53 protein-coding genes (2 of these 53 cut by a window edge) are annotated in these 56,001 nt (G+C 74.2%); 28 read left to right on the forward strand and 25 right to left on the reverse strand.

Annotated features, from left to right (window positions below; all coding sequences use genetic code 11):
• From STBA_RS26110 to STBA_RS26125, 4 genes are all read left to right on the forward strand, one after another.
• A protein-coding gene (locus tag STBA_RS26110; protein WP_216355973.1) for an AAC(3) family N-acetyltransferase crosses the window boundary here: on the forward strand, positions 1 to 615 show its 3' portion. The gene continues 258 nt to the left of window position 1, outside the view; only the last 615 of its 873 coding nucleotides appear in the window; its start codon lies beyond the left edge, outside the window; its stop codon occupies positions 613 to 615.
• A gap of 322 nt (positions 616 to 937) precedes the next feature.
• The gene (locus STBA_RS26115; protein WP_253195006.1) at positions 938 to 1,600 is read left to right on the forward strand and encodes a pyridoxamine 5'-phosphate oxidase family protein; all 663 of its coding nucleotides are present in this window, start codon (positions 938 to 940) and stop codon (positions 1,598 to 1,600) included.
• 64 nt (positions 1,601 to 1,664) lie between these two features.
• Positions 1,665 to 2,402 carry an HAD-IA family hydrolase gene (locus STBA_RS26120; protein ID WP_077061553.1) on the forward strand — a complete coding sequence of 246 codons (738 nt, stop codon included), beginning with the start codon at positions 1,665 to 1,667 and terminating at the stop codon, positions 2,400 to 2,402.
• 7 nt (positions 2,403 to 2,409) lie between these two features.
• Complete coding sequence (locus STBA_RS26125) at positions 2,410 to 4,851, forward strand: glycosyl hydrolase family 65 protein (protein WP_077063610.1); 2,442 nt, start codon at positions 2,410 to 2,412, stop codon at positions 4,849 to 4,851.
• Here the strand turns inward: STBA_RS26125 and STBA_RS26130 are convergent.
• From STBA_RS26130 to STBA_RS26145, 4 genes are all read right to left on the reverse strand, one after another.
• Positions 4,836 to 5,747: a universal stress protein gene (locus tag STBA_RS26130; protein ID WP_077061554.1), complete on the reverse strand. Its 912-nt coding sequence runs from the start codon at positions 5,745 to 5,747 to the stop codon at positions 4,836 to 4,838. The genes STBA_RS26125 and STBA_RS26130 overlap by 16 nt on opposite strands.
• 124 nt (positions 5,748 to 5,871) lie before the next feature.
• Positions 5,872 to 6,222 carry a nitrite reductase (NAD(P)H) small subunit gene (locus STBA_RS26135; protein ID WP_077061555.1) on the reverse strand — a complete coding sequence of 117 codons (351 nt, stop codon included), beginning with the start codon at positions 6,220 to 6,222 and terminating at the stop codon, positions 5,872 to 5,874.
• Positions 6,219 to 8,819, reverse strand: a complete 2,601-nt coding sequence (nirB, locus tag STBA_RS26140; protein ID WP_077061556.1) for a nitrite reductase large subunit NirB — start codon at positions 8,817 to 8,819, stop codon at positions 6,219 to 6,221. The genes STBA_RS26135 and nirB overlap by 4 nt, the downstream gene beginning before the upstream one ends.
• A 3-nt stretch (positions 8,820 to 8,822) precedes the next feature.
• The gene (locus STBA_RS26145; protein WP_077061557.1) at positions 8,823 to 10,121 is read right to left on the reverse strand and encodes an FAD-dependent oxidoreductase; all 1,299 of its coding nucleotides are present in this window, start codon (positions 10,119 to 10,121) and stop codon (positions 8,823 to 8,825) included.
• 120 nt (positions 10,122 to 10,241) lie between these two features.
• Here STBA_RS26145 and STBA_RS26150 point away from each other — a divergent pair, with 120 nt between their 5' ends.
• The 9 genes from STBA_RS26150 (at position 10,242) to STBA_RS26195 (ending at position 15,565) form a co-directional block, all read left to right on the forward strand.
• On the forward strand, positions 10,242 to 11,174 hold the full coding sequence (locus STBA_RS26150) for a sulfotransferase (protein ID WP_077061558.1): 933 nt from the start codon (positions 10,242 to 10,244) through the stop codon (positions 11,172 to 11,174).
• Positions 11,175 to 11,194: 20 nt separating this feature from the next.
• Positions 11,195 to 11,731, forward strand: coding sequence for a GNAT family N-acetyltransferase (locus tag STBA_RS26155; protein WP_077061559.1), 537 nt, complete (start codon positions 11,195 to 11,197; stop codon positions 11,729 to 11,731).
• Between the two features lie 252 nt (positions 11,732 to 11,983).
• Positions 11,984 to 12,568, forward strand: a complete 585-nt coding sequence (locus tag STBA_RS26165) for a DinB family protein (protein ID WP_077061561.1) — start codon at positions 11,984 to 11,986, stop codon at positions 12,566 to 12,568.
• Positions 12,569 to 12,640: 72 nt separating this feature from the next.
• Entirely contained in the window at positions 12,641 to 12,982 is a 342-nt protein-coding gene (locus STBA_RS26170; RefSeq protein WP_077061562.1) for an IS5/IS1182 family transposase, read from the forward strand.
• Between the two features lie 250 nt (positions 12,983 to 13,232).
• Positions 13,233 to 13,445, forward strand: coding sequence for a hypothetical protein (locus tag STBA_RS26175; protein WP_077061563.1), 213 nt, complete (start codon positions 13,233 to 13,235; stop codon positions 13,443 to 13,445).
• Positions 13,438 to 13,965, forward strand: coding sequence for a DUF6879 family protein (locus STBA_RS26180; protein ID WP_107485272.1), 528 nt, complete (start codon positions 13,438 to 13,440; stop codon positions 13,963 to 13,965). The genes STBA_RS26175 and STBA_RS26180 overlap by 8 nt, the downstream gene beginning before the upstream one ends.
• A 29-nt stretch (positions 13,966 to 13,994) precedes the next feature.
• Positions 13,995 to 14,837, forward strand: a complete 843-nt coding sequence (locus STBA_RS26185) for a helix-turn-helix transcriptional regulator (protein WP_077061565.1) — start codon at positions 13,995 to 13,997, stop codon at positions 14,835 to 14,837.
• Positions 14,838 to 14,939: 102 nt separating this feature from the next.
• Entirely contained in the window at positions 14,940 to 15,176 is a 237-nt protein-coding gene (locus STBA_RS26190; protein ID WP_077061566.1) for a DUF397 domain-containing protein, read from the forward strand.
• Positions 15,177 to 15,178: 2 nt separating this feature from the next.
• Positions 15,179 to 15,565: a hypothetical protein gene (locus tag STBA_RS26195; protein WP_079252178.1), complete on the forward strand. Its 387-nt coding sequence runs from the start codon at positions 15,179 to 15,181 to the stop codon at positions 15,563 to 15,565.
• Positions 15,566 to 15,590: 25 nt separating this feature from the next.
• Here STBA_RS26195 and STBA_RS26200 read toward each other — a convergent pair whose 3' ends face one another.
• The 3 genes from STBA_RS26200 to STBA_RS26210 all read right to left on the reverse strand — a co-directional run bounded on the left by STBA_RS26200 (position 15,591) and on the right by STBA_RS26210 (position 19,861).
• Positions 15,591 to 17,102, reverse strand: a complete 1,512-nt coding sequence (locus tag STBA_RS26200; RefSeq protein ID WP_077061568.1) for a bifunctional phosphatase PAP2/diacylglycerol kinase family protein — start codon at positions 17,100 to 17,102, stop codon at positions 15,591 to 15,593.
• A gap of 117 nt (positions 17,103 to 17,219) precedes the next feature.
• Positions 17,220 to 17,597, reverse strand: a complete 378-nt coding sequence (locus tag STBA_RS26205; RefSeq protein WP_171987793.1) for a cupin — start codon at positions 17,595 to 17,597, stop codon at positions 17,220 to 17,222.
• Between the two features lie 44 nt (positions 17,598 to 17,641).
• Positions 17,642 to 19,861: a molybdopterin oxidoreductase family protein gene (locus STBA_RS26210; protein ID WP_077061569.1), complete on the reverse strand. Its 2,220-nt coding sequence runs from the start codon at positions 19,859 to 19,861 to the stop codon at positions 17,642 to 17,644.
• Between the two features lie 160 nt (positions 19,862 to 20,021).
• Between STBA_RS26210 and STBA_RS26215 the strand changes: the two genes are divergently transcribed.
• From STBA_RS26215 to STBA_RS26235, 5 genes are all read left to right on the forward strand, one after another.
• A complete protein-coding gene (locus STBA_RS26215) occupies positions 20,022 to 20,765 on the forward strand; it encodes a CbiX/SirB N-terminal domain-containing protein (protein WP_366510887.1) in 744 nt (247 codons plus the stop codon).
• Between the two features lie 44 nt (positions 20,766 to 20,809).
• A complete protein-coding gene (locus STBA_RS26220; protein ID WP_077061571.1) occupies positions 20,810 to 22,108 on the forward strand; it encodes a deoxyguanosinetriphosphate triphosphohydrolase in 1,299 nt (432 codons plus the stop codon).
• A gap of 130 nt (positions 22,109 to 22,238) precedes the next feature.
• Entirely contained in the window at positions 22,239 to 23,522 is a 1,284-nt protein-coding gene (locus STBA_RS26225) for an FAD-dependent oxidoreductase (protein WP_077061572.1), read from the forward strand.
• 10 nt (positions 23,523 to 23,532) lie between these two features.
• The gene (locus STBA_RS26230) at positions 23,533 to 23,982 is read left to right on the forward strand and encodes a GNAT family N-acetyltransferase (RefSeq protein ID WP_077063612.1); all 450 of its coding nucleotides are present in this window, start codon (positions 23,533 to 23,535) and stop codon (positions 23,980 to 23,982) included.
• 20 nt (positions 23,983 to 24,002) lie between these two features.
• On the forward strand, positions 24,003 to 24,473 hold the full coding sequence (locus tag STBA_RS26235) for a zinc-binding dehydrogenase (RefSeq protein ID WP_216355974.1): 471 nt from the start codon (positions 24,003 to 24,005) through the stop codon (positions 24,471 to 24,473).
• A gap of 45 nt (positions 24,474 to 24,518) precedes the next feature.
• Here the strand turns inward: STBA_RS26235 and STBA_RS26240 are convergent, their stop codons facing one another.
• On the reverse strand, positions 24,519 to 25,748 hold the full coding sequence (locus STBA_RS26240; protein ID WP_216355975.1) for a hypothetical protein: 1,230 nt from the start codon (positions 25,746 to 25,748) through the stop codon (positions 24,519 to 24,521).
• A 52-nt stretch (positions 25,749 to 25,800) separates the two neighbouring features.
• Here STBA_RS26240 and STBA_RS26245 point away from each other — a divergent pair, with 52 nt between their 5' ends.
• The 3 genes from STBA_RS26245 to STBA_RS26255 all read left to right on the forward strand — a co-directional run bounded on the left by STBA_RS26245 (position 25,801) and on the right by STBA_RS26255 (position 29,790).
• Entirely contained in the window at positions 25,801 to 26,610 is an 810-nt protein-coding gene (locus tag STBA_RS26245; RefSeq protein WP_077061573.1) for a TetR/AcrR family transcriptional regulator C-terminal domain-containing protein, read from the forward strand.
• Positions 26,611 to 26,619: 9 nt separating this feature from the next.
• Positions 26,620 to 28,572 carry a DNA primase gene (gene dnaG, locus STBA_RS26250; protein ID WP_077061574.1) on the forward strand — a complete coding sequence of 651 codons (1,953 nt, stop codon included), beginning with the start codon at positions 26,620 to 26,622 and terminating at the stop codon, positions 28,570 to 28,572.
• A 150-nt stretch (positions 28,573 to 28,722) separates the two neighbouring features.
• Positions 28,723 to 29,790, forward strand: coding sequence for an RNA polymerase sigma factor (locus tag STBA_RS26255; protein WP_079252180.1), 1,068 nt, complete (start codon positions 28,723 to 28,725; stop codon positions 29,788 to 29,790).
• 110 nt (positions 29,791 to 29,900) lie between these two features.
• On the opposite strand, the gene STBA_RS26260 is transcribed toward STBA_RS26255, so the two are convergent.
• The 3 genes from STBA_RS26260 to STBA_RS26270 all read right to left on the reverse strand — a co-directional run bounded on the left by STBA_RS26260 (position 29,901) and on the right by STBA_RS26270 (position 33,260).
• The gene (locus STBA_RS26260) at positions 29,901 to 31,322 is read right to left on the reverse strand and encodes an FGGY family carbohydrate kinase (RefSeq protein ID WP_077061576.1); all 1,422 of its coding nucleotides are present in this window, start codon (positions 31,320 to 31,322) and stop codon (positions 29,901 to 29,903) included.
• Between the two features lie 170 nt (positions 31,323 to 31,492).
• Entirely contained in the window at positions 31,493 to 32,707 is a 1,215-nt protein-coding gene (locus STBA_RS26265) for a cation:proton antiporter (RefSeq protein ID WP_079252483.1), read from the reverse strand.
• A 73-nt stretch (positions 32,708 to 32,780) separates the two neighbouring features.
• Positions 32,781 to 33,260 carry a cation:proton antiporter regulatory subunit gene (locus STBA_RS26270; protein ID WP_077061577.1) on the reverse strand — a complete coding sequence of 160 codons (480 nt, stop codon included), beginning with the start codon at positions 33,258 to 33,260 and terminating at the stop codon, positions 32,781 to 32,783.
• Positions 33,261 to 33,422: 162 nt separating this feature from the next.
• Between STBA_RS26270 and STBA_RS26275 the strand changes: the two genes are divergently transcribed.
• Positions 33,423 to 34,199, forward strand: coding sequence for a helix-turn-helix domain-containing protein (locus STBA_RS26275; protein WP_077061578.1), 777 nt, complete (start codon positions 33,423 to 33,425; stop codon positions 34,197 to 34,199).
• On the opposite strand, the gene STBA_RS26280 is transcribed toward STBA_RS26275, so the two are convergent.
• Positions 34,196 to 34,915, reverse strand: coding sequence for an SAM-dependent methyltransferase (locus tag STBA_RS26280; RefSeq protein WP_216355976.1), 720 nt, complete (start codon positions 34,913 to 34,915; stop codon positions 34,196 to 34,198). The genes STBA_RS26275 and STBA_RS26280 overlap by 4 nt on opposite strands.
• A gap of 195 nt (positions 34,916 to 35,110) precedes the next feature.
• Between STBA_RS26280 and STBA_RS26285 the strand changes: the two genes are divergently transcribed.
• From STBA_RS26285 to STBA_RS26300, 4 genes are all read left to right on the forward strand, one after another.
• On the forward strand, positions 35,111 to 36,397 hold the full coding sequence (locus tag STBA_RS26285) for a histidine kinase (protein ID WP_077061580.1): 1,287 nt from the start codon (positions 35,111 to 35,113) through the stop codon (positions 36,395 to 36,397).
• Positions 36,394 to 37,056, forward strand: coding sequence for a response regulator transcription factor (locus tag STBA_RS26290; protein ID WP_077063614.1), 663 nt, complete (start codon positions 36,394 to 36,396; stop codon positions 37,054 to 37,056). The genes STBA_RS26285 and STBA_RS26290 overlap by 4 nt, the downstream gene beginning before the upstream one ends.
• A 512-nt stretch (positions 37,057 to 37,568) precedes the next feature.
• Positions 37,569 to 38,219 (forward strand): DUF4360 domain-containing protein, encoded by a 651-nt coding sequence (locus STBA_RS26295; protein ID WP_077061581.1) that lies wholly within the window; start codon positions 37,569 to 37,571, stop codon positions 38,217 to 38,219.
• Positions 38,220 to 38,391: 172 nt separating this feature from the next.
• The gene (locus tag STBA_RS26300; RefSeq protein WP_077061582.1) at positions 38,392 to 39,057 is read left to right on the forward strand and encodes a DUF4360 domain-containing protein; all 666 of its coding nucleotides are present in this window, start codon (positions 38,392 to 38,394) and stop codon (positions 39,055 to 39,057) included.
• A gap of 262 nt (positions 39,058 to 39,319) precedes the next feature.
• Here STBA_RS26300 and STBA_RS26310 read toward each other — a convergent pair whose 3' ends face one another.
• The 13 genes from STBA_RS26310 to STBA_RS26370 all read right to left on the reverse strand — a co-directional run bounded on the left by STBA_RS26310 (position 39,320) and on the right by STBA_RS26370 (position 54,372).
• Positions 39,320 to 40,156 (reverse strand): aldolase/citrate lyase family protein, encoded by an 837-nt coding sequence (locus STBA_RS26310; RefSeq protein WP_077061584.1) that lies wholly within the window; start codon positions 40,154 to 40,156, stop codon positions 39,320 to 39,322.
• Positions 40,153 to 41,346, reverse strand: coding sequence for a CoA transferase (locus STBA_RS26315; protein WP_366510888.1), 1,194 nt, complete (start codon positions 41,344 to 41,346; stop codon positions 40,153 to 40,155). Before STBA_RS26315 ends, STBA_RS26310 begins: the two co-directional genes overlap by 4 nt.
• Before the next feature lie 14 nt (positions 41,347 to 41,360).
• On the reverse strand, positions 41,361 to 42,353 hold the full coding sequence (locus STBA_RS26320; protein WP_079252181.1) for a ribokinase: 993 nt from the start codon (positions 42,351 to 42,353) through the stop codon (positions 41,361 to 41,363).
• Entirely contained in the window at positions 42,350 to 43,783 is a 1,434-nt protein-coding gene (locus STBA_RS26325; protein WP_077061586.1) for an ADP-ribosylglycohydrolase family protein, read from the reverse strand. The genes STBA_RS26320 and STBA_RS26325 overlap by 4 nt, the downstream gene beginning before the upstream one ends.
• Complete coding sequence (locus STBA_RS26330; protein ID WP_077061587.1) at positions 43,783 to 44,955, reverse strand: ADP-ribosylglycohydrolase family protein; 1,173 nt, start codon at positions 44,953 to 44,955, stop codon at positions 43,783 to 43,785. Before STBA_RS26330 ends, STBA_RS26325 begins: the two co-directional genes overlap by 1 nt.
• Positions 44,952 to 46,154: an ADP-ribosylglycohydrolase family protein gene (locus tag STBA_RS26335; protein ID WP_077061588.1), complete on the reverse strand. Its 1,203-nt coding sequence runs from the start codon at positions 46,152 to 46,154 to the stop codon at positions 44,952 to 44,954. The genes STBA_RS26330 and STBA_RS26335 overlap by 4 nt, the downstream gene beginning before the upstream one ends.
• 127 nt (positions 46,155 to 46,281) lie before the next feature.
• Complete coding sequence (locus STBA_RS26340) at positions 46,282 to 47,382, reverse strand: ADP-ribosylglycohydrolase family protein (protein WP_077061589.1); 1,101 nt, start codon at positions 47,380 to 47,382, stop codon at positions 46,282 to 46,284.
• Between the two features lie 58 nt (positions 47,383 to 47,440).
• Complete coding sequence (locus STBA_RS26345; protein WP_077061590.1) at positions 47,441 to 48,769, reverse strand: sugar ABC transporter substrate-binding protein; 1,329 nt, start codon at positions 48,767 to 48,769, stop codon at positions 47,441 to 47,443.
• Positions 48,769 to 49,647, reverse strand: a complete 879-nt coding sequence (locus STBA_RS26350) for a carbohydrate ABC transporter permease (protein WP_079252182.1) — start codon at positions 49,645 to 49,647, stop codon at positions 48,769 to 48,771. The genes STBA_RS26345 and STBA_RS26350 overlap by 1 nt, the downstream gene beginning before the upstream one ends.
• A gap of 136 nt (positions 49,648 to 49,783) precedes the next feature.
• Positions 49,784 to 50,743 carry a sugar ABC transporter permease gene (locus STBA_RS26355; protein ID WP_077061591.1) on the reverse strand — a complete coding sequence of 320 codons (960 nt, stop codon included), beginning with the start codon at positions 50,741 to 50,743 and terminating at the stop codon, positions 49,784 to 49,786.
• Entirely contained in the window at positions 50,740 to 51,786 is a 1,047-nt protein-coding gene (locus STBA_RS26360; RefSeq protein WP_077061592.1) for a LacI family DNA-binding transcriptional regulator, read from the reverse strand. The genes STBA_RS26355 and STBA_RS26360 overlap by 4 nt, the downstream gene beginning before the upstream one ends.
• Before the next feature lie 228 nt (positions 51,787 to 52,014).
• A complete protein-coding gene (locus STBA_RS26365) occupies positions 52,015 to 52,650 on the reverse strand; it encodes a hypothetical protein (RefSeq protein ID WP_077061593.1) in 636 nt (211 codons plus the stop codon).
• 288 nt (positions 52,651 to 52,938) lie between these two features.
• Positions 52,939 to 54,372 (reverse strand): amidase, encoded by a 1,434-nt coding sequence (locus STBA_RS26370; protein WP_171987794.1) that lies wholly within the window; start codon positions 54,370 to 54,372, stop codon positions 52,939 to 52,941.
• Positions 54,373 to 54,490: 118 nt separating this feature from the next.
• On the opposite strand from STBA_RS26370, the gene STBA_RS26375 reads away from it, so the two are divergent.
• Both STBA_RS26375 and STBA_RS26380 read left to right on the forward strand, forming a co-directional pair.
• On the forward strand, positions 54,491 to 55,114 hold the full coding sequence (locus tag STBA_RS26375) for a TetR/AcrR family transcriptional regulator (protein ID WP_077061594.1): 624 nt from the start codon (positions 54,491 to 54,493) through the stop codon (positions 55,112 to 55,114).
• A gap of 145 nt (positions 55,115 to 55,259) precedes the next feature.
• On the forward strand, positions 55,260 to 56,001 hold the 5' portion of the coding sequence (locus STBA_RS26380; RefSeq protein WP_077061595.1) for a putative protein N(5)-glutamine methyltransferase. Its footprint extends 74 nt past the window's final position; only the first 742 of its 816 coding nucleotides appear in the window; it begins with the start codon at positions 55,260 to 55,262; the stop codon falls past the right edge of the window.

A 56,001-nucleotide genomic window follows, 5' to 3' on the forward strand; every position in this document is an offset into this window, starting at 1 on the left:
TCAGCGCGGCCGCCGGGGCACGCGTTCCGCGTCGACTGCGGGCTCGTCGACCCGGCCATGGGGGCGCTGCCCGCCGCGGTGCTCGCGCGCGGGGGCGTGCACCGCGGGCTGCACCCGCTGGACTCCTTCGCCGCCGTCGGCCCGCTCGCCGCCGGGCTGGCCGCGGCACAGAGCCCGTCCGACGTCTACGGGCCGGTCCGCGCGCTGGCGGCGGCGGGCGGCACGGTGCTGCTGCTGGGCGTCGGGCTGAGCCGGATGACGGCCCTGCACCTGGCGGAACAGCGTTCCGGACGCCGCCTGTTCGTCCGCTGGGCGCGGCGGCCCGGCGGCGAGGTCTTCCGGTTCCTGTTCCGAGGGTTTCCCCCGGTTCGAGCCGTACCTGCGCCACTGCGCCGCGACGCGGATGGTGCGCGCCTCGCGGTGGACGGCCTACCCGGCCGCCCGGGCGCTGGCGGCGGCGGTCGCCGCGCTGCGGGCCGACCAGACGCTGACGCGCTGCGCGGACCCCTCCTGCGCGGCCTGCCGCGACTCCATCGCCGGCGGCCCCGTGGGGCCGGCGCCGCTCGGCTGACCTGCGCAGGATGCCAATTCGGCGTGCACACGGTAACGGGCTGATCGCGGAGTGGTCTCATCCGGGTCGGAACCCGCATTGGTGGGCAGATATCAGTCGTGCAGGATTTAACCGCTTCTCCGTGGGGCGGCGTGCGGTGAACGGGGAGCCGCTGCCGCCGCTGGAACGGCTGGGGCCGTACCAGCTCATGGGTATGCACTGTGCCCTCTGCGGCAGCTACCTCGGCGTCCGGGCCCGCGAGCTCGGCACCCTGCGGCATCCCCGTTTCGGCTACCCGTTCCGCCTGTGGGCGTGCGCGCCGCGCTGCCCGACGAGCGGGCTGAGCCCGGTCCGGCCATCCTGGGGGTTGGGTCGGAGGTGATGCCGGTGGGCGATGAGACGCGTAATCATCGCAGTGACATCGGGCGGCGCGTCGCGCTGCGCCGCGAGCAGCTGGGGCTCAGCCGCGAGGACGTGGCCGACCGGGCGGGCGTCGCGCCGCAGTACCTGCGCTACCTGGAGGAGCGGCCCGCCTCGCCGAGCCAGGCGTCGCTGACCAGAGTGGCCAGGGCGCTGGACACGACCGTGTCCGAGCTGAGCGGCGTCGAGCCGCAGCCCGCGGGGCAGCACGCCGCCCCGCACGGCAGGCTGATCGAGCTGGACACCGACGAGTGCTACCAGCTGGTCGCGGAGCACAATGTGGGCCGCATCGCCCTGGACACGGCGAGCGGGCCGGCGATCGTGCCGGTGACCTACAGCCTGGTCGACGGCGCGATCGTCTTCCGCGTCAAGGCGAACGGCTCGGGCGTCTCGTGCGTGCGCGAGGCGGCGGAGACCGCGTTCGAGGTCGACCACCTCGACGAGCTGCGCGGCGTCGGCTGGAGCGTGCTCGTCGTCGGCAGGCCCCGGCAGATCACCGACCCGGCGGAGGTCGCCGCCCTGGCCGGGCGCACGGGCGCACGGGCGGGGGAGGAGGAACGGGACGCGTCCGAGCTGTGGGTGCGGCTGCACCCGGAACGCGTGACCGGCCGCCGCGTCCCCCTCGATTGAACCCGGCCGGGTTCCGCGGCTCCGGCGAATTGCGGGGGCGGCGGGCGCGGGTTCCCATGGAGTGATGACGACGGTCCCGCAGTTGTGGACGTGCCGCGCGGTGGTGTTCGACACCGACGGGGTGATCACCGACTCGGCCCGGGTGCACGCCGCCGCGTGGAAGGAGGCGTTCGACGCGGTGCCGGGGGTGGAGCCGCCGTTCGACGCGGGGGAGGACTACCGGCGCTTCGTGGACGGGAAGTCGCGCCTGGACGGCGCCGCCGCCTTCCTCGACGCGCGGGGCCTCGGGCTGCCGGTCGGCGATCCGGACGACGAGCCGGGCACCGGGAGCGTGTGCGCCGTCGCGGCGCGCAAGGAGCGGATCTTCGTCCGGATGCTGAACGAGGGCGGTGCCGAGGTCTACCCCGGCACCGTGCGGCTGCTGACCGCGCTGCACGGCGCCGGGGTGCGCTGCGCCGCGGTGTCCGCCTCGCGGCACGCCCGTGATCTGCTGGCGCGCGCCGGGGTGCGGTCGCTGCTGCTGACGGTCGTGGACGGCAACGACGTGGCGAGGCTCGGCCTGCCGGGCAAGCCGGACCCGGCGCTGTTCCTCGAGGCGGCGCGGCGGCTGTCCGTCCCCGCCGCCTCCGCCGCGGTCGTGGAGGACGCGCTGGCCGGCGTCGAGGCGGGGCGGCGGGGCGGCTTCGGCGTGGTGGTGGGCGTGGACCGGTCGGCGGCGCCGACCGGCGCGGGCGACCTGCTGCGGAACGGGGCGGACCTCGTCGTGAACGATCTGGCCGAACTGCTCGGCCCCGGGAGGTGAGGTGCGGGTGGCGGAGTGGACGTGGGAGTACGAGGGCTACGACCCGCGCACGGAACGGCTGCGCGAGGCGCTGTGCACGCTGGGTAACGGGTATTTCGCGACGCGCGGCGCGGCGCCCGAGACGGTCGCGGGCCCGGCGCACTACCCCGGCACGTACGCGGCGGGCGTGTACAACCGGCTGACGACGACGCTGGCCGGGCGCGATCTTGAGCACGAGGACGTGGTGAACCTGCCGAACTGGCCGGCGTTCCGCTTCCGGCCGCACCCGGACGAGGGTCCGGACGGCACGTGGTTCACGCCGGACGACGATCCGGCCGGGCTGCTGCGCTACCGGCAGACGCTGGACCTGCGGCGCGGCACGCTGAGCAGGTCCGTGCGGTTCCGCGACCCGCACGGGCGGCACCTGGGCGTGGAGCAGTCCCGCCTCGTGCACATGGCGGACCCGCACCTCGCGGCGCTGCGGACGACGTTCACCGCGGAGGACTGGTCGGGCACGATCGAGGTGGACTCCGCGCTGGACGGCACGGCGGCACGGAACACGGGCGTCGCCCGTTACCGGGACCTGGCCTCGCGCCACCTGACGCACATGAGCACCGGCGACGAGGAGCCGGACATCGTGTGGCTGCGCTGCCGCACCCGCGCGTCGGACGTGCGGGTGGTGATGGCGGCCAGGACGCGCGCCGGCGCGGATGCCGGCGCGGACGGCCCGGCGCCGGAGGTGCGGACGCGGCTGACGGACTCCCGCGCCGAACAGCGGCTGCGGCTGCCGATCGGGCCCGGGCGGCCGGTCACGGTGGAGAAGACAGTCGCGCTGCACACCTCGAAGGACCCGGCGATCAGCAGCCCGCTCGGCGCGGCGGTGGAACGGCTGCGGCGGGCACCGGACTTCGCGGGCCTGCTGGACACGCACGCCGCGGCGTGGGAACGGCTGTGGCGGCGCGCCGATCTCGAAGTGCCGGGGGAGTCGGGGCACATCCTGCGGCTGCACCTCTTCCACCTGCTCCAGACGCTGTCGCCCGAGCACACCGCCGACCTGGACGTCGGCGTCCCGGCGCGCGGCCTGCACGGGGAGGCGTACCGGGGGCACGTCTTCTGGGACGAGCTGTTCGTACTGCCCTACCTCAACCTGCACTTCCCCGAGCTGTCCAGATCGCTGATGACCTACCGCTACCGGCGGCTGCCCGCGGCGTGCCGGGCGGCGCGCGACGCCGGCCGGGAGGGCGCGATGTACCCGTGGCAGAGCGGCAGCGACGGGCGCGAGGAGACGCCGGAGGTGCACCTGAACCCGCGTTCCGGCCGCTGGCTCCCGGACAATTCACGGCTCCAGCACCACGTCGGCTCGGCGGTGGCGTACAACGTGTGGCGGTACGGGCAGGCCACCGGCGACACCGAGTTCACGCACACCAGGGGTGCGGAGATGCTGTTCCAGATCGCCCGGTTCTGGGCGGCGTGCGCGGCGTACGACGGCGCGCGCGAGCGCTACCGCATCCGCCGGGTCGTGGGCCCGGACGAGTACCACGAGGGCTACCCGGACGCGCCGGAACCGGGGCTCGACGACAATGCGTACACCAACGTCACGGCGGCCTGGGTGCTCGCGCGGGCGCTCGACCTGGCGCGCACGCTGCCCGCGTCACGCCGGCGCGAACTGTTCGCGCGCATCCACCTGGAGCCGGCGGAACTTGACCGGTGGGACGACGTCTCGCGGCGGCTCCTGGTGCCGTTCCACCGGGGCGTCATCAGCCAGTTCGACGGCTACGGCGAGCTGCGCGAGCTGGACTGGGAGGGCTACCGGCAGCGGTACGGGGACATCAGGCGCCTGGACCGGCTGCTTGAGGCCGAGGGCGACACGGTCAACCGCTACCAGGCGTCCAAGCAGGCGGACGTGCTGATGCTCGGCTACCTCTTCTCGCCCGGCGAACTGGCGGAGCTGTTCGCCCGGCTCGGCTACGAGGTGGACGACGCGGCGTGGCGCCGCACCGTCGACTACTACCTGGCGCGCACCAGCCACGGTTCGACGCTCAGCGGTGTCGTGCACGCCTGGGTGCTGGCCCGGGTGCGGCACGGCGAGGCGTGGACGCACCTGAAGGAGGCGCTGGCCAGCGACGTGTCGGACCTCCAGGGCGGAACGACGGCGGAGGGCATCCACCTTGGGGCCATGGCGGGCACGCTCGACCTGGTGCAGCGCGGGCTGGCGGGACTCCAGACGCGGGAGGGCGCGCTGTGGCTCGACCCGGCGCCGGTGCCCGAACTCTCGGCGTTCGGCTTCTCGGTGCGCCACCGCGGGGTCGCGGTGCGGGTGCGGATGAAGCCGGGCCAGCTGTGGATCGGCGTGCCGCGCGGGGAGGAGACGTCGGTGCGCGTGGTGCTGGCGGACGACAGCGTGGACATCGCCCCGGGCGAGGAGCGGCTGCTGCCGCTGCCCCACGAGCCGCATCAGCCGGGTTCGTGACCCTCCGGGCCGAGCGGCTCCTCGTCCCGGTACGGGACGACCGCGACCGGTGCGCGGGCGTGGTGCAGGGCGGCGTGCGCGACCGGGCCGATGCGGGTGCCGAGCAGCGGGCGGCGCAGGCGGCGGCCCACGACGACGAGCCCGGCCCGGAACGCGGCCGCCGAGAGCAGCACTTCGGCCGCGTTGCCGAAGCGCAGGTGCTCGGTCACCGGCACGCCGGGGAATCGCTGCCGCCACGGCGCGAGCACGCCGGAGAGCACGTCGCCCTCGGCGCTCTCCAGGTCCTTGGCCGCACCGGCGTTCTCCTCCAGGCTGTCCGGCACGTCGGCGCCGAACAGTGACGGCGTGCCCCAGGCGCGCACGGCGCGTACGCCCGAGCCGCGCGCCGCCGCCGTGGTGAACGCGAAGTCGAGCAGCGGCAGCGCGGCCGGTCCCGCGTCCTTGACGGCGACGACGACCTCGCCCTCCGCCTCGTCCCCCTCCCGTTCCTGCGGCTCCGAACGCACCAGCACCACGGGGCGTTCGGTATGGGCGATCACCGGCAGGCCCACCGAGCCGAGCAGGAAGCCGACGACCGGCCCGTGCCCGCGGGAGCCGAGGACCGTCAGCTCGGCCTCCGCCGCCTTGTCGATCAGTCCGGACGAGGCCACCTGGGGGACCAGCTCCGTGGTCAGGGACACGTCCGGGTGCGCCGCCGCGATCCCGGCCGCGGTCCGTTCGAGCAGGGCTCGGGCCGCCTCCTCGTCCGGTGCGGGCGGCACGTAGAGCGGCTCGGTCAGCCAGGCGTGCACCAGGTGCAGCGGCAGCCCGCGGTGCGCCGCCTCCCGGGCCGCCCAGTCCACGGCGGCCAGGCTCTGCGGCGATCCGTCCACGCCGGCGGTGATGGGGCGAGTCATGGCGTTCGCTGCCTCCCGTGCTCCCGTGCTCCCGTGCGGCCTCCGTCCACTCTCGCGCCTTTTGCCGCAGTCGGCGAGGCGGCGGCGACGCGACTCGGGCCACTCGGGCCACTCGGGCCACTGGCTAGGGCCTCGCCTGGCCGCGGCGGGTGGCGTAGACCGGCACCGAACGGCCCGGGTCCGGGTCGTCCAGGCAGGCCCCGGTGGCCAGGTCGAACCGCTGCTTCAGCAGCGGGGAGGCGACGAACGGGCTGCCCCCGTTGCCCGTCGAGCCGACAAGGCCGCGGGAGAGGACATACGCGCCTGTGAACGGGTCACGGTTGCCGATCGCGTACGTCCGGCCGCCGCGGTCCGCGAATACCGCCGCCTGCCCGCCGTCCGGCAGGAGCACGGCCACCCCGCGCCCCGGCGTCAGCTCCGCCGGGCCGCACACCGCGATCCACTGCCCCGCCGTCACTTCCAGCTCCACATTCATGACGCGCTGCTCCCTTCCAGGGTGCGGACCGGCAGCACCGGCCCGGCGAGTATCGTCAGATCCGGCTTCACCTGCTCGCGTTCCGCGACGAACCGGACGGTGGGGTCGGGCGCCCCCGGCGCGTTCACGAAGGACACGAAGCGCCGCAGCTTCTCCGGGTCGCCCAGGGTCTCGGCCCACTCGTCGCGGTAGTTCGCGACGTGGGCGGCCATCAGCGTCTCCAGCTCGTCGCAGATGCCGAGCGAGTCGTGCACCACCACGTCCCGCACGTGCGCGAGCCCGCCCTCGATCCGCTCCAGCCACACCGAGGTGCGCTCAAGACGGTCGGCCGTGCGGATGTAGAACATCAGGAACCGGTCGATCAGCCGCACGAGTTCGGCATCGGACAGGTCCTGCGCGAGCAGGTCCGCGTGCCGTGGGGTGGCGCCGCCGTTGCCGCCGACGTACAGGTTCCAGCCGTTCGCGGTGGCGATCACCCCGAAGTCCTTGCCCATCGCCTCGGCACACTCGCGGGCGCAGCCGGACACCGCCGACTTCAGCTTGTGCGGGGACCGCAGGCCGCGGTAGCGCAGCTCCAGGTCGATCGCCATGCGCACGCTGTCCTGCACTCCGTAGCGGCACCACGTGGAGCCCACGCACGACTTCACCGTCCGCAGCGCCTTGCCGTAGGCGTGCCCCGACTCGAAGCCCGCCTCCACCAGGCGCGTCCAGATCGCGGGCAACTGGTCGACGCGGGCGCCGAACAGGTCGATGCGCTGCCCGCCGGTGATCTTCGTATACAGGCCGAAGTCGCGGGCGACCTCGCCGATCACGATGAGCTTCTCCGGACTGATCTCGCCGCCCGGCACGCGCGGCACGACCGAGTAGGAGCCGTTCCGCTGGAGATTGGCGAGGAAGTGGTCGTTCGTGTCCTGGAGCGCGGCCTGCTCGCCGCCCAGCACGTAGCCGTCCGCGCCGATCGCCGGGGCGAGCGAGGCGATGATCGAGGCCACGGCCGGCTTGCACGTCTCGCAGCCGTCGCCGCCGCGCGCCTCCGGCCGCCCGTGCTCGTCGAGCAGCCGCCGGTAGGAGGTGACGCGCAGCGCCAGCACGATCTCGTACAACTCCTGCCTGGTGTGCGCGAAACAGCCGCACAGGCCGGTGTCGACCGCCACGCCGCCCGCGGCCAGCTCGTCGTCCACCAGCTGGCCGAGCACCTTCAGGCAGCTGCCGCAGCCCGTTCCCGCCTTCGTGCACCGCTTCACCTCGGGAACGCCCGTGCAGCCCTGCTCGGTGACGGCGGCCCTGATGGCGCCCTTCGCGACGTTGTGGCAGTTGCAGACGACCGCGTCGTCCGGCAGCGCCGAGGGCCCGAGCGCCGTCGGCGGGGCCAGTCCCGCGGGCAGCACCAGCTGTTCGGGCGCCGCGGGCGGCACGCTGCCGGTCAGCGGGCGCAGCAGCCCGTAGGCGTCGGCGTCGCCGACGAGGACGCCGCCGAGCAGCGTGCCGTCCTGCCCGATGACCAGCTTCTTGTACACCCCGGAGCGCGAGTCGGAGTAGACCACGTCCAGGCAGCCCGCGGAACGGCCGTGCGCGTCGCCGAAGGACGCCACGTCCACGCCGAGCAGTTTCAGCTTCGTGGAGGTGTCGGCGCCGCGGAACGCTGCCCGGGTGTCCCCGGCCGTGGCGATGGCGTCCGCCGCCGCGGCGGCCATCTCGTAGCCGGGCGCCACCAGCCCGTACACCATGCCGTCCGCGGCGCGGGCGCACTCGCCGATGGCGTAGACGGCCGGGTCCTCGGTGCGGCACCGTTCGTCCACGACGACGCCGCCGCGTTCGCCGGTCGCCAGGCCCGCTTCGCGCGCCAGCTGGTCGCGGGGCCTGACCCCGGCCGAGAAGATCACCAGGTCGGCCGCGACCGTGGAGCCGTCCGAGAGGACCATCCCGGTCACCGCGCCGTCGTCGCCCGCGGTGATCTCCTGCCCGCCGACGCCGGTGTGCACGACGAGGCCCATGTTTTCGACGGTGCGGCGCAGCGCCGTTCCGCCGCCCTCGTCGACCTGGAGTGCCATCAGCCGCGGGTTGAACTCGACGATGTGCGTGGCGAGCCCGAGGCCGCGCAGCGCACCCGCCGCCTCAAGGCCGAGCAGCCCGCCGCCGACGACCACGCCGGTCGCCGCGTCCTTCGCGTACGCCTCGATGGCCAGCACGTCCTCGACGGTGCGGTACACGAAACAGCCGGTGCTGTCGCGTCCTGGCACGGGCGGGACGAACGGGGCGGAGCCGGTGGCCAGCACCAGCGTGTCGTAGCGGAACGTCCGCCCAGAACGCGCCGTCACCACGCGCGCCGCCCGGTCGACGGCCACGGCCGGGTCGTCCACGTACAGGTCGATGCCGTGCCGTTCGGCGAACCCGGCGGGCAGCATGGACAGTTCCTCGGGCGAGGTGCCGGAGAAGTACGAGGTGAGGTGCACCCGGTCGTACGCGGGCCGCGGCTCCTCGCACAGCACGACGACGCGGGCGCGGGCCGTGACCCCCCGGTCGGCCAGCTCTTCGAGGAAGCGCTGGCCGACCATGCCGTGGCCGATCAGCACGATGGTCTCGGTGGTCGTGGACATGCGTCAGTACCCTCCGTCGTGGGTCAGCAGGTGCAGCAGCGGCGTGGTGGGCAGCGGCTCGTCGCCCTCCCAGGCGCGGGCCAGGGTTCCGACGCTCCCCAGGTCGCCGACGAGAATCCCGCCGCGCAGCCGGTCGCCGCGGACGACGATCTTCCGGTAGGCGCCGCGCGTCGCGTCGGCCAGCTGGACGACGTCGTCCCCGGGAGCGGGGTCCGGCTGCCCGAACGCGGCCACGTCCCAGGGCCCCGCCCAGGGCCCGGCGGGCGCGGACGCCTCCTGCCCGGGAAACGCCTCCTGCCCGGGAAGCGTCAGGCGCACCAGCGCGCGGGTGCCGGTGTACGCGGCGCCCGGCTCGCCGGCCAGCACCCGGGCCAGCACGTCGGCCTGGTCCTGGGCGGCCCCGGCGAGCCCGTACAGCACGCCGTCGTGCTCGGCGCAGTCGCCGAGCGCGTACACGTCAGGGTCGGTGCGGGTGCGCAGCGCGTCGTCGACCGCGATGCCGCCGCGCGGCCCGGTCGCCAGGCCCGCCGCGCGCGCCAGGCCCGTGCGGGGGCGGACGCCGCAGGCCAGCACCACCAGATCGGCGGTCAGCAGGTAGCCGTCCGCCAGCTCGACCGCCGTCACCCGGCCGCCGGGCGCCGCCGCGCGCACGCCGCGGACCCGGCACTCGGTGTGCACCTCCACGCCGAGGTCCGCCAGATGCGCGCGCAGCAGCGCCGACGCACCCGCGTCCAGGTGGCGGTCCATGAGGTGCTCGCCCTGCTGTGCGAGCACCACCCGGGCGCCGCGGGCGGCCAGCGCGCGGGCCGCCGACACGCCGAGCAGCCCGCCGCCGATCACCACCGCGGGCGCGCCCTCGCGCACCTCCCGGCCGAGCGCGAGGCAGTCCGTCAGCGTCCGGAACGCGTGCACGCCGGCCGGCAGCCCGGACGGCTCGCCGCCGCCCGGCGTGAACAGGCCCTGGAGCGGCGGCAGTACCGGATTCGAGCCGGTGGCGAGCACCAGTGCGTCGAATGCCTCGGCGGTGCCGTCCTCGCAGACGGCCACCCGCGCGGAACGGTCGATCCGCACCACCCGCACCCCGGTCCGCCAGGCGATGCCCTCTGCCGGGCGCGGCAGCGCGAGCACCCCGGGCGCGTACCGGCCGGCCAGCACGTCCGCGAGCAGCACCCGGTTGTAGGGCGCGTGCGGCTCCTCGCCCAGCACCGTCACGGCCCAGCCCTCACGGCCGCCGAGCTGCTGCGCGAGCCGCGCGGCGGCCATCCCGCCGCCCACGACCACCACACGCCTTGTCGTACCCATGCCCCGAGCGTGCGCGGGCGCTGTTACCCATCGGCATCACTGCCGTTTCTCATAGGCAACGCTGCCCTCAGCGCCCACGCCCGCGGGCTGTGAGCCCGCTACGCTGCGCCCGTGCGGACCATGACCTCGCTCACCTTCGTCGTCGGCACCGGGCGCAGCGGCTCCACCGCGCTGTCCCGCGTCCTGAACCAGCACCCGGACATCCTCAGCCTCAACGAATACCTCTCCACCCTCGGCGACCCCGACGTGGCCCTGCCCGCCCACCCGATCGACGGGCGGACGTTCCTGCGGCTGCTCGCCGAGCCGCACTTCGCCTTCGACGCGATGATCAGGGACGGGGTGCCGATGCCCGAGTTCCTGTGCCCGCGGCCGGGCAGCCCCGCGCTGTGCCTGATGGTGCTGCCGCACCTCACCGGCGAACCGGAGGCCGTGTTGCGCGACCTGGCCGGGGAGATCGCCGCCTGGCCGGCCCGCGCCGCGGCCGTTCACCATCTGGCGCTCATCGGCCTGCTGCGGGCCCGGTTCGGCGGCGAGGCGGTGGTGGAGCGTTCCGGCTACTCCCTGCGCTGGGTCCCGCGGCTGCACGCGGCGTTCCCCGCCGCCCGGTTCGTCCACCTCCACCGCAACGGCCCGGACTGCGCGCTGTCGATGAGCCGCCACGTCGGCTACCGCGTGATCCGCGCGATACGGGACGCACCCGGGGCGGAGCAGCGCCCGGCGGCGGCGCTGCGCGCGCACGCCGACATGTCGCCGGTGCGCTTCGGCACGCTGTGGTCGGAGCTGATCACCGAGGGCGTCGGCCACCTCGGGGAGGTCCCGGGCGCGCAGCGCTCCGTGCTGGCCTACGAGGACCTGCTGAACGACCCGGCCGGTGAACTGACCCGCCTGGCCGCCTTCCTGGGCGTGCCCGCGCCGCGCGACTGGCTGGCCGCGGCCCGAACCCACCTCGACCCCACCCGGCGCGGCGCCGCGGGACGGCTGCCGCCCGCCGAGCTGACGCGCCTGACGGAGAGCTGCACCGCCGGCACCCGCGCGCTGGCAGCGGCCCGATGACGTACAAGGAAGACGCGAAAATGACCGAGGTGCGTACCGCTCACACCGCCGACCTGGACGCGACGACGCTGGCCGCGGCCAGGACTCTGCTCGACGAGGCGTTCGACGGGGATCTGACCGAGCTGGACTGGGAACACGCCCTCGGCGGCGTGCATGCCCTGCTGTGGGCGGGCAGCGACCTGATCGGCCACGCCTCGGTCGTGCAGCGCCGCCTCCTGCACGCGGGCCGCGCCCTGCGCGCCGGCTACGTGGAGGGCGTCGCCGTCCACCGCGACCACCGCGGACGCGGGCACGGCGGGGCCCTCATGGCCGCGCTGGAACGGGTGATCCGTAACGCCTACGATCTGGGCGCGCTGTCCTCGTCGGCCGAGGGCCGCCGGATGTATGTCTCCCGCGGCTGGCTCCCGTGGCAGGGCCCGACGTTCGCTCTGACACCGATGGGCATAGCCCGCACCGAGGAGGACGACGACGGCGTCCACGTCCTCCCGACGCCGGCCGTCCCCCTGGACCGCACCGCCGAACTGGTCTGCGACTGGCGCGACGGCGACGTCTGGTAACGACCGCGGCGGAGGATTACGCGTCCAGCGTGCCGCTGACGACGCCCACGAGGAACACCCGCGCCGTCTCCGGCTGTACCCACAACTCCGGCCCTTGCCCACGGTGCTCAGAGGTTGTCTCACGTGGCAAGTTCCGCGAGCTTCTTGAGTAGCTCGGGGCGGTGGCCATGGCCAGGCTTTGGCTCTGCCGGTCGTTGCGGTCCACGTACGGGATCTTGAGGCCACGAGTAGCCCATGGCAGGCTCATGCCGCGTGATCGATGAATTCGCGAAGGACACCCTGCACGGGAGACTGCGGCGGGACCGCGAGGCGCTGCTCTGGAAGCTCGACGGCTTGTCCGAATACGACGCCCGCCGACCTTTGACAGTGACCGGGACCAACCTCCTCGGCCTGGTCAAGCACGTGGCCAGCGTCGAGGCCAGGTACTTCGGCGAGGTCTTCGACCGGCCTTCCCCGGAACCGCTGTCCCGGTGGCAGGACCATGACGGCAGCGATCTGTGGGCGGCTGAGGACGAGGCGCGCGATCAGATCATCGGGTTCTACCGGCGCACGTGGGAACACTCAGACGCGACGATCGACGAGCTTGCCCTCGATGCCCCCGGCCACGTGCCGTGGTGGCCGGAGCCTTATCGCAACACGAACCTGTTCGCCATCCTGGTCCACGTCCTCGGCGAGACGAACCGGCATGCCGGGCATGCCGACATCCTGCGCGAAGGCGTCGACGGCCGAACCGGGATGCGGCCCGAACACGAGATGCAGATCGATGAGGAAGCCCGCGATGCCTACTGCGCGAAGATCGAGCAGGCCGCCAGATCGGCCGCATCAGTCAAGGCATAGAAGGCCGTCCCACGTGTCTTGATGTTCGAGCGGCATGATGCCGGACGTGAGTGCTGATCTGAACTCTGGGAGCTGGTCGCCCCGTTACTGCCACCGTTCGCGGCTCGGCCGCAAGGTGGCGGGACCGCTCCGCGTGACGAGCGGGCCGTGTTCACCGCAGTGGTGTACGTGCTGACCAGCGGCTGTGCCTGGCGGCATCTGCCGCCGACGTTCGGCACGTCCTCCGCCACCGCACATCGCCGCTTCGCGGCATGGACCGAGGTCGGCCTGTGGCGTCGGCTGCATCGGGCGGTGCTGGACGAACTCGGGGTCCGGGCCGAGGTGGACTGGACCCGCACCACGGTCCTGTGGGCCGCCCGCCGGGTCGACCCCCGCCAACGCCCGCCCCGCGGCGCGGGGGCGGGCACCTCCTGACCGCGCCCTACAGCCCCGACCCGACGAGAAGCGGCACGGCTGGCCGGCCCGGCCCGTTCCGGCGCCACGCGACCGGCCACGACAACACTGCCGCTCGGCGCCGCCTGAGGAAGCACCTATGGGGGGCCTGCCCCCCCAACGGACACGTTGGAGTTGCCGCGACTGTGCAAGTTCGCGCAAGTCGCTGGTAACTCCTTGCGCTCGCGGGCATGCTGAGCGTTCACCGATCATCTGCAGTGAGGGAGACGGAGTGGCACTTCATATGCTCGGCAAAGACCCGGAAAGCCGGGACGGGAACTCGCCGACGGTGTATTACGACGATGCTCGTGACACCTACCTGGTGCAGTCCTGGAAGGTGATCGACCACGATCGGCTTTCGCAAATCGACCTGCCGGAGCACGAAACCGTGATCGAGCTTCCCAGGCGCATGATGCGCTTCTTCAAGGAGGTGAATGGTGGCTGAGGCGCCATCCATCCGGGAGCTGTTTCAAAAGTGCCGCCGTTCGGCGTGGCATCTGGAGATGCGCGACGGCTACATGAAGTCCGACCCGAGTTACATCGCATGGGCTCGTGGCGAGCGGAAAACCGCCGAGGACTTCGATCCCGAGCGCCGTCCCTGGCTGCGGCTGATGCGGGAGTCCACCGACCGGGGAATCGAGGTTCGCAGGGCACGCATCGTTTCCGAGCCGGTCAGCGACTACATCAGATTCGAGCATCATGTCACCGACCCGAATGTGGCAGCCGGTGAGAAGGTCAAATGGCTGCCCCGGCGGCAGGCCACCGACCTTGCCCTTCCGGGGAACGATTTCTGGCTGTTCGACGAAGAAGTGCTGCTCGTGCACCACTTTGACGGGGAGGGCGAATTGGCTCCCGTCGATGCGCACGAACTGGTCGAGGACCCAGCGGTCATCAAGCTGTGTGGCACTGCGTTCGAGGCGATCTGGTCCCGTGCCGTCCCGCATGAGGAGTACCGGCTGAGCTGACCGGCAGGGGAACCCCTCACACTGGTGCCGTGCCCTCATCCTCCAGCGTTCAGCACGCCAGGCAAGCACTCGGCCAGCGTCTGCGCGAGGTCCGGAAGCATTCGGGCCTCACTGCGCGGGCGCTGGCCAAGTTGGCCGGCTGGCACGAGTCCAAGTGCTCGCGTATCGAGAACGGCAAGACATCTCCCTCCATCGGTGACATCCGGACATGGGTCCACCACTGCGGTGCGGAACAGCAGGTGGAGGACCTTATCGCCGCCGCGCACGGCATAGAGGGTATGTATCTCGAATGGCAGCGTCTGTGCCGCACCGGGCTTCGGCAGCATCAGGAGAACGCGGTTCCGCTGTACGAAAGTACTCGCCGCTTCCGAGTCTATGAACCCGGTGTGGTCCCCGGACTCCTCCAAACACAGGCGTACGCGCGGGCGCTGATGGGAGCGATTATTGCCTTCCGGCAGCTGCCCGACGACACGGACGCGGCCGTCGCGGCACGCGTCACGCGTCAACGGGTGCTTTACGAGGGGGATCACCGATTCGCCGTACTGCTGGAGGAATCGGTGCTGCGCACACGAGTGGGCGGCGGCGATGTGATGTCTGCCCAGCTCGGCCACCTTCTGGTCCTGGCCTCGCTGCCACAAGTCAGCCTTGGGATTATTCCGGCGAGCGCGGATCGGGTGATGTGGCCGCTGGAAGGATTCTGGATCTTTGACGAGACCAGTGTGCAGGTGGAACTGGCAACGGCAGAGGTCACCGTCACCCAGCCCAGTGAGGTCGCCATTTATAAACGGACCTTTGCCGCACTCGCCGAGATGGCCGTGTACGGCCCGGCCGCCCGCGCACGTATTACGGCCGCGGTTGACGCGCTCGGGTGAGCGCTGCGCAAGTTGGCGCACATTCGTAGCCGACGTCTCTGCGTCGTCCCTACCTTTCCATTCGTCTCTACTCGACGAACCGAATCGAAAGGCAGGGGTCTCATGGCGACTTGTGACCTGTACGGTGTCCCGCTCGGCGGAGCGGCGTTCCACACTCCCTGCGGTGGGAATCCGCCGGATGCGCCCGAGACGTGTGTGACGCTCGCGCCCATCCCGGGTGTCGAAGGCGCCTACGCGCTCGGTGACAGCAAGCGGCCCTCGGCGGAGCCGCTCCGCTTCACCGCCGAGGAGTTGGCCGCGGCCGGGATTGACCCCGTGCGGTTCGGGCTGTCGGCCTGAACGTGCGGCACGCGCACGCCTACGTGTGGCTCGGCCGCCGGGCGGATTTCGACCGGGAGGCCGAACGGCGGCCGGCGGCGGAGCCGTTCGGCTCCGCCGTGACGCCGCCGCTGCTCGTCGCGCACTGGCTGCGCAGGCCCCCGCACCTGGTCCTGGCCACGTTCGAGAAGCCGGAGGAGGCCGTGGACTGGCTTGCCGAGCGGGCCGGTGAGTACGGCGCGCGGTGGTGGCCGCCCCTGCGGGTGCGGCGCGAGCGGGCTCTCGGCACGCTGAGCTGGGGCGGCGACGTGTCCTGGGGCTGCTACGTGGGCGGCGACCGCTTCTTGTCGCTGGCCCTGGTCAGCTGCCCCAACCGCACCGACCCCGACGCGGCCTGCCCCCTGCGGTGAGTGAGCCCCGGCGCTCGCCGCACCCTCACAGTCCGCCGCCCGGGCCCGGCAGGGGCTCGTCGCCCGGGCGGGCCGGGCGGTAGACGGTCAGGCGGCCGGGGAGCTTGTCCAGCAGCACCGACTCGGGTGCGGGACCGGCCTCGCCGTCGAGTGCGATGCCGGTGCCCTCGCCCAGCTTCGACAGGTGCAGGTACCGCAGCCGCGAAGAGGAGTACACGTGCGAACGCGGCAGCGTGCCGGTCAGTGCGGACAGCACGATGCGGGTCCGCGCCAGCCGCTTGTCGGCGGCCACCATCCGCACGTCGAGCAGCCCGTCGTCGAGGTGCGTGCGGTGCGCGGGCGTGAAGCCCTCGGGCGAATACAGCCCGTTCCCCGCGAACAGCAGCCACAGCCGGTGGGGCTGCCCGTTCAGCTCAAGCTCCACCGGGCGGCCGGTGCGCAGCACGCGGGCCAGCGACACGGCCGCCGCCGGCCACTTGCCGATGCGGTGCTCCAGCGACTCGCGGATGCGCACGAGGTCCGGGTACAGGCCGAGGCTGAAGGTGTTGAGGAAGTGGTGGTCCTGGCCCTCCGCGCCGTCCACCGGCCGGACGCGGGCCAGGTCGACGCGGATGGCGTCGCCGCCGGACACCGCGCCGCCGGTGTCCGCGAAGGTGTGTATCCCCGTGTCGAGGGCGAAGTGGTTGAGCGTGCCGCCAGGGAAGACAGCCAGCGGCAGGCCACGGGCCGCGGCCCGCGCCGCCGCCGCGTTGACGCTGCCGTCCCCGCCGCAGATCCCCAGCGCCCCGCCGAGCGCCGCGGCGCGCTCCGCCGCCTCGTCCAGCAGCTCGCCCAGGTCCGTCTCGCCGGTGCGCTGCACCAGCTCCGCCTTCGGCAGCGTCGCGCGCAGCCGGTCGGCGTCGCTGTCCGCTGCGCCGGGCCCCGCGCTCTCGTTGATGACCACGACCAGGCCCTCGCCCTCCGGCAGCGCGGGCGCCTCGGCCCTGTGGTGCACCAGCCGGCCCGGCGGCGGGCGGCGCGGCCACCAGTGAGCGGTGGCCAGCGCGGCGCTCACGCCCAGCAGGCAGCCGGCGACCACATCCGAGGGGTAGTGCACGCCGACGTAGACCCGGGAGCCGGCGACGGCCGCGGCCACCGGCGCGACGACGGCGCCGTGGCGGCCGGACTCCAGCGCGACGCCGGTGGCGAAGGCCGCGGCGGACGCGGAGTGCCCGGAGGGGAAGGAGCTGGTCAGCGGCTGGCGGGCGAGCCTGCGGGCCAGCGGCACCGCGTCGATCAGGGGCCGCTGGCGGCGGGTGGCGTACTTGATGATCGTGTTGGTCGTGAACGAGGCGAGCGCCAGCGCCGCCACCCCGCGGAGCGCGGCGCGCCGCCCCGGCCTGCCGCCCGCCGCCGCCAGGCCCGCGGCGGCGCCGAGCCAGAGCCGCCCGTGGTCCGCCGCGTGGCTCAGCCGCGGCAGGAAGGACTGGAGAGCCGGCGGGTGGGCGGCGGCGACCCGCTCGAAGATCCGCCGGTCCAGACGGCTGAGCCGTCCCATGACCTGTGCCCCCTCCGGTCCCCGCGCGGCCGGTCCGCGCGTGCCCTTCGAACCTACCCCCGAGCACCGACAAGACTCCCGAACGCGCGCCGCCGGGCCCGTCGCTCCGCTACGCCGCTACGCCGTGCCGGTGCCGCGGCGGGTGTCGTAGACGACGACGGGCTCCTGGTTCGCGGTGACCGTGGTCAGCACGACCACCGCGTCGTCGAGCGCGGTGACGGCGTGCCTGCCCTGCGGAACGGACATCACCTGCCCCGCCGCCAGGTCGGTGTCGCCGTCGGAGGCGTGCAGCCGCACCCTGCCGCGCAGCACGTGGAGGCTGGCCGCGGGCGGGGCGTTGTGCTCCTCCAGCTCGGCCCCGGCCACCAGGGCGATCACGCTCTGCCGCAACGGGCCGTCGTGCAGGAAGAGATGGGCGCTGCGGCCGTGGTCCGCCCCGTGCGCCAGGGTCAGATGCTGTTCGGCGAGCAAGGTCAGGTCATTCATGACACCCATGCTGCCGGGTGGCGGGCCGCCCGCAACCCGGACGGCCGACCGGTTCACGCGCCGCGGGCCGCGCCGCCCGCGGGCGCGTCCGCCCGTTCCACCCGTACCGCGCACACCTTGAACTCCGGCATCCGCGACGCCGGATCGAGTGCCGGATTGGTCACCGTGTTGACGCGGCCCTCGCCGGGCCAGTGGAACGGCATGAACACCGTGTCCGGCCGGATGTCGCGGCTGATGCGGGCCGGGGCGACGGCCCGGCCGCGCCGCGAGACGACGGCGAGCCGGTCGCCGTCGCGGGCGCCGAGGCGCTCGGCGAGCTGCGGGTGCAGCTGCACGAACGGTCCGGGCGCCGCCGCGTTCAGCTCCGCCACGCGCCGCGTCTGCGCGCCGGACTGGTACTGGGCGAGCACCCGCCCCGTGGTCAGGAACACCGGGTACTCGGCGTCCGGCTCCTCCGCGGCGGGCCGGTGGCTGACCGCCGCGAAGCGGGCCAGGCCGTCGGGCGTGGCGAAGCGGTCGAGGAACAGCCGCGGCGTCCCCGGATGCGGCCCGGCCTGGGCGGCCCGGCCTGGGCCGCCGCCGGTGCCGGGCTCGGGGCCGCCGCCGGTGCCGGGCTCGGGGCCGGACTCGGTGCCGGGCTCGGGGCAGGGCCAGAACACGCCGTCCTCCTCGGCGATCCGCCGGTAGGTGATGCCCGAGTAGTCGGCCTTGCCGCCCGCCGAGGCGCGGCGCAGCTCCTCGAACACCTCCTCCGGGTCCACCGGAAAGCCCTTCTCCCAGCCGAGCCGCGCGGCCAGCGCGTTCAGCACCGCCAGGTCGCTGCGGCAGCCGGCCGGCGGCTCGGCGGCCTTGCGGCGCAGCAGGACCCGGCCCTCCAGGTTGGTGAGGGTGCCCGTCTCCTCCGCCCACTGCGTGACCGGCAGCACCACGTCGGCGAGCCCGGCGGACTCGGAGAGCACCACGTCGCACACCACGAGGAAGTCCAGCGCCCGCATGCGTTCCTCGACGTGGGCCGCGCGCGGCGCGGACACCACCGGGTTCGACGCCATCAGCAGCAGGGCCCGGACGCCGTCCGCGGTGTCGCGGCCGAGCGCGTCGAGCAGTTCGTACGCGCTGCGCCCCGGCCCCGGCAGCACCTCCGGGTCGACGCCCCACACGCGCGCCACGTGCTCCCTGGCCGCGGCGTCGGCGAGCAGCCGGTAGCCGGGCAGCTGGTCGGCCTTCTGCCCGTGCTCCCGCCCGCCCTGCCCGTTGCCCTGCCCGGTCAGGCAGCCGTAGCCGGAGCGCGGGCGGCCCGCGCGGCCGGTGGCCAGGCACAGGTTGATCCACGCGCCGACCGTGTCGGTGCCCTTGGACTGCTGCTCGGGGCCGCGGGCCGTCAGCACCATCGCCGCCTCCGGCTCGCAGAACATCCGCACCGCGGCGCGCAGCTGCGGAACGGGCACCCCGGTGATCCGTTCGACCAGCTCGGGCCAGTGCGCCATCGCCGCCGCCCGCGCCTCGTCCCAGCCGGCGGTGCGGGCAGCGATGAACTCCTCGTCCGTGCGGCCCTCGGCCACCACCAGGTGCAGCAGGCCGAGCGCGAGCGCCAGATCGGTGCCCGGGCGCGGCGCGAGGTGCAGGTCGGCCTGCTCCGCGGTCCTGGTGCGGCGCGGGTCGACGACGATCAAGGTGCCGCCGTTCGCCTTCAGCTCGGTGAAGTAGCGCAGCGCGGGCGGCATCGTCTCGGCCGGGTTGGCGCCGACGAGCAGGACGCAGCCGGTGCGCGGGATGTCGGCGAGCGGGAACGGCAGCCCGCGGTCGAGCCCGAACGCGCGGGTCCCGGCCGCCGCGGCCGAGGACATGCAGAACCTGCCGTTGTAGTCGATCTGCGAACTGCCGAGCACCAGGCGCGTGAACTTGCCCAGCGCGTACGCCTTCTCATTGGTCAGGCCGCCGCCCCCGAACACGCCGACCGCGTCCGGCCCGTGCCGCTCGCGGGCCCCGGCCAGGCCCGCCGCGACGCGGTCGAGCGCCTCGTCCCAGCCGGCGGGTTCGAGCGGGCCGGAACGGCCGCGGCGCACCAGCGGCGTGGTCAGCCGGGCCCCCGCGGCCAGCACGCCGGGGGCGGTGCGGCCCTTGCCGCACAGCGCGCCGCGGTTCACGGGGAACGCCGTGCGCTCCACCACGTCGAGTCCGCCGGGGGCGGCAGGCTCCTGGCGCAGCGACATGCCGCACTGCAAGGCGCAGTACGGGCAGTGGGTGTCCGTGACGGCCGGTGCGGGAGCGCTCATACCGGCATGGTGCGCCGCGCGTGTTACGCGACGTCGCCCGCCGCGTTACCCGGCCGCGGCGGCCCGCTCAACCGCGGGCCGCGGGCCCCGTGAGGAGCCGGGCGGCGTTTGGTGACACCGGTGCAACACGTCCGAAATGCCGCGGGCGCAGGCTGGCGGCATGAGGACAGCCCGCCCCGCGCCGACCCTGGTCGCCGTCGCCCACGGCTCCCCGGAACCGGGGGCGCTGCGGTCCGTATCGGCGCTGATCCGCCTGGTCAGGGCGATGCGGCCGGGCACGCGGGTGGAGCTTGGCCACCTGGAGACCGACCGGCCGCTGCTGGCCGACACGCTCGCCCGGCTGCGCGGCGACGCGGTGCTGGTGCCGCTGCTGTTCAGCCGCGGCTACCACGTCAAGCACGACATCCCGGGCGTGGTCGCCCAGGCCGGTCATCTGAACGTGGTCACCGCCGGGTCGCTCGGCCCGCATCCGCTGCTGGCCGAGGCGTTGCACAGCCGCCTCGCCGAAGCGGGCTACCGGCGCGGCACCGCGGTGGTGCTCGCGGCGGCCGGGTCGCGCGACCCGGAGTCCGCGGCCGGGACGCGGTACACGGCGCGCATGCTCTCGGCCCGCCTCGGCGGCGCCCCGGTGCGGCCCGCCTACGCCTCCGCGGCGGCCCCGACCGTGCCGCTGGCCGTCGAGGAACTGCGCGCCGAAGGCCACCGCGAGGTGGCCGTGGCCTCCTGCTTCGTCGCGCCAGGACTGTTCGCCGCGCGCTGCGCCGCCGCCGCGCCCGGCGTCGTGGCGGCGCCGCTGGGGGCGCACCCGGCGCTCGCGCGCCTGCTGCTGCACCGCTACGACCAGGCGCGCGGCGCGCGCACCGGTCCTTACCCGCCGGGGCCCGTGCTGGCCGCCACGGTCTGAAGCCGCCGCGCGCGCCTGTCGGTTCGCCCGGTTACCTTCGGGGTATGCACGCCGCCCGAGACGCCTGCCGGCCCGCCGCCCGCGAGGCCGCCGCCCCGTACGACGAGGCCGCGGCGGAGCGCTGGGACCCCGAGCCGGACAAGCGCCCCGGCCGTACCGCCTTCCAGCGCGACCGCGCCCGCGTCCAGCACTCCGCGGCGCTGCGGCGGCTGGCCGGGAAGACGCAGGTCGTCACGCCGGACGCGCCGGACGCCGAGGCGGCCCCGCGTACGCGCCTGACGCACTCCCTGGAGTGCGCACAGGTCGGGCGCGACCTCGGGGCGGCGTTCGGCTGCGACCCCGATGTGGTGGAGGCCGCCTGCCTCGCGCACGACCTCGGGCACCCCCCGTTCGGCCACAACGGGGAGCGGGTGCTGGACCGGATCGCCGCGTCCTGCGGCGGGTTCGAGGCGAACGCCCAGTCGCTGCGGCTGCTCACCCGTCTTGAGCCGAAGCGGTTCGCGGGCGCGGACGGCCGTTCCGTCGGGCTCAATCTGACGCGCGCCACCCTCGACGCGGCGACGAAGTACCCCTGGCCGCGCGGCGCCCACCCCGAGGACCCGGCCTCGCCCAAATACGGGGTGTACGCGGACGACCTGCCGGTGTTCGCATGGCTGCGGCGGCACGCCCCGGCGGGCGGCCGGTGCTTCGAGGCGCAGGTGATGGACTGGTCGGACGACGTGGCCTACTCGGTGCACGACCTGGAGGACGGCCTGCACGCCGGGCACCTGTCCCCGGCCGCGCTGCGCGCCGGCCCCGAGCGGGCGGAGGTCTGCGCGGTCGCCGCCCGGCGCTACGCGCCGCCGGGCACCGAGCCGGCCGCCCTGTCCGCCGCCCTCGACCGGCTGACCGCGCAGGAGTGGTGGCCGCACTCCTACGACGGCAGCGCCCTCGCGCAGGCCCGCCTGAAGGACGCCACCAGCCAGCTCATCGGCCGGTTCTGCCTCGCCGCGGAGCGGGCCACCCGCGAGCGGTACGGCCCCGGCCCGCTCGGGCGGTACGCGGCCGGTCTCGTGGTGCCCGCCGCGACGCGCCTGGAGTGCGACGTGCTGAAGGCTGTCGCCGAGGTGCACGTCATGCAGCGGCCCGAGCAGGAGCTGCTGCGCGTGCGGCAGCGCGCGCTGCTCACCGAGCTGGCCGAGGCGCTGAAGGACCGTGCCCCCGACGGGCTCGACCCGCAGTACCTGGCGCTGTTCGCCGCCGCGGGAACGGACACGGCGCGGTCGCGGGTGATCGTGGACCAGCTGGCGGCGCTCACGGACGCCAGCGCCCGCGCCCTGCACGCCCGGCTGGCCGGGACCTGACGGCGGCTGGCTCGCTGCGGGACCGCTGCGAGCCAGCCGCGGGGCGGCCCGGGGTGACCTGCCCCCTTCCGGCATGGCCGCAGGTGGGGCAGTCTCCTTCCGACGGCAGACCTTAAGCGGGAGGCACTGCGTGCACGGTACATACCGGACGTTCGTCATCATCGGCGGTGGGCTGGCCGGGGCCAAGGCGGCCGAAACCCTGCGGGAGGAGGGCTTCGACGGGCGGGTCATCCTCATCGGCGACGAGCACGAGCAGCCCTACGAGCGCCCCCCGCTCTCGAAGGACTACCTGACCGGCCGAGCCGACCGCGGCAGCGTCTTCGTGCACGAGCCCTCCTGGTACGCCCGCAACCGCATCGAACTGCACCTCGGCCAGCCCGCCGTCGCCGTCGACCGCGCCCGCCGCGAGGTCCGGCTCGGCGACGGCACGCGCCTGCCCTACGATGCGCTGCTGCTGGCCACCGGCGCCGAGCCGCGGCGCCTCGGCATCCCGGGCACCGACCTGGCCGGGGTGCACCACCTGCGGCGCCTGGCCCACTCCGACCACCTGCGGGGCGTACTGACCAGCCGTGCCGGGGCGGGGGAGCCGCTGGTCGTCGCGGGGGCCGGGTGGATCGGGCTCGAAGTCGCCGCGGCCGCCCGCAGCCTGGGCACCGACGTGGTCGTGGTGGAGCCGGGGCCCGCGCCGCTGCACGCCGTGCTCGGGCCCGAGCTGGGCGCCGTCCTCGCCGCGCTGCACCGGGAACGGGGCGTGACGTTCCACTTCGGCACCCGGCCCGCCGCCGTGACCGGCCGCAACGGCATGGTGGCCGGGGTGCGCACCGAGGACGGCCGCGAACTGCCCGCCCGCGCCGTGCTCGCCGCGATCGGCGCGGGACCGCGCACGGCGCTGGCCGAGCACGCGGGCCTGGCCCTGGCGGAGAGCGGCGGCATCGCCGTCGACGCCTCGCTGCGCAGCAGCGACCCGCGGATCTTCGCGGCGGGCGACGTCGCGGCGGTCGGAGTCGGCGGCGGCGGGCCGCGGCTGCGGGTGGAGCACTGGGCGAACGCTCTCAACTCCGGCCCGGCGGCGGCCCGTTCCATGCTCGGGCAGGACATCGCCTACGACCGCGTGCCCTACTTCTTCTCCGACCAGTACGACGCCGGGCTCGAATACTCCGGCTGGGCCCCGCCCGGCTCCTACGACCGCGTCGTCTTCCGCGGCGACGTGGCGGCGCGCACGTTCCTCGCGTTCTGGCTGCGGGAGGGCCGGGTGCTGGCCGGGCTCAGCATGAACGTCGGCGGTGTCACGGACGCCATCCAGGGCCTGATACGGGACGGCCGGCCGGTCGACCCGGACGCCCTGGCCGACGCGGACGCCCCGCTGGCCTCCCTGACCGCCGCCCCGCATCCGCGCCCGTGCCCGCGAACGTAGGGTGGCGGCCATGCCGATCCGCACCGCCGTCGTTCCGCTCGCCGACATATTCGCCCTGCGCCACCGCGTGCTGCGCCCTGGGCTGGCGCGGGCGACCGCCGAGTTCGCCGAGGACGGCCGCTCCGGCACGTTCCACCTGGCCGCCTACGAGGGCGACGCTCCCGAGGTGCTCGGCTGCATCACGCTCTTCCCCGACCCGCTGCCCGGCACCTCCGCCACGGCCCACCGCTTCCGCGGCATGGCCTCCGCGCCCGAGGCCAGGGGCCGCGGGTACGGGGCGGCGGTGCTGGCCGCGGCCACCGCGGAGGCGGCGGCCCGCGGCGCGGAACTGCTGTGGTGCAACGGCCGCCTGGCGGCACGCGGCTTCTACGAACGGCAGGGCTTCGCGGCCATGGGCGAGGAGTTCGTCATCGAGGGCGTCGGCCCGCACCTCGTCTTCGTCCGCAAGATCGAGCCCTGACGCGGCACGTCCACCTGGCTGTGGCGCACGTCACGCGGGTGTGGTGTCACAAGGAACGGGTCGCCCGCATCTCATGCTCGTCATGCTCGACCGGTTCGCTGGCGCCCACCAGCCTGGCGGAGAACGCGCGGCTGGTGGACCTGGTCGCCGATGGCGGAGCCTTCGTCAGCATGACCACCCCCGGCCCGGAGGACGCCGGGCGCGGAGTGCGGACGGTACGCGCCTTCGTGCGCAGCGACGCGGCCCGGCTGGCCGAGCTGGTCGCCCGCGTCGACGCCGGAGAGCTGGTGATCGAGGTGGCCGAACGGCTGCCGTTGGCCGAGCTGGCCGCGGTCCACGCCCGCGCCGCCGACCGGTTCGCCCGCATCGCCGAACTGGCCGCCGACGCCGAGGGCGGGCAGCTGGCCGAGCGGCAGCTGGCCGACCCGGCCGCGGTCCACGACCCGGCCGCCACCGGACAGCTGGCAGGCAAGACCGTGCTGATCCCCTGACCCGGGCCGACGCCGGCCTGTCCCCGGCCGGCGGTGCGCTCGGGGTCAGGCGTCCGCCAGGTCGGCCGGCAGCAGCGGCTCGGTCAGCAGGCGCCGCACCCGCGCCTCGCGTTCCGGCCCGGGCGCGGCCCGCGCGAGCCAGGTGTCCACCAGCCGCCAGCCGTAGTAGTAGCCCAGCACGTAGGCGTTCATCCCGGGCGACGTCACGGACTTCAGGGCCGCGGCCACCTCCTCATCGGTCAGCAGGCCCCAGCGCGTCAGGCAGTCGCGGACCTCGCCCTGCGGTCTGCCCTCGGCGGCGAGGAACGCGGCGTTGGCCCACGTTCCCCACAGCGCGGTCCTGGCCCGGTGGATCGCCGCGAAGTCGCTGCTGTCGGGCCGTATGCCCTGCTCGGCCAGCACGGTACGGGTCAGCCACTCCTGCGCCTCGTCGCCGGGGAAGGCGATCTCCTGCGCGCACAGGCCCAGGCCCTCGCTGAGCACGAACGGCGGCGACAGCAGGAACCGGACCTCCTGGTCGGGGGCGTGCTCCTTCAGCAGCGACTCCGCGATATGCCCCGGGTGGCCCTCGTGGGCGACCACGTACAGCAGGTCCGCAAGGTTCCACGGCAGCCCGCCGTTCACGAAGATCGTCGACCGGCCGCCGCCCTCGTAGTGGCCCGCGCCGAGGAAGTGCGCCTCGGGCACGACGGTGCAGCCGACCTCCTCGTCCGCGGGCAGCGGAACGATGCGCGCGGTGCGCGCCCTGGTCTCCGCCACCGCGCGGCGCACCAGGTCCGGCAGCAGCCCGATCCGTTCCGGCGGCAGCCGGTGCGTGTCCTGCCAGGCACGCAGCCGCTCCGCCGTCGTGCCGGGCCCGCGCGGCAGCGCGGCGTCCAGTTGCGCGTGCGCCTCATCGAACACCGACTCCGGCACCGGCCCGGCCTCGATGCCGAGGCATTCGCCGGCGAACGCGGCCAGCGGCGCCTCGGCCCCGGCCGCCCCGCGGGCGACGGCGCGCAGCGCCCTGACCTGCGCCCGCAGCCATGCGGCGCGCGCGCCCTCGAACGGCACGTCGGCCAGCAGCCGTTCCGCGTCCTCGACCAGCCGCGCGGCCGGCGGCGGCTCCTCGCGCCCGGCCGCCACCGCCCAGCTGTCGGGGCCCCGGTAGATCAGCAGGGTGCTCCCGGACCCCTCGGTGAGCCGCCGGTTGACGCGCAGGGCCAGCATCGCGTAGTCACGCAACCAGGCGGCCCCGGGGGCGTCGGAGAGCTGTTCGATCCCGTGTTCGGTCATGCCGTTAAGCTAGTTGTACGGATTTCCGTACAGTGCACGAAAGGCGGGCCCGGTGCCGGAGCAGCGTCCCCACGGCAGCGTCTGGTTCCGCGCCGACGAGCGGCCCGCCCGGCCGCGGCTGTCCCGGGAGCGCATCGTCACCGCCGCCATCGAGCTGCTCGACGCGGAGGGCGTGGAGGGCTTCTCCATGCGCCGCCTGGCCGCCAGGCTCCACGCGGGCACCATGTCGCTGTACTCCTATGTCGCCACCAAGGAAGACGTGCTCGACCTGGCGCTCGACGCCGTGATGGACGAGATCGAGCTCGACGGCGAGGACGCGCCGCCGAAGCACTGGCGCGCCGACCTGACCGGCCAGCTGGTGCAGAGCCGCCGCGTCATGCAGCGCCACACCTGGATCACCGCCCTGATCGGCACCCGCCCGCTGCTGGGCCCCACCTCGCTGGCGCGTTCGGAACGTTTCTACGCCGCCCTGGAGCGCGCCGGGCTCTCGGGACCCGAGCTGGTCGCCGCGGTCAGCACCCTCTTCTCCTACGTCCACGGCTACGTCGCCGCGGAGAACGTGTGGCGTTCCCGGGTCGGCACCCGCGAGGACGAGCTGGACCTGCGGCGCCGGGCGCAGCGCCACGTCGTCGCGCACGCCGACCGCTACCCGGCGCTGGCCAGGAACGCGGGGCTGGACCGCGTGGGCCCCGGCCCGGACGGTGGTGCGGATCTCGGCGGTGCGGGTCTCGGTGACGCAGATCCCGGTGACGCAGATTTCGGCGACGCGGCCTTCGGCGACGGCTTCGCCCGTGGCCTCGACCTGATCCTCGACGGGATCGAGGCGGCGCTCGGCCGCGGGACTGTCCGAGGGGCGCCGTAGACTTCTGCCGTGGCGGGCAGGATCAACGACGAGGACGTGAAGGCGGTACGGGACGCGGTCCCGATCGACGCCGTCGTCTCGGAGTACCTCCAGCTGCGCGCCGCGGGCGGCGGCAATCTCAAGGGCCTGTGCCCGTTCCACGACGAGAAGTCCCCCTCGTTCCACGTCAGTCCGAGTAAGGGCCTCTACCACTGCTTCGGCTGCCAGGAGGGCGGGGACACCCTCGCCTTCGTGATGAAGATGGAGCACCTGTCCTTCTCCGAGGCCGTCGAGCGGCTGGCGGCGCAGGCCGGGATCACGCTGCGGTACGAGCAGGGCGGGTACAGCCCGGGGCGGCAGCAGGGGGAGCGCACGCGCCTGATCGAGGCGCACCGGGCCGCCGCCCAGTTCTACCGGGAGCGGCTGGCCTCGTCCGAGGGCAGGATCGGCCTCGACTTCCTGCGCGAGCGCGGCTTCGACGAGGCCGCGGCGGAGCACTTCGGCGTCGGGTACGCGCCGGCCGGTTGGGACCACCTGGTGCGGTTCCTGCGCGGGCGCGGCTTCACCGACCGGGAGCTGCTGACGTCCGGCATCGCGCAGGACGGGCGGCGCGGCCCGATCGACCGGTTCCGCGGGCGCCTGATCTGGCCCATCCGCGACATCACCGGCGAGGTCGTCGGCTTCGGCGCCAGAAAGCTCCGCGACGACGACAACGGGCCGAAGTACCTCAACACCCCGGAGACGCCGATCTACCACAAGTCGCAGGTGCTGTACGGGATCGACCTGGCCAAGCGGGACATCGCAAAGACCAACCGGGCGGTCGTCGTCGAGGGCTACACGGACGTCATGGCCTGCCACCTGGCCGGGGTCACCACCGCCATCGCGACCTGCGGCACCGCGTTCGGCGGTGATCACGTGAAGATCCTGCGGCGGCTGCTGATGGACAGCTCCAGTTCGCACAGCGCGGGCGAGGTCGTCTTCACCTTCGACGGCGACTCCGCGGGGCAGAAGGCGGCGCTGCGCGCCTTCGAGGACGACCAGAAGTTCGCCGCCCAGACGTGGATCGCGGTCTCGCCCGGCGGTATGGACCCTTGCGAGCTGCGGATCGCCGAGGGCGACGAGGCGGTGCGCGAGCTGGTCGAAACCCGGTCGCCCCTTTTCCAGTTCGCGATCGAGTCGGTCGTCGGGCAGCACAATGTGGACACCGCGGAGGGCCGTTCCGCCGCCCTCGACTACACGGCGCAGATCGTGGCCCAGATCAAGGACGCGGCCATCCGGCACGAGTACGCCGTCCGGCTCGCCGGGCTGCTCGGCATCATGGACGAGCGGTTCGTGGTGCGCCGCATCAGCCAGCTCGCCCAGTGGGGCCGGGAGCGCCAGCGCGCCGCCGCTGCCGCGGGCGGCGGCGCGCGCCACGGCGCCCCGCCGCCCGCCAGGGCGCCGGGCCGGCCGGAAGCCCCCGCGCCCCGCGAGGTGCGCCGCGGCCCCCCGTTGAACCTGCGCAGTCCCGCCCTGATGGAGGAGCGCGAGCTGCTGAAGCTGGCCCTACAGTACCCGGAGCTGGTCTCGCCCGCCTTCGACGCCTACGGCGAGGACGAGTTCACCGCGCCGCCCTACACGGTGGTGCGCCGCGCCATCGCGGACGCGGGCGGTGTCGCCGCGGCGGACGGCGAGTTCCTCGACCGGGTGCGCGACGCGGCGCCCGACGACTCGGTGCGCACGCTGATCACCGAGCTGACCGTCGAGCCGCTGACCATGCCGCGCCGCCGGCAGCAGGAGACGGACGTGTACGCGGGGCGGCGCCTGGTGCAGGTGCGGCTCGCCGCGGTGAACCGGCGCATCGCCCAGCTCGAATCGACCGCGCGGCGCGCCGAGGCGCAGAACGGGAACGCGCACGCCGCCGAAGTGCGCCAGGAGCTGTGGGCGTTGCAGCAGTACCGCACGGCCCTGGAGGAGCGCGGCGTCGCCGCCCTCTACGCCTGACATCCGTAAGAGCATCCCGCGCCCGCCCCGGCGGGCGGTGGCCGCGGCCTGCCCGTGTAACTCCCTGCTGGTTGGGCACAGCCTCTGTGTAGCCGCGCCCGCAAAAAGTCACCGCACGCATCTCGTGGCCGGAGTACGCCGTACCCCACACTGGGGGCGGTGCCGCTCCCCGTCCTCCCGCCCCTTCCCCCCGCTTGCCGCGAACTCGCGAGACCTGGAGGCCGTTCCGTGCAGACTCCGACCCTCCCCGCCGACAGTACGGCCCCGGCAGCCCAGCCGGGTGTGACCCTACGGCACGAGGGCAACGGTGCAACCGGCGACCTCTTCCGCCAGTACCTGCGCGAGATCGGCCGCATACCCCTGCTGAGCGCGTCCGACGAGGTGGAGCTGGCCCGGCGGATCGAGGCCGGGCTCTTCGCGGAGGAGCGGCTGCTGACGGCGACGGGCCTGGACGAGCAGCTGGCGCTCGACCTCGACCGCTTGGTGGTGCGCGGCCGGCTGGCGAAACGTCACCTCATCGAGGCGAACCTGCGGCTCGTGGTGTCCGTCGCCAAACGCTACATCGGCCGCGGGCTGACGATGCTCGACCTGGTGCAGGAGGGAAACCTCGGGCTGATCCGCGCGGTCGAGAAGTTCGACTACACGCGCGGCTTCAAGTTCTCCACGTACGCCACCTGGTGGATCAGACAGGCCATGTCCCGCGCCATCGCCGACCAGGCCCGCACCATCAGGGTGCCGGTCCACGTCGTCGAGCTGATCAACCGCGTCATCCGCGTCCAGCGCCGGGTGCTCCAGGAGCACGGCTACGAGCCGACGTCCGAGGAGGTCGCGGTCCTGCTCGGCCTCACGCCCGCCCGGGTCAGCGAGATCCTGCGGCTGGCGCAGGACCCGGTCTCTCTCCAGGCCCCGATCGGCGACGAGGACGACGTGAACCTCGGCGACCTCATCGAGGACGCCGACGTGCTCTCCCCGGCCGAGTCGGCCGCGTTCCTGCTGCTGCGGGAGCAGCTTGAGGCGGTCCTCTCGACGCTCGGCGACCGCGAACGGCGCGTGGTCGAGCTGCGGTACGGCCTGCTCGACGGCAGACCCCGCACGCTGGAGGAGATCGGCCGCCTCTTCGGCGTCACCCGCGAACGCATCCGGCAGATCGAGCACAAGACGCTCGGTAAGCTCCGCGATCACGCGTATGCGGAGCAGCTGCGCGGCTACCTCGACTGAACGGCGCGCGCAAGCCCCCGCGCGTACCGCGTTGGTTCGTCGTCGTCTTCGCTGCCGCTGCCGCTGCCGTCGTCGTCGGCCGGACCGAGCCGTGTGCCACGGCGGATGTCTCAGCCGAACGCGCCCGGGTGCGTCTGGTCCCGCACCGCGGCGAACTGCTGCCGTACCGCCGTGCCGACCGCCAGGTCCTCGCCCGGGTCCAGCGTTTCCCCGGACGCGGACGGCCAGTCGGGCGGGTCCTGCGCGGTGAGGGTGCCGTCCGCGAAGCCCAGCGCCCAGGCGGCCTGCCGGGCCGCGCCCAGCGCGGTGTAGTCGGCGGGCGCCGGTATGACCACCTGGGCGCCGAACAGCGCCGGGGCCAGCGCCACGACCGCGGGCAGGGCCGCGGCGGCGCCGAGCAGGAAGACGCGGTCGATGCGCACGCCCCGCCCCCGCAGCACCTCGGCGGCGTCGGCGAGCCCGCACAGCATGCCCTCGAACGCGGCGCGCGCCAGGTGCTCCGGCTGCATGCTCTCCCGTCTGATCCCGGACAGGGTGCCCGCGGTGTGCGGCAGTTCCGGGGTGCGTTCGCCCGCGAGGTAGGGGAGGAAGACCAGACCGTGTGCGCCCGGGGTGGATCGCAGCGCCAGCTCCGACAGACCGGCCAGATCGGTGCCGAGCAGCTCGGCGGTGCCGCGGAGCACCCGCGTCGCGTTCAGGGTGCGGACGACCGGCAGGTGGTGGCCGGTCGCGTCGGCGTAGCAGGTGATGGTGCCGGTCGGGTCGGTCAGCGCCTCGTGGTGCACCGCGCACACCGACCCGGACGCGCCGAGCGAGATCACCGCGTCGCCGTGGCCGACCCCGAGGCCGAACGCGGCGGCCATGGTCTCGCCGGTACCGGCCGAGATGAGCAGCCCTTCGGGGGTGCGGCCGGCGGCCTCGGCGGGACCGAGCACGTCGGGCAGGGCCACCGGGTGGCCGATGGCCAGCTCGGCCAGCTCGTGGCGCCACGCCCCGGAGATCGCGGACCAGTAGCCGGTGCTCGACGCGCCGCCGCGGTCGGTCGTCCAGCGCTGCGGGCGGCCGAGTAGCTGCCAGACCAGCCAGTCCTGTGCCTGGAGCACCGCGGTGGCGCGCTGCGCGGCCTCCGGCTCCTCCCGGGCCAGGCGGCGCAGTTGGACCACGGGCTGGCCCGGCTGCGGAACGGAGCCGACGGCTTCGGCCCAGGCCGTGCGCCCGCCGAGCGCGTCGACGAGGCCGAGGGCCGCGGCCTGCGCGCGTTCGTCGCCGCCGGTCAGCGCGGGCCGGACCGGGGAGCCCTCGGCGTTGAGCGCGACGACCCCGTTCGGCTGGGCGGCGACGCCGATGGCCGCCACGTCCTCCAGGATGCCGCCGTCCGCGGCCTCGCCGAGCGACAGCAGCCAGGCGCCGGGAGCGGTCTCGCTCTCCGGGTGATCGGCATGCCCGTGCCGGACGACGTCTCCGGTGTCGGAGTCGCAGACGACGATGCGGGTGTATGCGGACGAGCTGTCAAGACCGGCGACCAATCCCATGAGACCAGATGATGCCTCATCCATTCGGACCAGCGGAGCGCGAACCGGCATTGTGACCGTTTACGGGTCACGCGCGATCGGTTCTGTCACGTTCAGTCGCGGTCGCGGTCGCGGTCGCGGTCGCGGTTGCGGTCGCGGTTGCGGTCGCGACCGGGCGCGCCGGGTCGCGGTCAGGCGCCGGACTCGGCGGCGCGGACCTCGGTGACCACGTCGGACGCGCGGCTGCCGGACGCGCGGCGTTCGCGCAGCCAGCGGGCCGCCGGCTCGGTCCAGCGGGTCGCGAACGGTCCGAGGATGACGAGGATCAGCACGTACGCCGTCGCCACCGGCGCGATCCGTGGCTCGGTCGCCGAGGCGAGTCCGGCTATGACGATGGAGAACTCGCCGCGCGCCACCAGCGCGCCGCCCGCTCGGAGCCGGCCCTTCGGGCCGATCCCCGCGCGTTTCGCCGCGTACCAGCCGGTGGCGATCTTCGTGCCCGCGGTGACGATGGCCAGGGCCAGCGCGGTCGCCAGCACGGGCGGGATCGCGCCGGGGTCGGTGGACAGACCGAAGAAGACGAAGAAGACCGCGGCGAACAGGTCACGCAGCGGCGTGAACAGCCGCCGGGTGGTGTGCGCCACCTCGCCGGACAGGGCGATGCCCACCAGGAACGCGCCGACCGCGGCCGACACCTGGAGGCGCTGCGCGACCCCCGCGACCAGCAGCGTCAGGCCGAGCACGACGAGCAGCAGCATCTCCGGGTTGTCCGAGGAGACGGCCTTGCTGATGACCCTGCCGTGCCGCACGGCCAGGAAGAGCGCGATGCCCGCGGTGCCGAGCGCGATGGCCAGCGTGATGCTGCCGCTCGCCAGGCCGACCCCGGCCAGCACGGTCGAAAGCACCGGCAGGTAGACGGCCATCGTCAGGTCCTCGATGACGAGGATGCCGAGGATGACGGGCGTCTCGCGGTTGCCCAGCCGGTTGAGGTCGGTGAGCACCTTCGCGATGACGCCCGAGGAGGAAATGTACGTGACGCCGGCCAGCGCCAGCGCGCCCACCGGCCCCCAGCCGAGCAGCAGGCCGGCCACCGCGCCCGGCACCGCGTTCAGCACGAGGTCGACGATGCCCGACGGGTACTGGGTGCGCAGGCTGTCGACCAGCTCCGTCGCACTGTATTCGAGGCCGAGCATCAGCAGCAGGAGGATGACGCCGATCTCGGCGCCCACCTCGATGAAGCCCTCCGTGGTGGACAGCGGCAGCAGTCCGCCGTGGCCGAAGGCCAGTCCCACGAGGAGGTAGAGCGGAATGGGCGACAGTCCGAGCCGGCCGGCCAGCCGCCCCACGAGACCGAGACCGAGGACGACGGCCCCGAGTTCGATCAGCATGGTCGTGGTGTCGTGCACGGTCACCGCACCTTTCCGTTAGCCGCGCCGCGCAGGCGGCCGCGTGGTGCGGGTCGTGTCGCCGGACGCCGCCTCACGAGCCCGCGATGATGTCGGCCAGGTCGTCGACGCCCTCTCGGGTGCCGACGACGAGCAAGGTGTCACCTGCCTCAAGCCGGTGGTCGGGGCCGGGGGAGGGGTACGCCCCGGTCCGCCGCAGCACGGCGACGATGGAGGCCCCGGTGCGGGTACGGGCCTTCGTGTCGCCCATCGGGCGGCCCCGGTAGGGGGAGTCCGGCTCGATGGAGATGCGCTCGGTGACCAGGTCGAGGTCGAACTCGCTGCCTGGCAGCCCGCTTTCCGCGCGGTCCGGCGCGATGATCGAGGCCAGCCGGGCGGCCTCCTCCGCGTCCAGCGGAACGGTGCCCTGGCAGGCGTCGGGATCGTCCGGGTTGTAGAAGGCGAGGAAGCGCCGTCCGTCCTCGTGGGCGACGACCGAGAGGTGCCGCCCGTCCCTGGTCGTCATGTCGTACTGGGTGCCGACGCCCGGCAGGGGGGTGCGTCGCGTCACCATGAAAGGTCCTCCTCGGCCCGGCCGCTGACAACGCGGAGGGGCAACACGCCAGCCCCCGGCATTTCTTCCTGTCGTGTGAGGACGTCACAGTAGCAGACCACCGCAAACAGCCTTTGCAAAGAGTTTTTGCGAAAGCTTTCCCTACGCCCCTACGGTGTGCCCATGACGCCGCCTTCCGCCGCGGACCCCGGGCCGCCACCCACCGTCCCCGGGCCCTCCGTTCCGCAGCAGTCCGAGCCGACGCCCGGTGGGCGGCAGGACAGGGCCGTTGCCGACGGCCTGCGTTCCCTCGCGCACCCCGTGCGCGTACGGCTGCTCGGCCTGCTGCGGCGCCACGGCCCGGCCACCGCGACCGGGCTCGCCCGGGACACGGGGCTCACCTCCGGCGCCACCAGCTACCACTTGCGCCGGCTTGCCGCCGCCGGCCTCGTCGAGGAGGCGGACGACCGGGGGAACGCGCGGGAGCGCTGGTGGCGTTCGACGTATCGCGCCACCCACCTCCACGACGCGCGGCCCGCCGGGCACGAGCCGGGCGCCGCCCCCGCCCGCCTGCGGGCGGTGGCCGCCGCGCATGCGGTCCGCGTCCAGCAGACGGTGGGGGAGCTGGAGGCACTGCCCGTCGAGTGGCGGCAGGTGGTCGACCTCGGTGACGTGCCGCTGCTGCTCACCCCGGAGGAGGCGGGGCGGCTGCGCGCCGAGTTGTGGGATCTCGTCGGCCGTTTCCGCCGCGACGTCCCGGCGCTGCGGGCCACCGCACCGGCCGACGCCGCGCGCGTCACGGTCATGGCCCACGTCCTGCCCGACCCGAACCCGGACCCGGACCCCGGCCCCGACCCGGACCCCGACTCCGACTCCGACTCCGACTCCGGCCCCGACCCGGACCCGGACCGGGGCTACGCCGCCGACCCTGCTGCCGGGCGTGATCGCCGCGGGTCCTAGCGCCGCCGCGCGTTCCGGAGGGCGCTCGGGGAGCCCGGGGCCGCGTGCGGTGTGGACAGCGCACGCCGGTGCGCGCAGGACGGACGCGCCCAGGTCGTGTACGCCGGGACCGGAAGCGTGCGGGGCGTGCGCGGGCGCCTGGCCACATAGACGAAGGCGGGCGGTGCGTTCCGCCAGACCGTCCTGCTCAGCACGACCTCCTCGAACGCCGCCCGCAGGTGGGCGCGTTGCCGCCGGGCCGGGGGCGTCCAGCTGCTCCACGCATAGGTGAACTGCGTGAGTGCACCCGTGGGCGCGAGCACCGAGGCGATCGTGTCCGCCAGCGGACGCGCGCCGCCGAAGTACACCGTCCACGGCAGCCCGCTGACGACCAGGTCGGCCGCGGGGATGTCGCGGGCCGCCAGCAGACCGGGCAGGTCGTCCGCCCCGGCCGTCACCACCTCGACACCGGGGAAGCGCCTGCGCAGGCGGACGGACATGCGCTCGTTCACCTCCACCGCCAGCTGCCTGCCCCGCCCGCCGAGCCGCTCCCGGATGGCCGCCGTGAACGCGCCGGTGCCGGGGCCGAGTTCCACGACGACCGGGTTCCCGTGCTCGGGCAGCGCGGCCACCATCCGTGCGGCCAGTGCGGAGGAACTGGGCACGACCGAAGCCGTACGGACCGGGTCGCGGACAAACTCGGACAGGAACAGGGCGCGTTCGGAACGTTCGCACACGGGGTCTCCCACGGTGGCTCTGCGGATCTCGCTCACACCCTCCGTGCCGCTCCGCGGGCCGGCATCGGCGAACCGGCCGGACCGGGCGGCCTCCCGGCGGAGGCCCGTCTCCTCCTGGGGGAGTACGGGCGGCGGCCGGGAAGCGGTTACTGTCGGGACGCGGAGCGGGCGAAAGGAGCGCGCGGGGGAGGACCGATGAACACGCGGCTGGCACGAGCACTCGGCAATCGGTTCGGTCCCGTGCGCCTCATTCCGTTGCTGATCGCAGTCGGTTACCTGCTGTTCGTTCAGCGAACGGACCCGACCACCGGTGACTGGCTGGTCACGCTGGCCGCGGGCGTGGTGTTCCTGCCGGGCGGCGTCTGGCCGCTCGCTGTCACCTGCGGCGAGGCAGCGCTCGTCGTCGCCGCCCAGCCGCTGGCCGACGCCACCCCCGTCGCCGTGAAGGTGCTCGCCAGCCTCGCCCTGCTGGAACTCGCGGTCCGCCGCCCCCTCCGCGTCGCCGCCATCGGCACCGCCGCCGTCGCCTGCGCCTACCTCGCCGTCATCGGCGAGCACGAAAAGGCCGACGGCGTCCTGGCCGTCGGCTACCGCATCGTGTGCGTCACCGCGGCCCCGGTGCTCCTGGGCGCCTATCTGCGCGCCGCCGCCCGGGCCCTGGCCCAGGCCAGGGCCCGGGCCGAGGAGGCCGAGGCGCGCCGCGCCCTGGAGGCGCGCGGCGCCCGCCTCGCCGAACGCACCGAGCTGGCCCGCGAACTGCACGACCTCGTGGCCCACCACGTCGCCTCGATCGCGTTGCGCGTCGGGGTCGCGCGCGCCGTGCTGCCCGGCCTCGACCCCAAAGTGGGCGCCGTCCTGGACGACGTGCACGCCTCCGCCGGCACGGCCCTGACCGACCTGCGGCGCATGGTCGGCGTGCTGCGCGACCCCGCCGCGGTGCAGGACGCCCCCGGCTCGCTGCTGGCCGGGCCCGACGAACTCCCGGCCGCGGTCGCCACCGTGGTGCACCGCAGCACGCAGGCGGGCCTCGACGCGGAGTGCCACGTCGACCCGGACGTGGCGCGGCTCGACGCGGTCCGCGGGCTCGTCGTGCTGCGCGTCGTGCAGGAGGGGCTGACCAACACGGCCAAGCACGCCGGGGCGGGCGCGCGGGCGCACGTCTCGGTCTCCCTCGCGCACGGTGAGCTGGCCATCGAGGTGCGGGACGAGGGCGGCGCCCCCGCGGGGGAGGCCGCGAAGCCGGTGCCGGGGGCCGGGCCCGGCTACGGCCTGACCGGTCTGCGCGAACGCGTCGGGCTCGTGGGCGGCACCCTGACCGCGGCCCCGCACGGCCGCGGCTGGCGTCTGCGTGCCACGTTCCCCGCGGGGCTCGCCGAGCGGGAGCCGTGTCCCGTGCCGCCGGGGGAGCGCGGCGCCGCGGCGGTCACCGCGGGCGGGACGGCGGGCGGGACGGCGGGCGGGACGGTGGAGGGGACGCCGTGATCGCGACCCTGCTCGTCGACGACCAGCGGCTGGTCCGGGCGGGGTTGCGGATGCTCTGCGAATCCACCACGGACATCCGTATCGTCGGCGAGGCCGCCACCGGCGCCGAGGCCGTGCGGCGATGCGATGCGGTGCGGCCGGACGTGGTGCTCATGGACCTGCGCATGCCGGGCATGGACGGAACGACGGCGACCCGCCGCATCCTCCAGGCCCGGCCGGCGACCCGGATCGTCGTGCTGACGACGTTCGACGACGACGACCACCTGTACCCGGCGCTGGCCGCGGGCGCCTGCGGCTTCCTCGCCAAGGACGCGGCCCCCGACGAACTGCTCGACGCCGTGCGGCAGGCCGCGGGCGGCGGCAGCCCGTTCAGCAATGCCGTGCTCCAGCGGCTGGTCACGCGGGCCACCGGCTCGTGGACGCCCCGGCCCGCCGCGGCACCGGCGGGCGAGGACCTGACCGCCCGGGAGCGCGAGGTGCTGGCCCACGTGGGCGACGGGCTGTCCAACGCCGAGATCGCCGCGCGTATCCATGTCGGCCTCACCACCGTGAAGACCCACATCGCCAGCCTGATGCGGAAGACGGGCAGCGCGACCCGGGTCCACCTCGCCGTCTTCGCGGTGCGCAACGGCTTCGCGCCGCCCGGCCCCTGCGCCTGACCGCGGCGGTCCGGAGGAGGGCGCCCGTGTCGACGTGAAGTACCCCTTGCCGTCGCAGTCCCCGGGCGCGCGCCGCGGGGTGCGAACGGCCCGCACGTGCCCGTTCCGGCGTGCCGCCGATCCGTTCCTCTACATTTCCACCCGGAATGCCACCTGCCCGTGGGCGAGTATCGGCCTGGCTTGTTGAATGCGGTCCCGCATCTACCGCGACCGGAAAGGAAGCCCTACGCTGGGAGCGCTCCCACTCGTGGGGGCGCGGGACCCCGAGGGACAGTCTGCGCGGGACAGCGCGGTCGCCTTTCGTTCCCGGCAGGAAAGAGCCGAATTCCCCCGGTTGCTCCCCCTGCGGTCGGCTGTTCAACGACCGTGATCCCTTGTCGAGCGACCTCGCGCCGCCCTGCCCCACAAAGAGCCAGGGTGCCCCAGGGGGCGTTTCGTCTCCCGCTTTCCCTCAGTCGTGTGCGGTGCAGGAGTGTGTCCCGTGCCGCCCTTGAATGACCGATTGGAGAACCATGTCTGGTGTTCTCGCCGCCGGCGGGGCCGCCGTGGCGTTATTCGCCTCGACGCTTTCCGCCCAGGGTGCGCCGGCGGTTTCCGACGCGCCGCAGGAAAGAATCGAAATCAGCATCCAGACCATCAACGGGTCCGGCTGCCCGGCCGGTTCCGCCGCGGTCGCCGCTTCCGCGGACAACACCGCGTTCACCGTGACCTACAGCGACTACATCGCGCAGGTCGGGGCCGGGGCGCAGCCGACCGACTTCAGGAAGAACTGCCAGCTCAACCTCAACGTGCAGATCCCGCAGGGCTTCACCTATGCCGTCGCGGGCGTGGACTACCGCGGGTACGCGTATCTGTCCGACGGGGCCTCCGCGCTCCAGAAGGCGCAGTACTACTTCCAGGGCTCGTCCGAAACGGCCTCGCAGAGCACCGGATTCAGCGGCCCCTACGACGACAACTGGCAGACCTCGGACAGGACCGAAGTCGCCGAGCTCATCTATGCGCCCTGCGGCGAACAGCGGAACTTCAACATCAATACGGAACTGCGCGTCAGCGCCGGCAACTCCGATCCGCGGCAGAGCACGAGCTTCATCGCCATGGACTCGACGGACGGCGCGGTGAGCACGACGTATCACCTCAGATGGAAGGAATGCCCGAGCAGCTGATCCGGGCCGTCCACCGCGAACGGGCCGCGCGTCACGGGCCCGGGAAACCGGTGCTCCCGCGTCTCGGCCGCCGAGCTGCCGGGGCGCGGGAGCATCAGCTCAATTCAGCACGGACCGCGCGGGGACATTGCCGTGCCCTCGCGAGAGTCCGCAGACGATCGATTGGAGAACCATGCCCGGTGCACTGGTCATTGGCAGCGCCGTCGTGGCATTACTGACCACGACGCCCTCCTCTCACATCGCGACCCCACCCTACTTCCTCGACGCGCCGACCGACAGAATGGTCATCGAGGTCGTCACGGTCAACGGGTCCGGCTGCCCGGCGGGAACGGCCGCGGTGGCCGTCTCGGAGGACAACACGGCGTTCACGGTGACCTACAGCGAATACCTGGCCCAGGTGGGTATCGGTGCCGGTCCGACCGACTTCAGGAAGAACTGCCAGCTCAACCTGGCCATCCGGGTGCCGCAGGGCTTCACGTACGCCGTCGCCAGCGTCGACTACCGCGGGTACGCCTATCTGGCAGAGGGCGCCTCGGCCACGCAGAGGGCGCAGTACTACTTCCAGGGCTCACCGGAGACGGACCAGTTCACGCACACCTTCGCCGGCGCCTACGACGACAACTGGGCGGCGAACGACGTGACCGACATCGAGGCGCTCGTCTGGGCGCCCTGCGGCGAGCTGCGGAACTTCAACGTCAACACCGAACTGCGCGTCGGCGCGGGGACGTCGAACCCGCAGGAGACCACCAGCTTCATCGCCATGGATTCCACGGACGGTGACGTCAACACCACCTATCAACTCGCCTGGAAGGAGTGCCCGGAAGTCCCCGAGGACTAGCCGACGGGGGCGGGGTGCCGGGCCGCGCACGCGGCCCGGCACCCCGCCCCCACTCGCTCGCACTGGCCGTGGTTCCGCGGGTGCTGACCGACCTGTTGAGCGACCAGGACCCGGCCGCGTCCGGGCGGGTCATGAAGGCCATGCTCGGCATGGGCAAGCTCGACATCCAGGCGCTGCGGGAGGCACATGCCGGCTGATCCGCGGGCGGGGCCGCGCCCCCCGTCGCCGAGGTGCGCGGGTCCCGGGGTGAGCCGTCCCGCGGTCAGACGCCTTGCGGGCAGCGGCGCGCCAGGGCCAGGGTGCGGTGCGCCCCGGCCACGACGGCCGCGTCCACGAAGCGGCCGTCCGGCAGGGCCAGGGCCCCCGCCTCGGTGGCCGCCGCCCTGACGACCTCGGTGGCCGCGGCCACCTCGGCCGGGGTCGGCAGGTACGCCTCCTCGATGACCGGGAGCTGCCGCGGGTGGATCGCGGTCCGCCCGAGGAAGCCCAGGGCACGGCCCGCCGCGCAGGACCGGGCGAGACCCTCGGTGTCGCGTACGTCCGGGAAGACGGACTGCGGCGGCGGGGCCAGGCCCGCCGCGCGGGCCGCCACGACGGCCCGGCTGCGCGGCCACGCGAGTCCGGCATCTCCGGTCACGCCCAGGTCGGCGCGCAGATCGGCCTCGCCGAGCGCGATGCCCGTGACCGCCGGGTGCGCGGTGGCGACCGCGTAGGCGTGCTCCACGCCCAGCGCGTTCTCCAGCAGCGCGTACAGCGGGGGGACGCGGGCGCCGGTCCAGGCGGCGACGCGGCGGATGCCGGCGGGCCCGGTCACCTTGGGCAGGCGCAGCGCACCGAGTCCGGGGAGCGGGGCCAGACGCCGCACCTCCGTCTCCGCGAGCGGCCCGTCGAGCGCGTTGACACGGACGTGCACCGGCACCGGGGGCGGCGTGGCGAGCAGGTCGGCGGTGGCGTCCAGCGCGTAGCGCTTGCGGTCGGGCGCGACGGCGTCCTCCAGGTCGACGAGCACCACGTCCGCACCGGAGGCCAGCGCCTTGGCGACCACCGCGGGCCGGTCGCCCGGGGCGTAGAGCCACGTCAGGCAGTCGGCGGCCGTCACAGGGCACCGTCCGCGCGCAGTGCGGCGATCTCCTGTGCGCTCAGGCCGAGTCCGGACAGGATGTCGTCGGTGTCGGCGCCGTGCGGGCGGCCCGCCCACTTCACGGCGCCCGGCGTCTCGGAGAGGCGGAAGAGGACGTTCTGCATCCGCACCCGGCCCAGCTCCTCGTCCTCGACCTCGGTGATGGAGCCGAGCGCCCGGTACTGCTCGTCCGCGAGCACGTCGCGGATGTCGTAGACCGGCGCGATCGCCGCCTCCGCCTTCTCGAAGGCGGCGATCACCTCGGCCCGGTCGTGGCGCCCGATCCACGCGCCGACGGCCTCGTCCAGCTCGTCGGCGTGCCGGGCCCGGCCGGAGCCGGTGGCGAACCAGTCCTGGTCGATCACGTCCGGTCGGCCGACGAGCCGCATCACGCGTTCGGCGATGGACTGGGCGGAGGTGGACACGGCGACCCACGAGCCGTCGGCGGTGCGGTAGGTGTTGCGCGGCGCGTTGTTCGCCGAGCGGTTCCCCGTGCGCTGCTGCACGTAGCCGAGCTGGTCGTACCAGATCGGCTGCGGGCCGAGGACGGTCAGCATCGGCTCGATGATGGCCATGTCGACGACCTGGCCGTGCCCGGTGCGGTCCCGTCCGGCCAGCGCCGTCATCACGGCGTAGGCCGTGGACAGCGCGGCGATGGAGTCGGCGAGGCCGAACGGCGGCAGCGTCGGCGGTCCGTCCGGCTCGCCGGTGATCGCGGCGAAGCCGCTCATCGCCTCGGCCAGGGTGCCGAAGCCGGGGCGCCGCGCGTACGGGCCGACCTGGCCGAAGCCGGTGACACGCGCGAGGACCAGCCGCGGATTGGCCGCGGACAGCTCGGGCCAGCCGAGCTGCCAGCGCTCCAGCGTGCCGGGCCGGAAGTTCTCGATGACGACGTCGGCTTCGGCGGCCAGCCGCAGCAGAACGTCCCGGCCGCCGGGCGTCGACAGGTCGAGGGTGACGTTCCGCTTGTTGCGGCCCAGCAGCTTCCACCACAGGCCGACGCCGTCCTTGCTCGGGCCGTGGCCGCGGGAGGGGTCGGGCTTGCGCGGGTGCTCCACCTTGATCACTTCGGCGCCGAAGTCGCCGAGCATCGTCGCGGCGAGCGGCCCGGCGAAGAGAGTGGCCAGGTCGAGGACTTTCAGGCCCTCCAGAGGTGCGTGGCTGTTCATCGTGGTTCCCCGGCTCATCGTGGTTCCCCGGTTCGTTGGGCTTCTCCGGCGGGTGGAGCGTTCTCCCGGTGCTGCCCGGTCCGCGCCGCGGCTGCCGCGTGCGCGCCGTACCCGGCGTCGATCTCCCCGCGGTCCGGCATGGAGGAGGAGGCGCCCGCCCGCTGCACCGCAAGGGCGGCGGCCGTCGCGGCCCAGGCCATCGCCTCCGGCATCGGCCGCCCCTCGCCGTGCGCCACGGCGAGCGCGCCGACGAACGTGTCCCCGGCGGCCGTGGTGTCCACCGCGCGCGCCGGTACGGCGGGCACCGTCACCGGTTCGCCGCCGCGCGCCACGTACAGGCTGCCCGCGGCGCCCAGGGTGACGACCACCTCGGGCACGTCGTCCAGGAACGCGAGGGCGGCGCGGCGCGGGTCGTCGATTCCGGTGAGCGCCGCGGCCTCGTGCTCGTTGGGCACCAGCAGGTCGGTCAGGGCGAGGAGTTCGGCGGGCAGCGGCTGCGCGGGCGCCGGGGTCAGGACGGTCCGCACCCCGTGCGCGCGGGCCGCGCGGGCGCCGGCGAGCACGCCCTCCATCGGCAGTTCGAGCTGGAGCAGCAGCGCGTCGGCGGCGCCGATACGTTCCTCGTCGCCCGGGGCGAGGCCGGTGACGGTGGCGTTCGCGCCGGGCACGACGACGATCGAATTGCCGCCGTCGTCGTCGACGACGATGTGCGCGGTGCCGCTCGGTCCCGCCACGGTGCGCAGCGCCTCGACGGACACGTCCGCCCCGGCGAGCGCGGCGCGCAGCCGCGGGCCGAAGTCGTCCTCGCCGACCGCGCCGATCATGGTGACCGCGCCCCCGGCGCGGGCCGCGGCGATGGCCTGGTTGGTGCCCTTGCCGCCGGGCACGGTTCTGAACTCGCGGCCGAACACGGTCTCGCCGCGGCGCGGCGCGGCCGGCACGTAGGCGACCAGGTCCATGTTGGTGGAGCCGAGGACCGTGAGGGCCGTCGTGCGGCTGGTCGTCATGCGGATGCCTCCCGGGTGAGCGTGGCCAGTGCGTCGAAGCCGATGCCGTCGAAGCCGGCGACCGAGGTCGCCAGCCGGTTCTTCAGCGGCGCGGTCCACCGGCCGGGAATCGCCTCCGGCGACCCGGCCAGCAGGCCCGCCACCGAGCCGGCCGTCGCGCCGTTGGAGTCGGTGTCCCAGCCGCCGGACACCGTCCGGCAGATCGACGCGGTGAAGTCGCCGTCCGCGTGCGTGAGTGCGGCGGCGAGCAGCGCCGCGTTCGGCAGGACGTGCACCCAGTGGTACGCGCCGAACTCGGCGTGCAGCACGTCCACGACGGCGTCGAACTCAGCCGCGGCCGGCCGGGCGCGCGCCGCGTCGATCCCCGCGCGGACGGCGTGCGCGTACCGGGAGCCCGGCGGCACCACCGCGAGCCCGGCGCGCAGGCAGGCGTGCACGTCGGCCGCCCCGCCCGCCGCGGCGGCGACGGCCGCGGCGGCGAACATCTCCCCGTACACGCCGTTCGCGGTGTGCGTGAGCACCGCGTCGCGGTGGGCGAGCGCCGCGGCGGTGCCGGGATCGCCTGGGTGGGTCCAGCCGAAGATGTCGCCGCGGATCTGCGCTCCGATCCATTCGCGGAACGGGTTGCGGTACGCGGCCGTCAGCGGCGGCTCGATACCGTCGAGCAGATTGCGGTAGGCGACGCGTTCCGCGGTGAACGTGCGGCCCGCGGGCAGCTCGTCCAGCCACAGGCGGGCCACGTCCGCCGAGGTGAAGTCCCGCCCGTACCGCCGGAGCAGCAGCAGGCCGAGCAGCGGGTAGTTCAGGTCGTCGTCCTCGGGCGCGCCGTCGATGGTCTCGGCGAGCGAGGTGGCGCGGGAGCGGCGGTTCCACGGGTGGGCCGCGGCCACCTCGGGCGGCAGCCCCACCTCGGTGAACCAGTCGTCGAGCGGCCAGTTGCCGACGGCCCGCCCCAGCGCCCTGATCCCGGCCAGGGTGATCTTCTCGACCGGCTTGCCCAGCACGCACCCCGCGGCCCGCCCGAGCCAGCCGGCGTGCAGCCGTTCCACCGGAGCCGGAGCCGGAGCCGGAGCCGGAGCCGGAGCCGGGGCGCGGTGCGGGGCCGAGGCGCGGGGCGGCTCCGGCCAGTCCTGGCAGGCGGCCCTGATCTCCGCGAGCCCGGTCGGCTCCGCCCCGGCCAGCGGCGATGGCAGTGCGGCGAGTTCGTCCAGGAGGTCGCAGGCCAGCGCCCGCAGCCCGGGCGCCGCGGGCGCGGGGGAGGCGCCCGCGCGTTCGGGCGCGAGCCGCCCGCCCGCGGCCAGCCAGCGTTCCCTGACCGCGGCGGCGTCCCGCCCGTCCTGCTCCGCCTGGCGCAGCTCGTGCCCGAGCAGGTCCTCGGGCTGCACCCACGTCAGCCGCACCGCGTCGGCGGCGTCCTGCGGGCCGCTCATCAGGCGCCCGCGATCGCGCCGAACAGCGCCTCGTGCGCGCGGCGGCGTTCGAGATCGCGCGCGAACACCTCGCGCGTCACCGCGGAGAGCGCCGCCGCGGGGGCGCGCAGGTCCAGCTTGCTGGCCTGCGCGATCTCGTCGCTCCACTCGGCGGGCACGGCCCGTTCCCCGTGCAGCGCGCCGACGATGGCGCCGCTCATCGTGGCGATCGAGTCGCAGTCGCGCCCGTAGTTGACCGCGCCGAGCACCGTGTGCCGGTAGTCGCCGCGCCCGACCAGCAGCATGCCGAGCGCGACCGGCAGCTCCTCGATGGCGTGCAGCCGCGAGGGTCGGCGCGCCCCGAGCGAGGGGTTGCGGTACTCGGGCCCGACGGTGTCGAACGGGGCGACGGCTTCGCGCAGCGGCACGAGCGCCTCCTCGAAGTCGTCGTAGCGGGCGGCCACCGAGCACACCGCGTCGATCGCGGCGCGCGTGCCGTCCTTGGCGAGGGCCAGTGCATCCGCCACGACGGACGCGGGCGTCGCGCCCGGCTTGAACGCGGCGGCCACCGCCGCCGCGAACACCCCGGCGGCCTCCCGCCCGTAGCTGGACTGGTGCGCGCCGGCCACGTCCAGCGCCTCCGCGTAAGCGGCCCGCGGATTCCCGGCGTTGACGGCGCCGACCGGCGCCATGTACATCGCCGCGCCGCAGTTGACGATGTTGCCGACGCCCGCCTCGCGCGGGTCGACGTGCCCGTAGTGGATGCGCGCCACGATCCATTTCTCCGCGAGGAAGATGCGTTGCAGCGGCAGGGCCTCCGCGCCGAGTTCGGGAATCCAGCGGGGGGTCGTGATGAGGTCCGGCACCAGGTGGTCGGCGACCGCGTACGCGTCGAGGTGGTCGCGCACCCGCTCGTACACCCGCACCAGGGCATGCGTCATGAGCGTGTCGTCGGTGACGTGCCCGTCACCCTTGTGGTAGGGCGCGATGGGCCGGGCGGTACGCCAGTTGTCCCGGTGGAACGGCTCGACGATGCCGCGCACCCGGCCGCCGTGCCGTTCGACGATGGCCTCGGGTGTCCAGCCCTCGACCGGTCCGCCGAGGGCGTCGCCCACGGCCGCGCCCACCAGCGCGCCGGCCGTGCGGTCTTCCAGCGACGAGGGCGGTGCGGTCGGTGTCTGCGTCGTCGTCATGCGAGGGGTCCTTCCGAGGAGGCCGTGAGGGGGGTTCGGGTGAGCTGCTCGGCGAGGTCGACGAGGTCGAGGCCGGCCAGCCGCGGCAGGGCGCAGCCCGCCAGCGTGCGGCAGGCGTCGCGCCACGTGGCGGGCAGCGCGTCCGCGCCGCCGACGACGCCGGTCAGCGCCCCGGCCAGGGCAGGCGCCGAGTCGGCCACGCGGGAGAGGCAGGCCGCGGTGGGCACGGCCTCGGTGACGGCGCCCGCGGCTGCGGTGGCCACCGCGAGTGCGACGGGAACGGTTTCGGCCGCGGCGATGCCGTAGCTGTAGACGTGGTCGACGATTTCGTGTTCCAGCACGGGCACCAGCGCGAACGCGTTGCCCGGCAGCCCTGGCCGCGCGGCCACCGCGGCGCGGCCGAGTTCGACGGCGTGCAGCGCGTTGCGGCGGATCTCGCTGCCCTCGGGCAGCTGCCGAAGCGCCGCGTCGACGCACTCGTCCACCGGCAGGCCGCCGAGCCCCGCGGCGACGGCGGCGGCCATGGCACGGGCGCCGTGCACGCCGTCGCCGTCCTGCGTGTAGCGGGCGTCGAACTCGGCCAGGTCGGCCGCCGCCTCCGGCTCGTCCGGGTGGACGACGGCGAGCACGGCCGCCCGCACGCAGGCCGCGTCGTCGAAGTAGTGCGGGTTGTCGTGGCCGGTGGCGGGCGGGCGCAGGCCGGCCGCCAGGTTGCCGAGCCCGGCGCGCACCGAAATGCGCGCGCGCAGCGGGATGTCGGCCGACTCGATCTCGTCGGCGCGGTCGGCCGCGGCGGCCACCTCGTCGGCGAGCGAGTTCCACGCCAGCGCGAGCGCGGAGCGCACCCGCTGCCCGGCGGGCAGGTCGCTGCCCCCCGCGGCCGTCGCGGACAGCACGGACTGCGCGGTGAACGCCGCCCACTCCGCGTCGTCGGAGGGGCCGAGGCGCAGCGGCTCGGGCGGCTGGTTGAGCGCTATGGGAACGGGCAGGGTGGTGGTCGCGTTCTGCTCGGCGAACGTGTCGAGTTCGCGGGTCAGCCGCCTGGTCCAGTCCGGCAGCCGGGCGGCGCGGTGGCGCCCCGACGGCCAGCCGGCGGCGTCCCCCGCGGCGATGCCGAGCAGCAGTCCCTCGATGCGCCGGGGGCCGTTCGCGGCGACGGGCCCTCCGAGAGCGGGTTCGGTCGCGGTGGGCGGGGTCATCTCCGGTGTCCTTCGGTGCGTCGTGGCGTGCGGATGGTCCTGCGGGCGGCGGGCCGGGCGTCGGGCCGGTTGCCCGACCGGTTGCCCGACCGGTTGCCGGGCCGGTCGGCGCGGCCCCGGGGAACGGTCATGCCGCGGCCCCCTCGTGGCCGTCGGGCGGCGGCGTGAGCCGGTCGGCGACGTCCAGGATGTGCATGCCGGCCATCGAGGGCAGGCAGCTGCCCCGCACCGGGCCGATCGCCTTCGCCCACTCGGCGGGGATCGCGCCCTCGCCGCGCAGCGCACCCGACAGGGCGCCCGCGACGGCGGCGGTGGTGTCGGCGTCGCGGCCCATGTTCACCGCCATGGGCACCGCCTCGGCGAGCTCGCCGCGGGCCGCCACGAAGGCACCGAACGCGAGCCCCACCGCCTCGGGCGCCAGGTCCGTCCACGGGTAGCCGCCGATGACCGTGGCCGAACGGACGGTCCGTTCCACCGACAGCTGCGTGGCCTGCGGGTCGCGCCGCGCCCTGCGGGCCGCGGACACCGCCCGGTGCAGGGAACGCGCGGTCCACGAGTCCTCCGGAACCACGGAGAGCGCGGCCTGCACCACCGCGTCCGGGTTGTGGCCGACCATCGCCGCCGCGACACCGGCCGCGACCGCCTGCCCGCCGTAGATGCCCTCCCCGTCGTGTGAAACCGTTCCGTCGATCGACACCAGCCGCGCCGCCTCGGCCGGCCTGCCCGCCGCGAACACCCCGAACGGCGCCGCCCGCATCGCGAGGCCGTCGCTCCACGCGTGCCGGTGCTGCGCCGAAATCGGCGCGGCGAGCCCGCGCCGCAGGTTCTCCAGCGTGCCGCGCTCACTGAACCCGGCGCCGCGGAACGGGCCCTCGTCCCGGTCCGCGATCCACTCGTGCCACGCCGACTCCACATGCCCCACGGTCAGCGCGGAGCCGTGCTCGGCGAGCAGCAGACCGGAAAAGATCGCGTACTCGGTGTCGTCCGTCCCGGCGGGGTCGTCCGACACGAAGCCCTCGATGCGGCCCCACCGCTCCCTGATCTGCGACGGTTTCATGTTCTCCGCGGGGGCGCCCAGCGCGTCGCCGACCGCGAGCCCGAGCAGCGCGCCCCTGGCCCGGTCCCTGGGCACCGCCGGGGCCTGCGGCTGCTGGAGCGGCACCGTGCGGAGCCGCCGTGATCTGTCCGTGCCGTCCGGTTCCTGACGTGGGGCGGGGTCGGGGCTCATCGTGTTCTCGTGCTCTTTTCTTCCGTTGTCGTGCGGGCCCGTGCGTCACACGGGCAGGTCAGCGCTGGTAGCGGTCGAGGACCCGGTTTCCGTCGTCCCGGAGCCGCCCGCGCAGCTCGGACAGGCCGAACGCGCCGCTGTAGAACTCCTGGAACGCGGGGGTGGCGATCTTGTCCTTCCACTCCGGGTAGCCGCGGACGCCGAGCACCGGCGAGGGCCGCAGGTGCGCGGCCAGCTCGACGCCGGTGCGCCAGCCGTGCTCCGCCGTGTTCAGTGACGGATCGGCCAGGGCCGTTTCGCTGGTCGGCAGCATCCAGTCGCCGCGGGCGAGGTCCATGGCGTGCTCGGCGCGCGTGAGGTGGGCGATGAAGTCGGCGGCGGCCTGCTGGTCCTCGGCGTCCTCGGCGACGGACAGCGTCTGCGGCGCGACGCCCTGCGCGAGGCCGTCCTCGCCGCCGCCGGACGGCATCGGCAGCACGCTCCACTCGAAGTCGTCGGGCGCCTGCTGGTCCACCTGCTGGCGGAAGGAGAAGTTGAGCGGCAGCATCGCGTAGCGGTCGGCGAAGAAGCCGGGCAGGGTGTCGGAGCCCGACATGCCCAGGCTGCTGCGCGGCGCGGTGCCGTCCTCGTTGACCTGCCGGCTGATCAGCTCGGCGACCGCCGACTCGTCGTCGCCGAAGCGGATCACGTTCTCGCCGTCCTCGCGGTCGAAGATCCGGCCGCCGGTGGACAGCGAAAGGTTCACCGACTGGGTGACCGGCTCCTTCATCGACCAGGCGACGCCGTACGTGTCGGTGTCCCCGTCGCCGTCCGTGTCCCGGGTCAGGTCCGCGCTGACCTCCTCGAACTCGTCCCAGGTCCACGGGTCCTCCGGTGTGGGGACGCGTACCCCGGCCTCCTCCAGCAGCCGCGTGTTGGCCACCAGGACGCGCGGCTCCTGGAGGAACGGCACCCCGTAGGTGCCGCCCTCGTACGCCGTGGTGTCCCACGCCTGCTGCGGGATGTCCTCGACCAGCGATTCGGGCAGCAGTCCCGTCAGGTCGGCGAGGTAGCCGCCGTTCGCGAAGTCGGTGAGGTCGGAGGCGTCGTTGTGGATGATGTCCGGCGCCTCGCCGCCCATGAACGAGGTCAGCAGCTGGTCGTGGATGTTGTCCCAGGAGCCCTGGACGTAGCGCACCTGAACGTCGGGGTTGGCCTCGTTCCACTCGTCGACGAGCGCCTGGTAGGCCGTCACGGACTCGGCCTGCCAGGCGAGGCTGAGGAAGTCGAGCGTGACCGTGCCGTCGGCCGCGTCGTCGCCGTTGCCGCAGCCGGCGAGCACCGCGAGGCAGAGGGCGAGGGCGGCGGCGGTTCCGGCGCGCAGGGTCCGCCGGTGGAGGGCGCGCATCAGCCTTTCACCGACCCGGCGAGCATGCCGTTCACCAGCCGCCGCTGGAGCAGCGCGAAGAACAGCAGACTGGGGAGGGTGGCGAGGAAGGAGGCGGCGGCCAGCGGGCCCAGGTCCGCGACGCCCTCCGCGCCGACGAAGTGGGTGAGGATCACGGACATCGTCTGCCTCTCGGGGGACTTGAGCAGGACCAGGGCGAAGAAGAATTCGTTCCACGCGGTGACGAACGAGAACATCAGCGTCGCGACCAGGCCGGGCGTCAGCAGTGGCAGCACGACGCCGGTGAGGACGCGGAGACGGCTCGCGCCGTCGACGGCGGCGGCCTCCTCCAGGGACAGCGGCACCGCCTTGACGTAGCCCTGGAGCATCCACAGCGAGAACGGCAGGTTCCACACCACGTACACCAGGACCAGGCCGGGCAGGGAGTTGATCATCTGGAGGTTCTTCAGCACCAGGAACAGCGGAATGATGATCAGCACGAGCGGGAACATCTGGCTGACCAGAATCCACACCGTCCCGGCCTTGCTGACCCGCGAGCGGTAGCGGACCATCACGTACGCGGCCGGCACGGCTATCGTCACGGCGATCAGCGCGGCGCTGCCGGCCACCAGCAGGCTGTTGAGCGCCGAACGCGCCAGCGGATGCGCGTCGAACGCGATGCGGTAGTTCTCCAGGCTCGGCTCGCGCGGAATCCACGTCGGGTCGATGGAGCCCAGCTCCTGCGGCGACTTGAAGGACGTCGACAGCAGCCACAGCAGCGGAAAGGCCAGGAAGACCAGGTAGCAGAGCAGCGCCGCGTACTGCCCGAACCGCCCGGCGGCCCGCCCGGCCCGCCGCCCACGGGGAACGGGCGGCGCGGGGGAGAAGGTGCGGCTCATCGGTTCTCCCCCATCACTCGTCCGCCCGAGCGGACCGTCGTCGTCCGCGGCCCGGCAGCCGCGGAGGTGTGGCTCGGGTGGTGTTCGCCCGAGCGGACCGTCGTCGTCCGCGGCCCGGCAGCCGCGCGTGCGTCGCTCACTCGGAGTCCTCCTTCAGGCGGTTCCGCAGGAACACGGCGAGCAGCACGGCGATGACCGCGACCATCACCAGGCCCATCGCCGCCGCATAGCCGAACTGGCCGTACTTGAACGCCTCCTCGTACGCGAACAGCATCGGCAGCCGGGTCTGGCTGCCGGGCCCGCCCTGGGTGAGCACGTACACCAGGCCGAAGGAGTTGAAGTTCCAGATGAAGTTGAGCGCCGTGATCGCGAGGACCACCGGCCGCAGCGCGGGCCAGGTCACCGTCGTGAAGCGGCGCCACAGACCCGCGCCGTCTATGTGCGCCGCCTCGCGCAGCTCGTGCGGCACGTTCTGGAGGCCCGCCAGCAGGACCACGGTGGTCTGCGGCATCCCGGCCCAGATGCCGACGACGATGACGGCGGGGAGCGCGAGCGACATGTTGGTGAGCCAGTCGACGTTCTCGCCGATGAGGCCGAGCTGCGACAGCGTCTTGTTGAGGATGCCCGCGTCCTGGTGGTAGACGAGCCGCCACATGATGCCCACGACCACCTCGGGCATCGCCCACGGCACCAGCGCCAGCGTCCTGGCCAGCCAGCGGAAGCGCAGGTTCTGGTTCAGCAGCAGCGCGAGGCCGAGGGCGAGCACGAACTGGAGCGTGGTCACGCAGACCGCCCACACCAGGCCGACGCGGAACGACTCCCAGAACAGCGAGTCGTGCCGCAGGTCGGTGAAGTTGAGCAGGCCGACGAACTCGGCCGACTCGGTGCGGCCCGCCTGCTCGTCGGTGAACGCCAGGGCCACGCCGTACAGCAGCGGGCCCGCGCTCAGCACGAGTATCGGGATCAGCGCGGGGAGCAGCAGGAACCACGCCCCCCGGTCGAGTCCGAGCGCCCGTTTGCGTCCGGCCGGTGTTCTGGGCGGCGGGGTGCCGCGGTTGCCCGGGACGGCCTTGGCCCGGCGGGCGGTGAGACTCATGCGGTCCTCGTTATGGGGGAGTCGGTCGTCGGCGCGGTCGAGGCGCGCACGACGAGGCGGGGCGGGGCGGTGGAGGTACGCGGCGGGGGAGCGGTCCCGGTGCCGCCGCGCGTTTCGAGGCGGTCGAGCAGCAGCTCGGCGGCGCGCCGACCGCGTGTCGACGAGCCGAGGTCGACGCTGGTCAGCGGCGGCCACCCGGCTTGCGCGAGGGCGCTGTCGTCCATGCCCGCGACCGCGATGTCCTCGGGTATGCGCACGCCGCGCGCTAGCAGCGCGTGCGCCGCGCCGAGCGCGAGCTGGTCGTTGGCGCAGAACAGCGCGTCGGGCCGGGCGGGCAGCAGCCGCCGGACGGCGGCGGCACCGGAGTCGATGCCGAAGTCGGTGTGGACGACGAGGGCCTCGTCGTGGGGCAGGCCGCATGCGGTGAGCGCGGTGCGGTAGCCCAGGTCGCGGTTGTGTCCCGGGACGGTATCGGACGGTCCGTTGATGAACGCGATGCGGCGCCGGCCGGTGCGGAACAGGTGAGCCACCGCCATGGCGGACCCGGCGACGGAGTCGGCCCGGACGCTGTCCACGGGCACGCCGTCGGGCAGCGAGCCGATGACGACGACCGGCCCGGCGGCGGTGGTCAGGGCCTCGATGTGCTCGTCGGTGATGCGGATGGGGCACAGGATGAGCCCGTCGCTGGTGCGGTCGCCGAGGCTGTGCAGCACGGCGAGTTCGTCCTCGGCGACGGCATCGGTCGAGTGCAGCAGCAGCCGGTAGCCGGCGGCCTTGGTGACGGCCTGGATGGCGCGGACCATCGCCACGTACACCGGGTTGCCGATGTCGGGCATGGCGAACGTGAGCTGCCTGGTCCTGCCGTCCTTCAGCGAACGGGCCACCGCGTTGGGCACGTAGCCCAGCTCGGCGGCGGCGCGCCGGACGCGTTCGACCGTGTCGCGGCGCGCGCCCTGGCCGTTGAGGACCCGGGAGACCGATGCGATGGAGACGCCCGCGCGTGCCGCGATCGACACGATGGTCGGCTGGCCGCCGTTCGGCATCCCAATTGTCCTTTTCCTTGACGAACTTCGGTTTGTTGTAAACGTTTCCAGCTGCTGGAATCGTTTACAGATGTTGCGGGGAGGTTTCCCGTCCCGTCAAGAGGGCCGCGTCTGTGATCCCCGTCTCCGCCCGCGCCCCGGCATGCCGACGGGGCGGCGGCGGTGCTTCCGCACCGCGCAGCCGCCCCGTGGTCCGACCGGGCCGTTGTCCGACCGGGCCGTTCGGCGTCAGAAGTTGTTCTGCGCGCCCGGGAGGCTCTGCAACATCTCCTGGAGCTCGGTGATCTCGGCCTCGCTGAAGCCGCCGCCCAGCGCGTTGTAGTAGGTCTGGCTGGCGCCGGAGGACCAGGTGACCTGCATGGTGCTGCCGTCGACGGTGTAGGTGGCCTCCATGTCGGTCCACTCGCTGTCGCCGTAGAGGTCGCACGAGTCGAGGCTGATGGTGCCGTTCGTGATGGTGCCCTCGCAGACGTCGCCCTCCTGGCCGAAGTCCTCGTAGAACGTGACCGTGTCGTCGCCGCTGGTGATCTCCAGGTTGGCGTCGTCGATCGTGGTGCCGGTGTACCAGTCGCCCGCGACGTCGCCGCCGATGCTGCCGCCGCCGCCCGAACCCCCGGTGTCCCCGCCGGCGATGTCGCCGGGAAGCTCCTCGCCCGGGGTCTCTTCCGGGGTTTCCTCCGGGGTTTCCTCCGGGGTCTCGCCGCCGGTCTCTCCTTCGGAGGCCCCGCCCTCGGTTTCCTCCTGGCCACCGTCCCCGGGGTTCGGGCCGTCGAACGGCGACTCTTCGTCGCTGTTGCAGCCGGTGAGAGCCAGGGCCGTCGCGGCTGCGACGGCGGGCAGGACGAGTCGTATGGACCTACGCATGGAGTGTTCCCCTCGTACATGTGCTTGTTCCCGGCAGGCTATCCCCGGCGCGGGAGGGGCGGGACATAGTGTTACGAACCAATCGCAATTGGCGTCGGACTGAGACGTATGTGCGACCCCTGACCGGTGACGCTACCGCTTCGACGGCCGGTCGGCAGACGTGGTCCGGCGTTCGGGACCGTTCCGGTACATGGCGCCGGTGGCGGTCCCCGGCCGCGCGAGTGCCCCGCGGCGGCCGGGGACCGTCAACCGGCGTGCGGCCCGCGCCCGTTCACGATTCGCAACCGTTCATCCGCGCTGCGCCGCGCTGCGCCGGGTCGGGTCGATCGGGGTGAGGGGGCCGACGTGCCGTTCGACGGCCTCGGCGGCGTCGAGGCACAGATCCTCGCGGTAGGCGCGGCCGATGATCTGCACGCCGATCGGCAGCCCGTCCGCCACCCCGGCCGGAACGGCGACGGCGGGGACCCCGGCGAGGCTGGTCGCCGAGCACAGCCGCATCGCGGTGCCCACCCGTTCGTGGCCCGCCGCGTCCCGCGACTCGATGCCGGGCTCGACGGGCGGCTCGGTGAACACCGGCGCGAGCAGCAGCGGATAGGTGTCGAGGAACTCCGACCAGGCGCGCTTGAGGCCGAGCAGTACCCCGGTCAGCCGCAGGTATTCCGCCACGTCGACGGGGTTCGTCCTGGCCAGGGACATCTCGATGTAGCGGTGCCCGCCCTCGCCGAGCAGGGTGCGCACGGTGGGCCAGGACGGCGCGAACTCCGTCATCAGCAGGCTGCCGTAGGTCTCGACCGCCTCCGCGAGGCGCGGCACGTCCGGCACCTCGGTCACGGCGTACCCGGCCTCGGCCAGCGCCCCGGCCGCGGTGCGCACCGCCTCCCGCACCGCCGGGTGAACGCCGAGCCCGCCCGGGTCGGTGACGACGGCGACCCGCGCGGGTCCTGGCAGCGGCGCGCCTTCGAAGGGGACGGGAACGGCCCGCGGGTCGCGCGGGTCGGTACCGGCCAGCACCCGGCAGGCGGCGCGCAGGTCGCCGACGCGGCGGGCCAGCGGGCCGTCCACCACGAACAGCTGGGCGCCGAGCGGCGGATCGTCCGGGCCGATGCGGTGGTCGGCGGGGAAGCGGCCGTACGTCGGCTTCAGCCCGGCGACCCCGCAGAACGACGCGGGCACCCTGACCGAGCCGCCCGCGTCGTTGCCGAGTCCGAGCGCGGTCATCCCGGTGGCCACGGCCGCGCCGTCGCCGCCGCTGCTGCCGCCCGGAGTGACGCCCGGGTCCCAGGGGTTGACGGTGTCGCCGAAGAGCTCGCTGCTGGTGTGCATGCCCGCGAGGGTGAGGGTGGGCATGTTGGTGTGCCCGACGGGGACGGCGCCCGCGGCGCGGAGGCGGGCGACCGGCGGGGCGTCGGACCTGGCCACCAGGCCGCGCAGCCGCTGCGCGCCGTGCGTGGTCGGCACGCCGCCGATGCCGATGCTTTCCTTCACCGTGAACGGCACCCCGGCCAGCGGCCCCGTCTCCTCCCCGGCGGCGCGGCGGCGGTCGATCCCGGCCGCGTCCGCGCGGGCCCGGTCGGCGAGCGGCTGGGTGATCGCGTTCACCTCGGGGTTGACCGCCTCGATCCGTTGCAGGTGGCTGCCGACCAGCTCGGCGGCGGACACCTCGCCCGAACGCACCAGCTCCGCCTGCTCGGTGGCCGACCGGGCCCATAGCGCATTTTCCATGATTCGAACCTCGTTCCGATGCAAGTGCATCGCATCCTAGAGGGCTTCCGATACAGTTGCATCGAAATAACGGTCCCGGTAGCGGGCCGAGGGAAACGAGGGGAAACGAGGGGGCACGGTGCCACGGCAGATCGACCACGAGGCCAGACGCCACCTGATCGCGGACGCGGTCTGCGCACTGGCCGACGAACACGGCTTCGAAGGCGTCACGTTGCGGGACGTCGCCGCCCGCGCCGGGGTCTCCATGGGCGCCGTGCAGCGCTGCTTCCGCACCAAGGAGGAGATGCTGCGCTTCGCGCTCGACCACGTCGGCCGCCGCGTCCTCGCCCGCATCCGCACCGGCGGCGACGGAAGCGACGGCGGCGACGGCAGCGGCGGCGATGGCGCGGCGGAAACGTTGGCCAGGGCCGCCGTGGAAACCGCGCTGCTGCGCGGCGAACAGCGCGCCGAGGCGCGGGTCTGGCTGGCGTTCGTCGCCCAGGCCGCCGTCAGCCCGCCGCTCGCCGCGGTGCTGCGGGAGGCGTACACCGGCCTGACGGACATGCTCGCCCGGCTGGTCGCCGCGGCCGGCGGCGCCGATCCGGTGCGCGAGGCACAGACCCTCCTCGCCCTCGCCGACGGCCTCACCACCCACGTCCTCGTCGGGCACCTCACCCCCGCCGCCGCCCGCGCCGCCCTCGAAGCCCACCTGGCGCGGCTCACCGCGGTACGGGCGCCGGGGGGCCGCGGCGGCCTCGGGTAAAGTGGCCATCCGTTCGTCAGACGTCCTGTTCCGGGAGGTGAGCCCCATTACTGCCAGGTCGGTCCGGGTGCTTCCGTCCCGCCCCGCGCGGTCGCCCGCGCGCAGGTGAACGGCGGAGCGCCCTTCGGTTCCCCGGAAGGCCCTCATGTCCGTTCCCCCGTCCCCTTCTTCTGCCCTCTCTTCCTCCCCCTCCCGCATCGCCGCGCGGCTGCGCGCCGCGGGCTGCGTCTTCGCGGAGGACGAGGCGCGCATCCTCCTGTCCACCGCCGGCTCGCCCGACCACCTCGCCGCCATGGTGGAGCGGCGGGTCGCGGGACTGCCCCTCGAACAGGTCGTCGGCTGGGCCGAGTTCTGCGGCCTGCGCGTCGCCGTCGGCCCCGGCGTCTTCGTGCCGAGGCGCCGCACCGAATTCCTCGCCCGGCAGGCCGCCGCCCTGTCCGCGCCCGGTTCGGTCGTCCTCGACCTGTGCTGCGGCTCCGGCGCGGTCGGCGCCGCGCTGGCCGCGGCCGTGCCCGGCATCCTCCTGCACGCCGCGGACTCGGACCCGGCCGCCACCGCGTGCGCCCGCCGCAATGTCGCCGCCGCGGGCGGCCAGGTGTACGAGGGCGATCTGTACGCCCCGCTGCCCGCCGCACTGTGCGGCCGGATCGACGTGCTGGTCGCCAACACCCCCTACGTGCCGACCGGCGAGGTCGGCCTGCTGCCCCCCGAGGCCCGCGACCACGAGCCGCGCGCGGCGCTCGACGGCGGCGCGGACGGCCTCGCGGTGCTGCGGCGGGTGACGGCGGGCGCGCCCCGCTGGCTGGCACCCGGCGGCCACCTGCTGGTGGAGACGAGCGAACGGCAGGCCGTCGGCGCCGTGGCCGCCGCCCGGCAGGCCGGCCTCA

Source organism: Streptomyces sp. MP131-18 (assembly GCF_001984575.1).
Taxonomy (GTDB): Bacteria; Actinomycetota; Actinomycetes; order Streptomycetales; family Streptomycetaceae; genus Streptomyces; species Streptomyces johnsoniae.

Coding starts and splice junctions, on each gene's coding strand:
- STBA_RS26120 (WP_077061553.1), top strand. CDS start 1,665: ATGACGACGGTCCCGCAGTTGTGGACGTGCCGCGCGGTGGTGTTCGAC.
- STBA_RS26130 (WP_077061554.1), bottom strand. CDS start 5,747: ATGACTCGCCCCATCACCGCCGGCGTGGACGGATCGCCGCAGAGCCTG.
- STBA_RS26135 (WP_077061555.1), bottom strand. CDS start 6,222: ATGAATGTGGAGCTGGAAGTGACGGCGGGGCAGTGGATCGCGGTGTGC.
- nirB (WP_077061556.1), bottom strand. CDS start 8,819: ATGTCCACGACCACCGAGACCATCGTGCTGATCGGCCACGGCATGGTC.
- STBA_RS26145 (WP_077061557.1), bottom strand. CDS start 10,121: ATGGGTACGACAAGGCGTGTGGTGGTCGTGGGCGGCGGGATGGCCGCC.
- STBA_RS26150 (WP_077061558.1), top strand. CDS start 10,242: ATGACCTCGCTCACCTTCGTCGTCGGCACCGGGCGCAGCGGCTCCACC.
- STBA_RS26155 (WP_077061559.1), top strand. CDS start 11,195: ATGACCGAGGTGCGTACCGCTCACACCGCCGACCTGGACGCGACGACG.
- STBA_RS26190 (WP_077061566.1), top strand. CDS start 14,940: ATGGCGACTTGTGACCTGTACGGTGTCCCGCTCGGCGGAGCGGCGTTC.
- STBA_RS26200 (WP_077061568.1), bottom strand. CDS start 17,102: ATGGGACGGCTCAGCCGTCTGGACCGGCGGATCTTCGAGCGGGTCGCC.
- STBA_RS26205 (WP_171987793.1), bottom strand. CDS start 17,597: ATGGGTGTCATGAATGACCTGACCTTGCTCGCCGAACAGCATCTGACC.
- STBA_RS26210 (WP_077061569.1), bottom strand. CDS start 19,861: ATGAGCGCTCCCGCACCGGCCGTCACGGACACCCACTGCCCGTACTGC.
- STBA_RS26215 (WP_366510887.1), top strand. CDS start 20,022: ATGAGGACAGCCCGCCCCGCGCCGACCCTGGTCGCCGTCGCCCACGGC.
- STBA_RS26220 (WP_077061571.1), top strand. CDS start 20,810: ATGCACGCCGCCCGAGACGCCTGCCGGCCCGCCGCCCGCGAGGCCGCC.
- STBA_RS26230 (WP_077063612.1), top strand. CDS start 23,533: ATGCCGATCCGCACCGCCGTCGTTCCGCTCGCCGACATATTCGCCCTG.
- STBA_RS26240 (WP_216355975.1), bottom strand. CDS start 25,748: ATGACCGAACACGGGATCGAACAGCTCTCCGACGCCCCCGGGGCCGCC.
- STBA_RS26260 (WP_077061576.1), bottom strand. CDS start 31,322: ATGGGATTGGTCGCCGGTCTTGACAGCTCGTCCGCATACACCCGCATC.
- STBA_RS26270 (WP_077061577.1), bottom strand. CDS start 33,260: ATGGTGACGCGACGCACCCCCCTGCCGGGCGTCGGCACCCAGTACGAC.
- STBA_RS26275 (WP_077061578.1), top strand. CDS start 33,423: ATGACGCCGCCTTCCGCCGCGGACCCCGGGCCGCCACCCACCGTCCCC.
- STBA_RS26285 (WP_077061580.1), top strand. CDS start 35,111: ATGAACACGCGGCTGGCACGAGCACTCGGCAATCGGTTCGGTCCCGTG.
- STBA_RS26295 (WP_077061581.1), top strand. CDS start 37,569: ATGTCTGGTGTTCTCGCCGCCGGCGGGGCCGCCGTGGCGTTATTCGCC.
- STBA_RS26300 (WP_077061582.1), top strand. CDS start 38,392: ATGCCCGGTGCACTGGTCATTGGCAGCGCCGTCGTGGCATTACTGACC.
- STBA_RS26315 (WP_366510888.1), bottom strand. CDS start 41,346: ATGAACAGCCACGCACCTCTGGAGGGCCTGAAAGTCCTCGACCTGGCC.
- STBA_RS26320 (WP_079252181.1), bottom strand. CDS start 42,353: ATGACGACCAGCCGCACGACGGCCCTCACGGTCCTCGGCTCCACCAAC.
- STBA_RS26325 (WP_077061586.1), bottom strand. CDS start 43,783: ATGAGCGGCCCGCAGGACGCCGCCGACGCGGTGCGGCTGACGTGGGTG.
- STBA_RS26330 (WP_077061587.1), bottom strand. CDS start 44,955: ATGACGACGACGCAGACACCGACCGCACCGCCCTCGTCGCTGGAAGAC.
- STBA_RS26335 (WP_077061588.1), bottom strand. CDS start 46,154: ATGACCCCGCCCACCGCGACCGAACCCGCTCTCGGAGGGCCCGTCGCC.
- STBA_RS26340 (WP_077061589.1), bottom strand. CDS start 47,382: ATGAGCCCCGACCCCGCCCCACGTCAGGAACCGGACGGCACGGACAGA.
- STBA_RS26345 (WP_077061590.1), bottom strand. CDS start 48,769: ATGCGCGCCCTCCACCGGCGGACCCTGCGCGCCGGAACCGCCGCCGCC.
- STBA_RS26350 (WP_079252182.1), bottom strand. CDS start 49,647: ATGAGCCGCACCTTCTCCCCCGCGCCGCCCGTTCCCCGTGGGCGGCGG.
- STBA_RS26355 (WP_077061591.1), bottom strand. CDS start 50,743: ATGAGTCTCACCGCCCGCCGGGCCAAGGCCGTCCCGGGCAACCGCGGC.
- STBA_RS26360 (WP_077061592.1), bottom strand. CDS start 51,786: ATGCCGAACGGCGGCCAGCCGACCATCGTGTCGATCGCGGCACGCGCG.
- STBA_RS26365 (WP_077061593.1), bottom strand. CDS start 52,650: ATGCGTAGGTCCATACGACTCGTCCTGCCCGCCGTCGCAGCCGCGACG.
- STBA_RS26370 (WP_171987794.1), bottom strand. CDS start 54,372: ATGGAAAATGCGCTATGGGCCCGGTCGGCCACCGAGCAGGCGGAGCTG.